Source organism: Paracoccus shandongensis (assembly GCF_017315735.1).
Lineage (GTDB): Bacteria > Pseudomonadota > Alphaproteobacteria > Rhodobacterales > Rhodobacteraceae > Paracoccus > Paracoccus shandongensis.
This window is the reverse complement of the sequence record NZ_JAFLRK010000005.1, coordinates 1-54,583: the sequence shown is the minus strand read 5'-3', so window position 1 is coordinate 54,583 and position 54,583 is coordinate 1. Positions and strand designations below refer to the sequence as shown.

Sequence of the window (54,583 nt, the reverse complement as noted above, 5' to 3'; positions counted from 1 at the left end):
TTGCTGTCAGGCTCGAAGGACGCGCAGGGCGCGCTGGACGCGGTGGTTGAACGCGGCAACGCGCTGCTGGCCGAGTTCGAGGCCCAGAACCAGTAACCCCGGCATGGGGCCGCGCCATCTGCGGCCCCGTTCCCCGCGAAGGACCCAAGGATGAAGCGCACGATCTTCCGAAACCAGCTGCTGCCCTGGCTGCTGCTGGCGCCGCAACTGGCGATCACCTTCATCTTCTTCCTGTGGCCCGCAGCCCAGGCCATCCGGCAAAGCTTCCTGCGCCAGGACGCCTTCGGCATCAACACCAGCTTCGTGGGCCTGGCGAACTTCAGGGCGCTGTGGAACAGCCCGGAATACCTGAATTCCCTGCAGGTCACGGCGGTCTTTGCCGTGATGGTCACGGTGTTGTCGATGGGATTCTCGCTGCTGCTGGCCGTGGCGGTGGACCGCACCATCCGGTCGTCGAACGTTTACACCACGCTGCTGGTCTGGCCCTATGCGGTGGCCCCGGCGGTGGCGGGCATCCTGTGGTGGTTCATCTTCAACCCGACCATCGGCATCATGCCCTATGTGTTGGGGGGGATCGGCTATGACTGGAACCACATCAGTTCCAAGTCTGATGCGCTGGTCCTGGTGGTGATCGCCAGCGCGTGGAAGCAGATCAGCTACAACTTCCTGTTCTTCGTGGCGGGCCTGCAATCCATCCCCGCCAGCCTGCGGGAAGCCGCCGCCATCGACGGCGCGGGCCCGGTGCGCCGCTTCTTCGACATCACCCTGCCGCTGCTGTCGCCGACCACATTCTTCCTGCTGGTCGTGAACATCGTCTATGCCATGTTCGACACCTTCGCCGTGATCGACGCCACGACCGAAGGGGGGCCCGCCCAGGCCACCAACATCCTGGTCTACAAGGTCTATTTCGACGGCTTCGTGGGCCAGAACATGGGGTCGTCCGCCGCGCAATCGGTGGTGCTGATGGGGATCGTGATCCTGCTCACGGCCATCCAGTTCCGCTATGTCGAAAAGAAGGTGGCCTATTGATGATCGAGAACCGCCCCGGCCTGACCCTTCTGGCGCATCTGGTGCTGATGGCGGGCGTGGCCATCGTCGCCCTGCCGGTCTGGGTGGCCTTTGTCGCATCCACCCATACCGCGACCGACTTCATGTCGGGCACCATCCCGGTCTGGCCAGGGCCGCATCTGGTCGAAAACTATGCCCGGATGCTGGATGCGGGCGTATCCACCAGCGGCACGCCCCCGGTCGGCACGATGATGCTGAACAGCCTGGTCATGGCCCTGCTGATCGCCTGCGGCAAGATCGCGATCTCGATCACCTCGGCCTTTGCCATCGTCTATTTCCGCTTTCCGCTGCGGCAGCTGGCCTTCTGGTGCATCTTCATCACCCTGATGCTGCCGGTCGAGGTGCGCATCGTGCCCACCTTCCAGGTGGTGGCCGACCTGGGCCTGCTGAACAGCTATGCCGGGCTGTCGATCCCGCTGATCGCTTCCGCCACCGCGACCTTCCTGTTCCGCCAGGTCTTCCTGACCATCCCGGACGAATTGACCGAGGCCGCGCGCATCGACGGCGCGGGCCCGATGAAGTTCTTCCGCGACATCCTGCTGCCCTTGTCGCGGACCAATATCGCGGCGCTGTTCGTGATCCTGTTCATCTATGGCTGGAACCAGTATCTGTGGCCGCTGCTGATCACCACCAGCAGCGATTACTACACGGTCGTCGCGGGCATCAAGCGCATGGCCGACGCGGTGGACGGGCTGCCGCAATGGCATCTGGTGATGGCCACCGCGATGCTGGCGATGCTGCCCCCGGTCGCGGTGGTGATTGGAATGCAACGCCTGTTCGTCAAGGGCCTTGTCGAGACGGAGAAGTAAGATGGCCTCGATCACGCTCGACACGGTCGGCAAGATCTATCCCGGTGGCACCCGCGCGGTGGGCGATGTCAGCATCGACATCGCGGACGGCGAATTCATCGTGCTGGTCGGCCCCTCGGGCTGCGGCAAGTCCACGCTGCTGCGCATGATCGCGGGGCTGGAATCGATCAGCGAAGGCACGGTCCGCATCGGCGACCGCGTGGTCAACGACGTTGAGCCCGCCGACCGCGATATCGCCATGGTGTTCCAGAACTATGCGCTTTACCCGCATATGTCGGTGCGGGACAACCTCGCCTACGGGTTGAAGAACCGCCGCACCCCGCGCGCCGAGATCGACCGCCGCGTGGCCGAGGCCGCCGTGATCCTGCAGATCGGCCCCTATCTGGACCGCAAGCCCCGCGCCCTGTCGGGCGGCCAGCGCCAGCGCGTCGCCATGGGCCGCGCCATCGTCCGCGAACCGGCGGCCTTCCTCTTCGACGAGCCCTTGTCGAACCTGGACGCGAAACTGCGCGTCACCATGCGGCTGGAGATCAAGGAGCTGCAGCGCCGGTTGCGCACCACCTCGATCTACGTCACCCATGACCAGCTGGAGGCCATGACCCTGGCCGACCGGCTGGTGGTGCTGAACGCGGGCCGGATCGAACAGATCGGCACTCCGCTTGAGGTGTATCGCAAGCCCGCGTCCACCTTTGTCGCGGGCTTCATCGGCAGCCCGGCCATGAACCTGATCAGCCGCCGCGCCGTGCCGCATCTGCCCGTCGCCGCGCAGGCCGGCACCATCGGCATCCGCCCCGAGGATCTGTCGGTGGCTCCCGACGGCCCCATCGAGATGGAGGTGCTGGCGGTCGAGGAACTGGGCGCGCAACGACTGGTCCACGGCCAGACCGGGGGCGAAAGGCTGACGGTGGCCATGCCCTCCGACGCGCCCCTGTCCGACAGGCTCCGGCTCAGCTACCGGCTCGGTTCGCTGCATCTGTTCCACCCCGAAACCGGGCGGCGCATCGACTGACCCCTAGGCCTGCCCGATCAGCAGCATCACCAGCGGGATCGTCACGATCCCAAGCGCGGTGGACATCAGGATCGCGGCGGACACCCGCTGCTGGGCCACGCCGAAATGCTGGGCCAGGATATAGACATTGCCCGCCACCGGCAGGGCCGCGGCGGCGATCATGACGCCCGCGGCAAAGGGCTCGACGCCCAGGGCCCAGGCCGCCAGTCCCACCGCCAGGGGATGCAGCACCAGCTTGGCCCCCGTCAGCCAGGCTGATGCCGCCAGCCGCCCGATCCGCCGCCCCGCCAGGCTGGCGCCGATGGCGAACAGCGCGCCGGGGGTGGCGGCCGCGCCCAGCAGGACCAGGAATTCGTCAAAGGGCCCGGGCAGGGGCAGGCGCATCTGCGCCCAGGCCAGGCCCGCCACCATGGACAGGATCATCGGATTGGCAATAACCCCGCGCCCGATGGGAACCAGGCTTGCCAGGCGCAGCCCGTCCTGACGCGCGGCATGGATGATCAGCGTGATCAGCGTGGAAAAGACCAGGCTGTCGATGGTCAGCACCATCAGCACCGGCCCGATGGCGCGGTCCCCCAGCAGCACCACCAGCATCGGCACGCCCAGAAAGCCGGTATTGCCGATCATGCAGCATTGCGCCTCCATCGCGGCCTCGGCCAGGGGAAGGCCGCGCGCCCGCGCCGCAGCCATCCCCAGCAGCCAGACCGCCGATGATCCCGCCAGATAGGCCAGCACGAAGCGCCCGTCGAACAGCGCGGCCAGATCCAGCCGGGCGGCAAAGCGGAACAGCATCGCCGACAGCGCGAAATAGAAGACGAACTTCGTCAACCAAGCCGCGCCTTCCTGCGGAAAGAACCGCGTCCGCGCGGCCAGCCAGCCCAGGCCGATCAGCCCGAAAAAGGGCAGCGTCTTCAGGAATACCGCCAGCATGGCTTCTTCTTCACTCAAATATCCTCGGGGGGTGAGGCCGCGCCAGCGGCCGAGGGGGCGGAAGGCCCCCTTTCGACGGTGAACTCGATCACCCCGTTGCCCGTGTCGCTCTGCTCCAGCAGCCGATGACCGGCACCCTCGCAGAAATGCGGCACGTCCACCGCGGCCATGGCGTCGGTCGCCAGCAGCCGCACCCGCGCGCCCACGGCCTGCCCCAGCAGCACCTTGCGCAGCCGCAAGACCGGCAGCGGGCACAAGAGCCCGCGCGCATCGACCAGCACGCTCATGGAACGCGCACCGCCTGCTCCAGGCACCAATCGGCCAAACCGTCAGGCGACAACCGCTCGTCCATGCCGCCGCAGAACTCGGCCCAGGCCGCGCGCTGTTCGGGCGGCACATGCAGCAGCACGGGGATGTCGTCCGCCACCGCCTGGGCGATCACGCCGCGAAAGCCGCGCCCCACGGCCTCCTGCCGGCCGAACTTGGGCAGGATCAGCAGCTCGGCCCCGGCCATGCGGGCGGCGACGCGGGCGGCGGCGGCCTCCAGCGCGCCGGGATCCAGGCGGCAGCCGGTCGAGCCGCTGCCCAGCGATTGCGAGATGCGGACCGGCGCGTCCTCCTCTCCGATCACCAGCACGTCCATGTCGCAGGCGCAGTCGGCCCCCTTGTCGGTGTTGCGCTGGACCGCGCCCGCCACCCGCAGCCCGGCGTCCGTCAGCCGGACCGACAGCCGCGCCAGGATCCGGTCGCCCTCGCCGGGCGGGGCGTCGTCGTCCAGACCGAACCAACCCAGCATCGCCCTCATACCCCGCTGTCCAGCGCGAATTTCATCAAGCCGTTGATCCCGTCCACCCCCAGCTTCTTCTTGAGCATGGACGAGGTGTTGGCGGCGGTCTTGTAGCTGACATCCAGTTCGTCCGCGATGGCCTGCAGGCTGAGGCCCCGGCCGATCAGCGCAAGCACCTGCCGTTCACGGTCCGACAGCGCCCCCAGCGGATCGGCGGAGGCCCCCGCCCGCAGCGTGGCCAGCGCCATGGCATGGCGCGGCGACAGATAGAACTCGCCCGCCTCCAGCATCCGCACGGCCTCGCGGAAATCGGCGGGGGGCGCGTTCTTCGACAGGAAGCCCTGCGCGCCCGCCTGCAGGGCGCGGGCGGCGAAACCCGTCTGGTCGTTCATGGAAAAGATCAGGATCCGGGCATCGGGGGCGGCGGCGCGCAGGGGCGCCACCAGATCCAGGCCGCCCGCGCCCGGCAGGCTGATGTCCAGCACGATCAGGTCGGCGGCGGGGCCTGCCGCCAGTTGCGCCAGCGCCTCCTCGCCCGACATGGCCTGGCCGATCCGCTCGTATCCCAAGTCGCGCAGCAGGCGGTTCGCGCCCAGATGGGTGATGGGATGGTCGTCGATGACAAGCGCGGATTTCATGTCGATCCTTCTTCCGTCTGCGGCAAGGGCAGGCTGGCGGCGATGGTGGTTCCCCCCGCGCCCGAGGACAAGCGCAAATCGCCGCCCAGAAGGGTGATGCGTTCGCGCATCCCGGTCAGGCCGGTGCCCTCGCGCGTGCCCGGGGCCATGCCGCGCCCGTTGTCGCGCAGCTCCATCCGCCAATGCGCGGGATCGGTCCACAACCGCACCGTCACCCGGCTTGCCCCGGCATGGCGCAGGGCATTGGTGGTGCCTTCCTGCAGGATGCGGAACAGGGTGAGGGCGGTCGCCTCGTCGGGTTCGGGCAGGCCGGGGGCCAGGTCCAGGGCGATGGCCAGGTCGGGAAAGCGCCGTCCCAGGTCGGCCACGTAATCCGCCAGCACGGCGGCCAAGGGCAGTTGCCCGATGGCCACGGGCCGCAGGTCGCCCAGAAGGGCGCGGTTCACGCGGGCGATTTCCTCGGCGATATCCGCGATGGCCTGGGCGTGGGCGGCAATGGCTGGGGTGGGGGCGGCCTCGCGCAGGGCGTCGGCCTCGACCCGCAGGCCGAACAGGCAGGGGCCCATTTCGTCATGGAGGTCGCGGGCGATGGCCTTGCGTTCCTCGTCCCCGCGCGTGACCACGCGGCGCTGCAGGCGCGCGCGGTCGGCCTGCGCCCGGGCCAGGGCCTGGGCCAGGTCGTCCACTCCGGCGGCGATCGGCCCCAGGTCGCGGCCTGCCACCGGACCCACCCGCGCCGTCAGATCCCCCCGGCGCAGGTCCGCCAGGCGGCTGGCAATGGCGGCAACCGGCCGCAGCGCCCCCCGCGTGGCCAGAAGGATCAGCGCCGCCTGGGCCAGCGCCGCCAGACCCGCCAGCCCCAGGAAGGCCCGCAGGTGCTGCCAAGCGCCGGCAATCTCAGCCCCGGGATCGGACGCGATGAAGACATGGCCGCGCGGGCGTCCTTCCAGCAGCACGGGCAGGCGGGTTTCCAGCGGGTCCGGGGCGACCAGGGCGGCAAACCAGCGCGGCGCCGGGGCGGGGGCGGGAACCGGAACGGGTGCCTGGCGCATCACCCCGTCCGCCGCATCGACGATGCCCATCGTCACATGGCGCGGCACCACCAGCCGTTCGGGCAGAAGCCGCATGATCCGGTCGGGCGGCACCGCCCCATGCATGGTGCCGACGGTGGCCAGCACCAGCGCCCGCGCCGTTTCCACCGCCAGCCGCGTTTCGGTCGCGATGTCGCGGCGCACGCTTTCCAGGCTGGCGGCGGCCAGCGCCGCGAACAGCGCCGCCTGCACGGCCCCGATCACCAGAAGGATGCGCTGCGTCAGCGAAAGGCGGTTCATGGCGCGCAGATTGGCCCGGCATCGGTTGCCCGTAAAGATCCCCCGGCATAGAAAGGCCCCATGACCGATTACGACGCCCTTTCCGCCCGCATCCGCGCCCTGACCGAAAACGAGACCGACGAGGTCGCGCTGATGGCGACGCTCGCCTGCGAGATCCATCATTCCGACGACCGCTTCGACTGGACCGGCTTTTACCGCGTGGTGGCGCCCGAGCTGCTGAAGATCGGCCCCTATCAGGGCGGGCATGGCTGCCTGGTGATCCCGTTCTCGCGCGGGGTCTGCGGGGCGGCGGCGCGCACGGGGCAGGTCCAGCTTGTGCCCGACGTGGACGCATTCCCCGGCCATATCGCCTGCGCCAGCTCCACCCGGTCGGAAATCGTGCTGCCGGTCCGGGGCAAGGGCGGGCGGCTGATCGGCGTCCTGGACATCGACAGCGACCAGCCCGACGCTTTCACCGACGAGGACGCGATCCGGCTGGCCGCCATCCTGGATGAGGTTTTCGCCCATGTCTGACTTCACCGGGCGCTGCCTGTGCGGGGCCGTCACCTTCAAGGGAACCTGGGGCGGCGATCCCCTGCGCGCCTGCCATTGCGGCCAATGCCGCCGCTGGTCGGGCCATGTCTGGGCCGCGGCCGAAGCCGCCGATCTGGTGATCGAGGGGCCGGTGAAATGGTTTCAGTCGTCCGACAAGGCCGAGCGCGGCTTTTGCCCGGCCTGCGGCAGCAGCCTGTTCTGGCGCAAGCGGGGCAGCGACCGGATCGAGGTTTCGGCGGGCGCGGTGGACAACCCCACGGGCCTGCGGTTGCAGGGCCATATCCATGTGGCCGACAAGAGCGACTATTACGACATCGCCGACGGCCTGCCGCAGGAGCCGCAGGGATGATCTGGGACAGCATCGCCGCCATTCCCTTCGCGCAACTGACCGCCTTCGTCGCGGGCGGCTTGATGCTGAACGTGGCGCCGGGCCAGGACGTGTTCTTCGCCAGCGCCTGCGGCATCCAGGGGGGACCGCGCGCGGGTGCCCTGGCGGGGCTTGGCGTGGGCTTGGGCGTCCTGATGCACGTGACGCTGGCGACCGTGGGACTGGGCGCCCTGGTCGCGGCCCATCCCGGCGCGCTGCTGGCCGTGAAATACGCGGGCGCGGGTTATCTTTTGTGGCTTGCGTGGAAAAGCTGGCGGGCGGGGCCGGCGGATCCGTCCGCGCGCGGCAGCGTGCGGCCCTGGGCCATCATCCGGCGCGGCTTCCTGTCCAATGCCCTGAACCCCAAGCCGGTGCTGTTCCTGCTGGCCTTTTTGCCGCAGTTCACCAATCCCGCCTGGGGTCCGGTCTGGCAGCAGATCCTGGGCCTTGGGCTGATCTTCGCCTTTACCGGCACGCTGGTGACGATGGGATACGGCATCGTCGCGGGCCATGCGGGCCATGTGATCGGGCAGCGCCTTGGCCTGATCAACAAGATCGCCGCCGTGATGTTCGCGGGCCTGGCAATCCGGCTGGTCACGAAGTGAGCGATTTCGCCTATGCCCCGCCGCCCGACGCGCCGCAGGTGATCCATGCCGATCACGAGATCCTGGTGGTGGGCAAGCCCTCGGGCCTGCTCTCGGTGCCGGGGCGGGGCGAGGGCAAGGACGACTGCCTGATCAACCGCCTGCGCGGGGCCTTTCCCACGGTGCTGCTGGTGCATCGGCTGGACCAGGACACCTCGGGCGTGATGGTCTTCGGCCTGACGCCGCACGCGCAGCGGGTGCTGGGAAAGCAGTTCGAGGATCGCCGCGTGAAAAAGGCCTATGTCGCCCGCCTGGCCGGGCGGCTGGAACCGAAGACCGGGACGGTGGACCTGCCGCTGATCGTGGACTGGCCGAACCGCCCGCGCCAGAAAGTCGATCACGACGCGGGCCGTCCGGCGCTGACCGAATGGCGGGTGATCCGCGCCAGCGACGCAGAAACCCGCGTGCGCCTGTTCCCCCTGACCGGGCGCAGCCACCAGCTGCGCGTCCACATGGCCGAAATCGGGCATCCGATCCTGGGCGATCCGCTGTATGCCACGGGCGCGGCCGCCGATCATCCGCGCCTGATGCTGCACGCCGAAAGCCTGCGCCTGCGCCATCCCGACAGCGGGGCGCAGGTCAGCTTCAGCCAGCCCGCGCCGTTTTAGACGATGCGTTCCGGCTGGCGAAGGCCATTGCCTTCGCCACATGATGCCCTATCGACCTGAACCGCCGGGCCTCAAGGGCCCGGCCAGCGCCCGCCCCGCCCTCGGCGGGCGCTTCACGCCCCCCGAGGCGGGCGCTGGCCTCTCGTGGTCTTTTGCTTCACCGTCTTTGATTGCGCCTTCACACAAAGGGCGGGGGAAATGCGGTGCATTTCCTTGTCCCGCCCTGCAACCTTATGCCCCGATCACCTGGTCCGCCACCTGTTCGGACCGCAGCATGTCCTCCAGCGTCAGCGATTCGATCAGGATCAGGTAGGACCAGAAGATCTCGGCAAAGACCTTGCGGATGCGGCAGGACGCCTCGTCCCGGCAATCCTCGCAGCGTTGATAGGCGCGGCGCGACAGGCAGGGCAGGGGGGCGATGGGCCCGTCGATCAGGCGCAGAAGTTCCGATATGGAAATGTCGCCGGGCCGCTTGATCAGCAGATAGCCGCCCGACCGCCCGCGGATCGAACTGACCATGCCCGCGTTGCGCAGCTCCAGCAGGATCTGTTCCAGGAACCGCTTGGGCGTGTCCGACCGGCGAGCGATCTTTTCGATGGTCAGGGCCTCGGGGACCGGCTGGGCGGCCTCGTCGCCCAGCACCAGCATCGCCTTGAGCGCGTATTTCATCTTTTGCGTGATCATGGCCCACCCTACGGCGGGAAAAAACCCGACTCAAGGTCGAGATTTCGGCAAGACCTGCCGCCGACAGGGTTTTTTGCCGCGGCGGACAGCACCGCCCATGTCCATTCCAAATATACGACAATCACGCTAGACATTTGTGATTTTTGTGGCACCCTGCGCATCACGATGCTGCCAAAGGAACGACGCATGAACAGCCTGGATCTCATCGACCGCAAGATCATCGCCGCCCTGATGGAGGACGCGACCCAGCCGATCGCGCAGATCGCCGACCGCGTGGGCCTGTCGCAGACCCCCTGCTGGAAGCGCATCCAGAAGCTGGAATCGTCGGGCGTGCTGACCGGGCGCGTGGCCCTGGCCGACCCGGCGCAGCTTGGCCTGGGCCTGACCGTCTTCGTGGGGATCGAGGCATCCGACCACGGCGCCGGCTGGCGCGACGCCTTCCTGGCCGCCATAGGCAAGTTCCCCGAGGTCATGGAGGCCTATCGCATGGCGGGGGAAATGGACTACCTGCTGCGCGTGGCCGTGCCCGACATGGCGGCCTATGACGACTTCTACCGCCGCCTGACGGATGCGGTGCCGATCAAGAACCTGACCTCGCATTTCGCGATGGAGCGGCTGCGCTATACCACCGCCTATCCCGTCAATACCCGCGACCGCTGAGAGATCCTCGTTCTCTTTGGAAGGGGATCTTTGGGAACCAAATCACGACAAACTATGTAGTGATAATGTGGAATAGAGCGGAAGGAATCGCACCGATGTCCAAGACCCTGATCGTTCCCGGCCTTGACGGATCGTCCGCGCCCCATTGGCAGGACTGGTGGGCGCGCACCGATCCCAACGCGATGATCGTCGATCTGCCCGACCCCCGCCGCCCCGTCCGCGAGGCCTGGGAGGCCGCGCTGGCCGTGATGATCCTGCGCCACCCGGGCAGCATCCTGGTCGGCCATTCGCTGGGCTCGGTGCTGATCGCGCAGATGCTGGCCCGCTGGTCGGGGCTGAAGGTGCGCGGGGCCATGCTGGTCGCCCCCGCCGATCCGATGTCCGCGACCCAGGAATGCCACCGCATCCGCCGATTCGGCCCGCTGCCCGAGGTGGCCGCAGAGGTGCCCACGGTGCTGGTCGCCAGCCGCAACGATCCCTGGATGGCCTTCAACCGCAGCCGGGATCTGGCCGATGCGCTTGGTGCCGACCTGGTGGACCTGGGCCACGCGGGTCACATCAACGTGGCCTCGGGCTTTGGCCCCTGGCCCGGCGGCAAGGTGATCCGCGACCGCCTGCTGGAACAGACCGAGCGCCCCTCAGTCCTGCGGCGGTGGTTCGGGCAGGCGGCCCCGGTCCGGGCGCGCCTGCCGGGGGCATGATGATGCCCGCCCGCAGCGTCCCCCGCCACGCCGACCCCGATCCCGCCCCCATCATCGATTTCGGAGTGCCCTACATGTTCGACATCCAGACCGAACTGCACCTGCGCCGCGCCGAACGCGGTGCCACGGCCACCCATGACACCGGCCGCGCCGCCCGCGCGATCCTGATCGCCGCCAACCTGTCGGTCTTGTCCCTGTTGGCAACCACGCTGTTCTGAACCCCGCGCGAGGTGCGCCATGACCCTTGACCCGATCCTGACGGCCCCCCTGGCCCCGCTGGCGCATAGTGACGGTCCCCATGTCGTCGTCATCGGCGGCGGCGCCAGCGGCGTGTTGATGGCGGCCCATCTGCTGCGCGATCCAAACGGCCAGACCCGGGTCACGATCATCGAGGGGCGGCACATGCTGGGCTGCGGCATCGCCTATTCGACCAAGGATCCCGACCACCTGCTGAACACCCGCGCCATCAGCATGAGCGCCTTTCCCGACCAGCCCCGGCATTTCTGCGACTGGCTGGCCGCCCAAGGGATCGCATCCAGGGGAGATCCGGGCGACCGCTTCGTCAGCCGGTCCACCTATGGCGCCTACATGGCCAGCCTGATCGCGCCCTGGTCGCGCGGCGATGGACCCCGCCGCCTGCGCTGTCTGCGCGACATCTGCCTGGGCCTGGCCGAGGAGGGGGCGGGCGTGACCGCCCATCTGTCCGACGGCACAAGCATCCGCGCCGACATGGCGGTGCTGGCGACGGGCCACGCGCTGCCCGAACCCGACCCCGCCGGACTGGTGCAGGGATCCTGGGAACAGGCGGTTCCGCCCGGCCGCGACGACCGGGTGGTGATCGTGGGATCGGGCCTGTCCATGGTGGACCAGGCGCTCAGCCTGTTGCGGCGCGGCCACCGGGGCGAGATCCTGGTGGTGTCGCGCCGCGCGCAACTGCCGCGCGTCCATGCCGTGACGCGGCCTTTGGCCGTGGCGGTCGCCGGCATCCCGCTGGGCGCGCCGGTCAGCCGCCTGATGGCCTGGCTGCGCGCCCTTGCCCGCCAGGCCGAGGACGCGGGCGGCACCTGGCGCGACGCGATGGACGGGGTGCGCCCGCATATCCGCGCGATCTGGCAGGCGCTGCCCCAGGGGGAACGCGCCCGCTTCCTGCGCCATGCGGCGTCCTGGTGGGAGGTTCACCGCCACCGCTTGCCGCCTGAAAGCGCGGCCCCGATCCGCGCCGCGATGGAAACCGGGCGGATGCGCCTTTTGGCCGCCGCCTTTCTGGGGGCCGAACGCCATGCCGATGGCCCGTTGCAGGCCGTGATCCGATGTCGCGGCAGCCGGGTGGAACAGCGCGTCCCATGCGCGCGCATCATCGACTGCCGGGGCATCCGCCGCGATCCCGAACGCAACGCCACGCCCGTGGTGGCAAGCCTGCTGAAGGGCGGACAGGCCCGCATTGACCCCTTGCGCCTTGGGCTGGATGTCAGCCCGGATGCCGCCGTCATCGACGCGGGGGGCAGCCCGTCGGGCCGCATCTTCGCCATCGGCCCGCCGTCCCGGGCGGCCTTCTGGGAAATCACCGCCATTCCCGACATCCGCGACCAGGCCGCGCATCTGGCCCGGCGGCTGATCGCGGCCTCTGCCCCCGCCTAGACCTGCGCCAGATAGCCGCGCAGCACCTGCAGCTTGGCGCCGGCGACATCGACGATGCTGTCCGCCGACATCGCCTCGTCATTGGCCCAGATGCGGAAGGTGTCGCCCAGGGCGTGAGAGATCGCCTCGGCCAGCAGTTCCGCGTCGGGACGCGCGTCCGCGCCGATCCTTGTCACGGCCAGGTCCGCGATCTGGTCGCGCAGGCGCCTGAGCGAGCCATAGAAGATCGGCAAAAGCTCCGGCGCCGTGTCCAGCAGCCGGTCGATCAACTGCGAGGTGCCCCGGTCCAGCTCGCCGCCGTTCAGCAGCCGCCGCAGCGCCTGCAGCAGGTCGGCCAGCAGCGGCCCGGACGAGGCGCGGAACCAGGCCACCGTGCCGTCGTCGAAACAGGGCGCCTCGCCCACGATGGCCGCGTCCTTGTTCAGGTAATAGTTGAAGAAGGTCCGCTGGCTGATCCCGGCCTCGGCCGCGATCATCTCGGTCGTGACGGCGTCATGGCCGTGCCGCAGTGCCAGGGACAGCGCCGCCCGCTGGATCTCGCGCGCGGTTTGAACCCTTCTGCGATCCCGAAGCGTTGGCTTCACGGCCATGTGCTGTCCCTTCCAATCATTCATGTCAGGCAAATATTGCACAGTGTGCATTAATGTGCAACAAGGCGCGCAACCGCCATTGTCCTGGCGCCCCGTTCAAAGGAATCGCCCGATGTCCCGCATTCGCCCCCTTGCCTGCCTTTCCCTGCTGGCGCTGTGGAGCCTCGCCCTGCCGGGCCATGCGCAGGACGGCCAGATGCCGCCGCCCAAGGTGGGCGTGGTCGCCGTCCAGCCCCAGGCGGTGCCGCGCATCGTGACGCTGCCCGGCCGGGCCGTGGCCCAGGCCGATGCCGCGATCCGGCCCCGCGTGGGCGGGCTGGTCACCGAGATCCTGTATGAACCCGGCACCGCGCTGGAGGCGGGCGCGCCCATGTTCCGCATCGACCCGACCACCTACCGGGCGAACCTGACCAGCGCCGAGGCGCAGGTCCTGTCGGCCCGCGCGGCGCTGACCGAGGCCGAGACATCCTTCAGCCGGACCGAACGCCTGCTGGGATCGGGCACCACGCAGGCGCAGGTGGACGCATCGCGCGCCGCGCTGGAACAGGCGCAGGCGGCTTTGCAGGGGGCCGAGGCCGCGCGGACCCTGGCCCAGGCCGAACTGGACTGGACCACCGTCACCAGCCCCATCGAGGGCATGGCCAGCGTGGCCCAGGTGTCGGTGGGCGATCTGGTCACGGCGAACCAGGCCGACGCCCTGGCAACCGTCACGCGCCTTGATCCGATCGAGGTGGACATGTACGAACCCTCGGCCCGGATGCTGTCGCTGCGCGAGGACATCAGCGCGGGCCGCCTGCAACTGACCGAGAAGATCGAGGCCACGCTGACCCTGGAAACCGGCGAAACCTATGCCGCCACCGGGGAACTGGTCGCGCCGGGCTTCACCGTCTCGACCTCGACCGGGGCAGTGGACACGCGGTTCCGCTTCGACAACCCGCGCCGGCTGATCCTGCCGGGCATGTTCCTGCGCGGCCAGATCAACCTGGGCACCACGCAGGGCTTCCTGGTCACGCAGAACGCCGCCACCCGCGACAGGACGGGCCAGTTGTCGGCCTGGGTCGTGCGCGACGGCAAGGCCGTGCAGGTGGACCTGACCGACAACGGCACCTACCAGCACCACTGGATCGTCACCGCCGGTCTGGAGCCGGGCGACCTGCTGGCCGTGGACAACCTGTCCGCCCTGACCGAGGGGGCGGCCGTGACGACCGTGCCCGTCACGGTGGACGAAAACGGCGTCGTGCAGGACCAGGCGGCCCAACCCGCCCCGGCGGACGCCCAACCCGCCCCGGCGGCGGAGTAACCCCCATGGCGCGCTTCTTCATCCACCGCCCCGTCTTTGCCTGGGTTCTGGCCTTCGTGACCATGCTGGTCGGCGCCCTTGGCCTGCAATCCCTGGCAATCGAGCAATATCCTCAGATCGCCCCCACCACCGTGCGCATCAGCGCCACCTATACCGGCGCCTCGGCCGAGATCGTGGAAAATTCCGTCACCACCGTCATCGAGGACGCGATGACCGGGATCGACGGGCTGATCTACATGACCTCGAATTCCACGCCGGGGTCTGCATCCGTGTCGCTGACCTTCGACGACACGGTCGATCCCGACATCGCGCAGGTGCAGGTCCAGAACAAGCTGCAACTGGTCACGTCGCAACTGCCCGACATCGTGCAGCAACAGGGCGTGAACGTCTCGCGCTCGACCTCCTCGATCCTGCTGGTGGGGGCGCTGACCAGCAGCGACGGCAGCCATTCCTCGGTCCAGCTGGGCGATCTGGTGTCCCAGATGATCGAGGATCCGGTCAAGCGCACCCCCGGCGTCGGATCCATCAACACCTTCGGGTCGGGCTATGCCATGCGCATCTGGCTGGATCCGATGAAGATGGCGCAATACGGGGTCACGCCCGCCGACGTGACCGCCGCCGTGTCCGAACAGAACACCAACGTCACCGTGGGCGACCTGGGCGCCGAACCATCGGCCGAGGGCCAGCGCCTGACCCTGACCCTGTCGGCGCAGTCGCAGTTTTCGTCCGTGCAGGAGTTCGAGCGGATCCTTTTGCGCGTGGACCCGGACGGATCGACGGTCTTTCTGGGCGACGTGGCGCGGATCGAGGTCGGCCAGGAATCCTATGGCGGGGCCGCGCGATACAACGGCAACCCGGCGGCGGGCTTTGGCGTGAACCTGGCCACCGGCGCCAATGCCGTGGACACCGCCCATGCCGTGCGAGAGGTGATCGCGGGCATCGCCCCCTCTCTGCCGCAGGGGGTCGAGGTCGCCTATCCCTATGATACCTCGCCCTTTGTGGAAAAGTCGATCCACCAGGTCTACAAGACCCTGGGGGAAGCCGTGGTGCTGGTCTTCCTGGTGATCCTGGCCTTCCTGCAAAGCTGGCGCGCCACCATCATCCCGGTGATCGCCATCCCGGTCGTGTTGCTGGGCACCTTCGGCGTGCTGGCGGCGGCGGGCTTTTCCATCAACACGCTGACCATGTTCGCGCTGGTCCTGGCCATCGGGTTGCTGGTCGACGACGCCATCGTCGTGGTGGAAAACGTCGAGCGGGTGATGGAGGAGGAGGGCCTCGGCCCTGTCGAGGCGACGCAAAAAAGCATGGACGAGATCACCTCGGCCCTGGTCGGCATCGTCATGGTGCTGTCGGCGGTCTTCCTGCCCATGGCCTTCATGGGGGGCGCGACGGGGGTGATCTATCGCCAGTTTTCCTTGACGATCATCACCGCCATGGTGCTGTCGCTGGGCGTCGCGGTGATCCTGACCCCCGCCATGTGCGCCAGCCTTCTGCGCCCGCGCAAGCATGGCGGCGGCATCGCCCCCGCCCGCTGGTTCAACCGCAACCTGGACCGCGCGACCAACGGCTATGGCGCGGTCGTGGCGCGCCTGGTGCGTCGCCCGTTCCGCATGCTGGTCGTCCTGGCCGCCATCGGCTTCGGTGTCGCCGCGCTTTACGGCAAGCTGCCCGGATCCTTCCTGCCCGATGAAGACCAGGGCGTGATGATGGTCATGATCGAGACGCCCGACGGATCGACCACCGCCCAGACAAAGGCCCTGGTCGAAAAGGTCGAGGAATACCTGCGCGTCCAGGAGGCCGACACGGTCGAATCGACCTTTTCCGTCCTGGGCTTCAGCTTCGGCGGATCGGGCCAGAACAACGCCATGCTGTTCGCCAAGCTGCGCGAATACGAGGACCGGCCGGGGCTGGACGTGGCGTCCCTGGTGGCGCGGGCGAACGGGTATTTCTTCATGAACAACCGCGCGGGCCAGGCCTTCTTCCTGCAACCGCCCTCGATCCCCGGGATGGGCGCGTCCTCGGGCTTCTCGATGTATCTGGTGGATCAATCGGGCCGGGGGCAGGAGGCCCTGTCCTCTGCCGCCGACCAGCTGGTCGCCACCGCCCAGGCCGACGGCCGCGTCACCAACCTGCGCGGCAACGAGGCGCCGTTCGAGACCTCGCTGCGCCTCGACATCGACCAGCAGAAGGCCGCGGCCTTCGGGTTGTCGATTTCCGAGGTGAACGCGATGCTGTCGGTGATCTTCTCGGGGCGCGAGGTGAACGACTTTGCCCTGGGCACGGAACTGCGCCCCGTGATCGTCCAGGGCGAGGCTTATGCCCGTTCGCAGCCCGAGGACATCGACCGCTGGTTCGCCCGCAACGCCGACGGCGACATGGTGAACTTCGGCGCCTTTACCACCCGTGTCTGGGACCAGGAGCCGCAGGCGCTGGCCCGTTACGGCGGCACGCGCGCGCTGGAACTGTCGGGGGCCGCGGCGCAGGGCCTGTCGTCCGGCGCGGCGATGACGGCGATGGAGGAGATGGTGGCCGACCTGCCCGGCGGCTATGGCACCGCCTGGACGGGCCTGTCCTATCAGGAACGGCTGTCCGGGAACCAGGCGCCGGTGCTGTTCGCGTTGTCGGCGCTGGTCGTCTTCCTGGCGCTGGCCGCGCTTTATGAAAGCTGGACGGTGCCGCTGGCGGTGATGCTGACCGTGCCCATCGGCATCCTGGGGGCGCTGGCGGCCGCGCTGGTCTTCGACCAGTCGAACGATGTCTATTTCAAGGTGGGCTTGCTGACGACCATCGGCCTGGCCGCGCGCAACGCCATCCTGATCGTGGAATTCGCGCAATCGCTGGTGGCCCAGGGCCGCCCGTTGATGGAGGCCGCTATCGAGGCATCCAAGATGCGCCTGCGGCCTATCCTGATGACCACCTTCGCCTTCATGCTGGGGGTGCTGCCGCTGGCCATAGCCAGCGGAGCGGGGGCGGGGGCGCAGAACTCGATCGGGATCGGGGTGCTGGGCGGCATGGCCTCATCCGCCGCCATCGGGATCTTCCTGGTGCCGGTCTTCTATGTGGCCGTGCTGAAGGCGGTCGCGCTTGCGGGCAGAAGAAAGGCGCAACCCGCCTGACGGGGCCTTCCCGCCCGGCCGGCGCAAAGGTGCGTGCAAGCACGCACCCCACGGATGCGGTGTAGGGTGCGTGCTTGCACGCACCTTTCGCTTCACCACCCACCCGCGCGCCCGTCAGGGCCAGTTGCGCCCATGGGACAGGGGTTCCAGCACCACCACCGTGGGCCGGTCCGGCAGCCCGCGCAGCGAGGCCAGGTATTCGCTGCCGCCCGGCCGCTGGATGTCGAACTGGCCGGACATGCCGGTCAGGAAGGCCTCCAGCCGGGCGGGGCCGAACCAGTGCATCGGGATCACCACCGAACTGTTCAACCGGCTGACCACCCGCATCATCGCCGCCTGTTCCATCGTATAGCTGCCATCGACCGGCACCAGCAGCACATCGACCCGGCCCAGGGTCGCGTATTGCTGGTCGGTCGGCTCGTGGTGCAGGTGGCCCAGATGGCCGATGCAAAGGCCCCCCGCCTCGAAGACGAAGATGGAATTGCCGTTCTCCTCGACCGTGCCCCAGGACCGGATGTCGGTCGGCACGTTGCGGATCAGCACGTCGCCCAGCGTCAGATAATGGTCGGCCGCGATGCCGAACCGGTCGGACCAGCCGCGCAGCACATGGGGGATGCCCCCGACCGCATCGGTCCAGTGGGACGAATGGGCGTGGTTCATCGTCACCACGTCAGGGGCCGGGGCCCCGGCGGGCAGGCCGCCGTTGTAGTCGGTGACGATGTCCAGGCCCCCTTCGGTCTGGATCAGGAACATCGAATGGCCCAGATAGGACAGCCGGACCGACCGTTCCGGGACCGGGTCGGACCAGGCGGCCCGCTGGACCCGTTCCGGCCCGCCCGCCACGGTGATGCAATGGCTGGGCCGCCGCTCTTGCGCGGGGACGGCCAGGGGCATGGTCAGAAGCAGGGCAAGGATCGCAAGGCGCATGGCATCCCCCTTTGGCGTGACGCGAAAAGGCTAGCGCGGATCGGCCAGGCGCCCAAAGCCGCAGCGCCATGGGCGGCTCACAACCGCGTGACAGGGCTGTCGCCCGCGCCCCCGCGGCGGGATGATGTCTGCCAGATCACCGGAAAGGACGCCCATGTTCATCGCCATGAACCGCTTCACCGTGCCCGTCGAGAATGCCGCCGCCTTCGAGGCCCTGTGGCTGTCGCGCGACAGCAAGCTGGACGAGCTGCCGGGCTTTGTCGCCTTCCACATGCTGAAGGGCCCCGAGGAGGACGGGCGGCGCCTTTACGCCTCGCATACGGTCTGGGAAAGCGAGGAGCATTTCCGCGGCTGGACCCGCAGCCAGCAGTTCCGCGACGCCCATGCCCGCGCGGGCGAGACGAAGAAGCTGTATGAAGGCGGCCCCCGGTTCGAGGGCTTCACCGCGATCCAGACGATCGGCCGGGCGGGATAGGACGGAAGTCTGGCAAAGGCCACCGCCTTCGCCACGGGGAAACGCAATGCGTTTCCTGATCCCGCCCCGGCAATGGCCGCCGTAGGGTGCGTGCTTGCACGCACCGCAACCCTTGTCTGCCCCCCCCCCCTCAGAACCCCTTGTGGGTCTTCAGGAACTCCTCCTCGTCCGGGGTGTTCGGGCGGTCCAGGATGGCGTTGCGGTGCGGGAAGCGGCCGAACCTTTCGATGATGTCGCGGTGCTGGACGGCATAGTCCAGATAGCCCGGATCGCCCAGGGCCTCGAACAGCTCGACCGAGCGGGTCTGGTCGGGCAGATCCTCGCTATGCTCGAAGGGCAGGTAGAAAAACACCCGCCGCTTCGGTTCGATCTGCTGGTCGAAGCCCGCGTCCACGGCGGCGCGGGCATGGTCCAGCGCAAGATCGTCCGACGCGAAGGCGCGGGGCGTGCCGCGAAAGATGTTGCGCGGCACCTGGTCCAGCAGGATCGCCAGGGCCAGCGCGCCGTCGGGCGTCGCGGCCCAACCGTCCAGGTCGCGGTGATGGGCGGCCTTGTGGGTGGCCGCGAAGCCGTCGCGGATGCGGGCGTCGATGGCGTCGGACTTGGCGAACCAGTGGGCTTCCATCTCGGGGGAAAACCAGAAGTCCATAACGTCCTGCGCGGTCCTGATGGTCATGTCAGCTCCTTTCCGGCAGCGGGATGTGTTCGTCGCGGTCGGAGGGCGGCAGGTCGAACAGGCCCTGGCCCCAGCGTTCCGCGCGCCATTGGCGCTTGGCTTCCTCGATCCGCTCGCGCGAGGATGCCACGAAATTCCACCAGATGTAACGCGGACCGTTCAGCGTCGCGCCGCCAAGCGCCATCAGCCGCGCGCCCTTCTCGCCCGCCTGCACGGTGATCGCGTCGCCGGGGCGAAAGACCATCATCCGCCCGGCCTCGTATTCCTGCCCCGCGATGCGGATGGAGCCTTCGGTGACATAGATGCCGCGATCCTCGTGGTCCACCGGCAGGGGGAAGCGGGCGCGGGGGTCCAGCATCACGTCCAGGTAGAAGGTGTCGGAATACAGCGTCGCGGGCGCCGTCTTGCCATAGGCGCGGCCCAGGATCAGGCGCGCGTCGATCCCTGCGTCGCGGATCACTGGCAGCGCCTCGGCCCCGTGATGTTCAAAGGTCGGCGCCATGTCCTCGTGCATTTCGGGCAGGGCGATCCAGGTCTGGATGCCGAACAGCCCGTGCGGCCCGGTGCGCCCGGCGGCGGAGGTGCGTTCGGAATGGGTGACGCCCCGGCCCGCCACCATCCAGTTCAGCGCGCCGGGCGTGATGATCTGGTCCGAGCCGAGGCTGTCGCGGTGATGGAAATCGCCGCGATACAGATAGGTGACCGTGCCCAGGCCGATATGGGGGTGCGGGCGCACGTCGATGCCCTGGCCGGTCAGGAATTCAGCCGGGCCGGCCTGGTCGAAGAAGATGAACGGGCCCACCATCTGGCGCTTGGGCGCGGGCAGGGCGCGGCGCACCTCGAACCCGCCCAGGTCGCGGGCCCGGGGGATGATCAGCGTCTCGATGGCGTCCGGGCCGACCTCGTCGGGGCAGCCTGGGATCAGGGCGGGGTTCCAGCTCATGACGGTTCCTCCTGTGTCGGGCATCAGGATAGGTCCGTTGCGGCAGAACCAGAAGAACAAAGCCGTTCGGCTGACGCGAACGCCGGATTGGCCGCGCCCCGACTGGCGCCATCCCTTGCGGAACCGCATCTTCGGCGCGACTGTTTTGAACCAGAGGTGCGCGATGACCAGCGGTATCCATCATGTGACGGCGATCACCCGAGACGTTCAGGCGAATGTCGATTTCTGGATGGGCTTTCTGGGCCTGTCGCTGGTCAAGCAGACGGCGGGGTTCGAGGATGCGGACCAGTTGCACCTGTTCTATGGCGACCCGGCGGGCAGCCCCGGCAGCCTGGTCAGCTTCCTGGTCTGGCAGGACGGCGCGCCGGGCCGGGTGGGTCATGGCCATGTGGCCGAGATCGCGCTGGCGATCCCCCGCGCGCGGATCGGCGACTGGCTGACCCGCGCCATGCAGCGCGGGTTGCGCATCGAAGGCCCGGCCCGCGAATGGGGCGAACCCGTGCTGCGGCTGAAGGATCCCGACGGCATCATCGTCAAGCTGGTGGGCACGGACGCGTCTGATACCGGCTGGCCCGCCGCGCCCGCCCGGATCCGCGCGGTCACGATCTGGTCCGCCGTCCCCGAACAGACCGCCGCCTTCCTGCGCCCCTTCGGCTATCGCGCGGGCGGGACCGAGGGCGGGCTGGCGCGGCTGGTTTCCGACACCGACGCCGTTGATATCCGTGATGCCTCGGGCTTCGTCGCTGGCATTCCGGGCACCGGCACCATCGACCATGTGGCCCTGCGGGTGCCCGATACGGCGGCCTTGCAGGCCCACCACGATGCCCTGAAAACGCGCAATGCGGGCGAGGTGACGGTCCATGACCGGCTTTATTTCGCCTCGCTCTACGTCCGCGAGCCGGGGGACACGCTGGTCGAGCTTGCGACCGACGGGCCGGGCATGGTGGTGGACGAGGAGGCGGGTAATCTGGGCCGGGCCCTGATGATTCCCCCGCATGTCGCGGACACCGCCGACCTGCGGCTGCGCCTGCCCCAATTCGCCCGCCCGGGCGAGGAAAGGATACGGATGAGAGAGCTTCCCTTCGTTCACCGGCTTCGCCAGCCCGATGCGCCCGACGGATCGGCCATGGTGCTGCTGCACGGATCGGGCGGGAACGAGACCGACCTGATGCCGCTGGCCCACCGGATCGCGCCCCATGCCACGCTGCTGGGCGTGCGCGGCCGTTCGACCGAGGAAGGCATCCCGCGCTTTTTCCGCCGCACCTCCATGACCAGCTTCGACCAGCAGGACATCCGCGACGAGGCCGCGGCCTTTGCCGCCTTCTGGACCGGCGCGGTGGCGGCCTATGGCCTGGATCCCGCGCGGATCACGGTGATGGGATACAGCAATGGCGCGAATTTCGCCGCCGCCGTGATGGGCCTGCATCCCGGGCTGATCCGGCGCGCGATCCTGATGCGGTCCATGGCCGCGCTGGAGGATCTGCCGCAGGCGGATCTTGCGGGCCTGTCGGTGCTGACCCTGACCGGGGCGCGCGATCCCTATGGCCCCCACGCGCCGCGCCTGAACGCATGGCTGGCCGCCCAAGGCGCGGCGCTGGACGCCCGCGTCGTGCAGGCGGGGCATGACATCGTGGCCGACGACCTGACCGCCGCCGCCGACTGGATGAAAGGAGCAACGAATGCCTGACCTGACCATCACCAGAGAGGAGACCGACGCCCGCCACGGCCGCTATGTCGCGCGGCTGGCGGGCGTTGACGCCGAGGCGGAACTGACCTTCACCCGCCGGGGCGACGGTCGCGTCAGCGCCGACCACACCGGCGCGCCCGAGGCGCTGCGCGGCACCGGGGCCGCTGGCGCGCTGGTCAAGGCGATGGTGGCGGATGCGCGCAAGGAAGGTTTCCGGATCGTGCCGCTCTGTTCCTATGTCGCGGCGCAATTGGCCAAGCATCCGGATTGGGCGGATGTCTTTGCCGTCGCGCCGGGGGAACGTCTGTAGGGTGGGGTGGAACCCCACCCCAAGGGTCGCGCAACGTGGCGTAGGGTGCGTGCTTGCACGCACCTTTCCGCAGGACGCATCGGTGCGTGCAAGCACGCACCCTACGCGAAGCGGAACCGCGTGCCCCAGGGGTCGGTGATCGTCTGGCCCGCGCGGTGGGGATCCCGGATCACGACCTGGGCCAGGCCCGCCATTCCCGCCTCGCGCATCCCCGCGCCCCGGCTGTTCCAGGTGTTTCCCGCCAGGTGGTGGTGATAGCCGTTCCAGCCATACCAGGCCCCGCCCTGCGCGTCGAAGGTCCGCGTCAGGCCCAGGTCGCCCGCGAAGAAGCCCTCCGCCCGGTCAAGATCGCCCACCTGAAGGTGGACATGGCCGATCGTGCTGCCCTCGGGCGCACCTCGCCAGGGGCCATCCGCCGCCGACAACAGGTCGTCCAGATCCAGGCGGCGGGTGAACATCTCGATCCGGTCGCCGTCGCGGGTCCAGTCCGACGGGGGGCGGTCGCGATAGACCTCGATGCCGTTGCCCTCGGGGTCGTCGAGATAGATCGCCTCGCTGACGCCGTGGTCGCTGGCCCCCGACAGGCGGATGCGGCTGTCGGCGGCATGGCGCAGCCAGCGGGCCAGCGCCGCGCGGTCGGGCAGCAGGAAAGCCGTGTGGAACAGCCCCGCCTGACGGGGATCGCGGGGCCGGGCGGCGGGATCGCGGCGCAACTCCAGCAGGGTGCGGCCGCCCGCGCCAAGCCGTGCGGTTTCGCCGTCGCCGCCCAGCGGGGCCAGGCCAAGCGCATCGCGATAAAAACCCGTCGTGCCGGGCAGGTCGCGCACGGTCAGGACGACATGGTCGATGGCGGGGGTCATGGCCGGTCCTTTCGCAATGTGGCCGCGAAGCCCGCGATGAACTCGGCAAGCTGCTGGCGGGTCTTGTCGTCGGTCAGGGCGCCGTCCGCATCGAACAGCCCGCCCGCGCGCGACACCATCAGCCGCCCGTCCCACCAGGGGCGCGTGCGCAGGGTGCGCAGCACGGGCCACCAATGCGTCTGCGCCTGCGTGGTCCCGAAGCCGCCGGGCGAGGCGCCCATCACGGCGACGGGCTTGCCGGCAAACAGCGCCAGCCCCTCGCCGCGCGACATCCAGTCGATGACGTTCTTGAAGACGCCGGGAATGCCGTTGTTGTATTCCGGCGTCGCCAGCAGCAGCCCGTCGGCCTGGGCCAGTTGTTCGTTCAGCGCGGCGACGGCGGGCGGCGTGCCATGGGCGGCTTCATCGTCGCCGTTGTACAGCGGCACGGCGGAAATGTCGCCAATGGTGATCCGCACGCCTTCGGGCGCCAGGTCGCGGGCGGCGCGCAAGAGGCCGCTGTTGAGGGACGCGCGGCGCAGGCTGCCCGACAGGCCGAGGATGGTGGTCATGCATGGTCTCCGAAGGCTGGGCCGGGGGCAGGGTGCCCCCGGTCAGGGGTTTCAGTCCAGCGGTTTCAGCCCGGCCTCGATGGCGGCGCGGCGGCCTTCCAGGAAGGGCGGCAGGGACAGGCCCTGGCCCATGGTCTCGCGCGGCTCGTCCACGTCGAAGCCGGGACCGTCGGTCGCCAGCTCGAACAGGGTGCCGCCGGGTTCGCGGAAATAGAGCGAGCGGAAATAATACCGCTCGACCTCGCCCGAGTTGGGCACGCGGAAGCCGCGCAGGCGGGCGGTCCATTCGGCAAGCGCCGCCGGATCGGGCACGCGGAAGGCGACATGGTGGACGCCGCCCGCGCCCTGGCTTGCCACGGGCAGGCCGGACTGGACCGCGACATGCAGTTCCGCCGCCGCCCCGCCCGGGCCCATCTGGAAGACATGCACGGTGCCCTCTCGGTCCGGGCTGGCATAGTCGCGGACACGGGTCATGTTCATCACCTGGGTCAGCACGGCCTCGGTCGGGGCCAGGTCGGGGACCGAGATGGTGATGGGCCCGAGGCCGTGGATCTGGTGGGACGCGGGAACGGGGCTGTGGTCCCAGGGCTGGCCCGCCGGGTCGGGGGCGGCGACCAGGCGCAGGCGCTGGCCTTCGGGGTCTTCCAGGTCCAGGCTGGCGCGGCCATCCAGCACCGTGACCTTGCCGGTCGTCACGCCCCGGTCCGACAGGCGCGCGGCCCACCAGTCGAGGCTGTCTTCCGCCACCCGCAGCCCGGTTCGGCTGATGGAACGGGTGCCCCGCCCTTCGCGCGGCGCGGGCCAGTCGAAGAAGGTGATGTCCGTGCCCGGCGTGCCCGCGCCATCGGCGAAGAACAGGTGATAGGCCGAGGTGTCGTCCTGGTTCACGGTCTTCTTCACCCGGCGCAGGCCCAGGGTCTCGGTATAGAAACGGTTGTTGCCTGGCGCGTCGGCGGTGATCGCGGTCAGGTGGTGGATGCCGGTCAGCTGCATGGATGGCTCCTTTCGTTGGTGCCAATATGGCGCAAGGGGGGCGTTCGCGGCACCCGCCTTGGGGGCAATGCGGCGTTCGGTTCTTGCGAACGGCCCTGCCGCCGCTATGGTGCCCGGATGGACCCGTCGATCAGCGATATCCGGACATTCCTGGCGGTGCTGGATGCGGGCAGCATCTCGGGCGCGGCGGCGCGGGCCGATCTGTCGAAATCCGTGGTCAGCAAGCGCATCAGCGATTTCGAGGCCGCCCTGGGCGTGGCGCTGTTCACTCGCCACGCGGGCCGGATCGCGCCCACCGACACCGCGCTGGCCCTGGCCGACCGCCTGCGCCCGGCCCTGGCCGAACTGGTCGCCGCGACCGAGAGCGTGGGGGCCGAGGCCCGGTTGCGCGGCCGCCTGGCCATCGCCGCGCCCATGAGCTTCGGCATCCGCCATCTTGGCCCGGTGATCGCCGGTTTCGCCCGCGCCCATCCGGGGCTGGAGATCGTGCTGGATTACGACGACCAGCTGGCCGACCTGGGCCGGGCGGGTTTCGACGTGGGCCTGCGCATCGGCGAGCTGAAGGACAGCAGCCTGATGGCCCGCCGCGTCTGCGAGGATCCGCGCGTGCTGGTCGCAAGCCCCGATTACCTGGCGGCCCATGGCCCTATCGAGGCGCCCGCCGACCTGGCCCGGCACCGCGCCATCGGCTATCTGAACGCGCGCATGGGCGACCTGTGGCCCTTTGATGGTATCGTGCCGCCGCCCCTGGGGCGGATCACCGCGAACAACGGCGACGCGATCCGCGACATGGCGGTGGGGGGCCTCGGGCTGGCGCTGTTGCCCATGTTCATCGTCCATGACGCGCTGCGCGACGGGCGGCTGGTGCGGTTGCTGCCCCACCTGCCGCAGCGGCCGCTGCCTGTCAGCGTGGTCTGGCCACCGGTCCGGCCGATGCCGCGCAAGACACGCGCCTTTGTCGATCATGTGGCCGGGGCCTTTGCCGGGGCGCCGCCATGGCTGGCGGGGTTGTAGAAGCCGGGGGCCAGCCCCCGGACCCCCGGGATATTTTCGCCAAGGTGAAAGCAGGAGGCTGAGAGATGCTGGTTGATCCGAATGCGCCGTTCTTCCGGCATCTGTGGGTGCGGATCCTGTGCGTGGTGGTGCCCCTGGCCTGGGCAGGGGTGGAGCTTTATACCGGCAGCCCCTTCTGGGCGCTTTTGTCGGGGGCTGCCGGGATCTATCTGGCTTGGGAACTGTTCGTGCGGCGCAAGCCTGATTAGGCCGACAGCCTGACCGCGCGGTCCAGCCAGGCAAAGCCGTTGGGCGGCAGGTCCAGCACCCGGTCAGACAGCGTGGCGTGCGACGGTCCGACCAGGGCTGCATCCTCTGACAGGCGCAGCGTCGCGGGGTCGGCGGACAGGTTGAAGACGCAGGTCAGCGCCTGTCCCCCGATGCCGCGATGGAAGGCCAGGATCGGTTCCGGCAGGTCCAGGAACGAGGTCTGGCCCCTTCGCAGCGGCATCTGCGCCTTGCGGAAGGCGATGGTCGCGCGATAGGCGGCCAGCACGCTGTCGTTGTCGGCCCCCTGGCCCGCCGCATGGCGCGCGGCCTGGGGTTCCTTGACCGGCAGCCAGGGCTTTGCCGTGCTGAAACCGGCGTTTTCGCTGTCGTCCCAGACCATCGGCGTGCGGCAGCCGTCGCGGCCCTTGATCTCGGGCCAGAAGCGCAGGGCCGGGGGGTCGGTCAGTTCGTCATAGGACAGCTCTGTCTCGGTCTGGCCCAGTTCCTCGCCCTGGTAGAGGCAGATGGTGCCGGGAAAGGACAACAGCATCGCCGCCGCCTGCCGGGCCAGGGCCTCGGGCGATTTCGCATGGGGCAGCCAGCGGGTGACATGGCGGAACACGTCGTGGTTGGAAAAGGACCAGCAGGCATGGGCGTCGGGCGCGTCCTGGTGGACGCCCTCGACCGTGTGGCGGAAATGGCGGGCGGTGAAGGCGTGGCTCAGCATCTCGAAGCTGTAGCACATGTGCAGGCGGTCGGTGCCCGCCGTGTATTCGGCCATGATGTGGATCGAGGTGTCGCCGCTTTCGCCGACCTCGCCCACCATCATGCGGGCGTCGTATGCGTCGGTCAGGCGGCGCATCCGTTTCAGGAAGGCGATGTTTTCCGGCCGGTTCTTGGAATAGACATGGCGCTGCATGTTGTAGGTGTCGGGCGCGGCATTGCCGGGGTTGGGCGGGTTGTCGCGCAGCCGGGCGTCGTGGAAATAGAAGTTGACGGTATCCAGCCGGAAGCCGTCCACGCCCCGGTCCAGCCAGAAGCGCATCGTGTCCAGAAGCGCGTCCTGCACCTCGCGGTTCCACAGGTTCAGGTCGGGCTGCTCGATCAGGAAGTTGTGCAGGTAATACTGGCGGCGGCGCGGCTCCCACTCCCAGGCGGGGCCGCCGAAGACCGAGGGCCAGTTGTTCGGCGGCGTGCCGTCGGGGTTGGGATCGGCCCAGACATACCAGTCGGCGCGGTCGTTGTCGCGGCTGGCGCGGCTTTCCGCGAACCAGGGGTGGCGGTCGCTGGAATGGCTGAGAACCTGGTCGATGATCACCTTAAGCCCCAGGTCATGCGCGCGGGCCACCATGGCGTCGAAATCGGCCAGCGTTCCGAACAGCGGATCGATGCCGCAATAATCGCTGACATCATAGCCCATATCCTTCATGGGCGAGGTGAAGATCGGCGACAGCCAGATCGCATCCACCCCCAGGGACGCCACATGGTCCAGCCGCCGGGTGATGCCCGGCAAATCGCCGATGCCGTCGCCATTGCTGTCCTGAAAGCTGCGGGGATAGATCTGATAGATCACCGCGTCGCGCCACCATTCCGTCATTCGGCCTTCTCCTGTCCGGTCGCTGTCGGGGGCGATTGAACACCAGGGACGGCCCGGCAGAAAGGCGGTTTGGCGATCACGTGATGGATTGTCATGATCAGGGCGCGGGCTAGAGTGGAGCCATGCGACAAGTGCCTGACCTGTCATGGCTGTTGGATGGCGAGGGTGCGGCCCTGACAAGGGGCGCACCGGAGGACGGAATGGATCCCCCATGCCCCGCCCCCGCCGTCCGTCGGGCCGATCCGGCGGGGTTTGGCGGGATGGGACCGAAAGGCCGTCTGCGCAGTTGTCCTCGGGCGATGATGTTCAAGGGGAGGATGGTTCATGAGTGAGGCAAGATTGACCCGCCGCGCGATGGCCTTTGTCCTGGCCGGGGGGCGGGGCAGCCGGTTGCGGGAACTGACCGACCGGCGCGTGAAACCGGCGGTCTATTTCGGCGGCAAGACCCGGATCATCGACTTCGCGCTGTCGAACGCGATGAACTCGGGCATCCGCAAGATCGCGGTGGCCACCCAATACAAGGCCCACAGCCTGATCCGCCATGTGCAGCGCGGCTGGAACTTCTTTCGCGCCGAACGCAACGAATTCATGGACATCCTGCCCGCCAGCCAGCGATACGACGAATCCATGTGGTATCGCGGCACGGCCGACGCGGTGGCGCAGAACATCGACATCGTGGACAGCTATGACGTGGATTACGTGGTGATCCTGGCGGGCGACCACATTTACAAGATGGATTACGAGGTGATGCTGCGCGAGCATTGCGAAAGCCGCGCGGACGTGACCATCGGCTGCCTGACCGTGCCGCGCATGGACGCCGTGGCCTTTGGCGTGATGGCGGTGGACGACACCGGGCGCATCACGTCCTTCCTGGAAAAGCCCGCCGATCCGCCGGGGATGCCCGATGATCCGGACAGCGCGCTGGCCTCCATGGGGATCTATGTCTTCAGCTGGCCCTTCCTGCGCGACCTGCTGCTGAAGGATGCCGAGGATCCGAATTCCAGCCACGATTTCGGCCATGACCTGATCCCCGACATCGTCCGGAACGGCAAGGCCATGGCGCATCGCTTCGACGTGTCCTGCGTGCGCGATCCCGGCGCGCCCGCCTACTGGAAGGACGTGGGCACGGTGGACGCCTTCTGGAAGGCCAATATCGACCTGACCGACTTTACCCCCGAACTGAACCTGTGGGACAAGGACTGGCCGATCTGGACCTATTCCGAGGCGACGCCCCCCGCCAAGTTCATCCATGACGAAAAGGACCGGCGCGGGATCGCCATATCGTCCATGGTGTCGGGGGGCTGCATCGTCTCGGGGACGGAAATCCGCAATTCGCTGCTGTTCACGCAGGTCCATACCAACAGCTATGCGTCGCTGGATCATGTCGTGGCCTTGCCCTATGTCACGGTGAACCGGCGGGCACGGCTGACGCGGGCGGTGATCGACCGGGGCGTGGTCATCCCCGACGGCCTTGTCGTCGGAGAGGATCCGCAGGAAGACGCCAGGTGGTTCCGCGTCAGCGAAGGAGGCATCACCTTGATCACCCAAGCCATGCTGGACCGGCGGGCGGCAAGCCTGTGACGCGGGTCCTGTCGATCGCGTCCGAATGCGCGCCCCTGGTCAAGACGGGCGGGCTGGCCGATGTGGCGGGCGCGCTGCCCGCCGCCCTGGCCGCCCAGGGGGTGCAGATGCGCACCCTGCTGCCCGGCTATCCCGCCGTGATGGAGGCGCTGCGCGACGTGGCCGAGGTTTATTATTACCACGACCTGTTCGGCGCGCCCGCCCGGGTGCTGGCGGGACAGGCGGCGGGGCTGGACCTGCTGGCGATCGACGCGCCCCATCTTTATGCCCGCCCCGGCAACCCCTACATGGGCCCGGACGGACGCGACTGGCCCGACAACCCCGAACGCTTTGCCGCCCTGTCCTGGGTCGGCGCGCATCTGGGCGTCCAGGGCGCGCTTGGCTGGCATCCGCAGGTGCTGCACGGCCATGACTGGCAGGCGGGGTTCGTCACCGAATACCTGCGCCAGATGGGCGGGGGCCCCGCCACGGTGCTGACCATCCACAACATCGCCTTTACCGGCGCCACCGATCCTGGCCGCATCGGGTCGCTGCGCCTCGACCCCTGGCGCTTCCGGATCGAGGGGTATGAGTTCTATGGCGGCGTCTCGGCGCTGAAGGCCGGGCTGATGGGGGCGGATGCGCTGACCACCGTGTCGCCCACCTATGCCGCCGAACTGATGACGCCCGAATACGGCATGGGCCTGGACGGGGTGATGCGGCACCGGCGCGAGGCGCTGACCGGCATCCTGAACGGCATCGACACGGATGCCTGGAACCCCGCCGCCGATCCCGCGATCCGGCCCTATGACACGCCCGAGGGGAAGGCCGCGAACAAGGCCGCCCTGCGGGCCGAACTGGGCCTGCCCAAGGCCGACGGTCCGCTTTGCGTGATCGTGTCGCGCATGAGCCACCAGAAGGGCCTGGATCTGGCGCTCGAGGCCTTGCCCGCGCTGCTGGATCACGGCGGGCAACTGGCGGTGCTGGGATCGGGCGACCCGGCGCTGGAGCACGCCTTCCGTGCCCTGGCCGACCGGAACCCCCATGTCGCCACCCGCATCGGCTATGACGAGGCGCTGTCGCACCGGCTGATCGCCGGGGGCGACGCGATCCTGGTGCCGTCCCGGTTCGAGCCCTGCGGCCTGACGCAGATGTACGGACTGCGCTATGGCACGGTGCCGGTGGTGGCGCTGACCGGGGGGCTGGCCGATACCGTGATCAACGCATCGCCCGCAGCCCTGGCCCGGGGGGTGGCGACGGGGCTGCAATTCTCGCCCGTGACGGTGGGGGCGTTGCAGGGGGCGCTGACGCGGCTTTGCCATCTTTACCGGGACAGGGACGGCTGGTCCCGGCTTCAGCGAAACGGGATGGCGCAGCCCGTCGGCTGGGACCAGTCGGCGCGCGCCTATGCCGCGCTTTACGCCCGGCTGACGGCGGCGCGATGACCCACCCGATCACGGCGGGGCATCCCTTCCCGCTGGGCGCATCCTTCGACGGGGGCGGGGTCAACTTCGCCATCTTCTCGCAGCACGCCGAGCGGGTGGAGCTGTGCCTGTTCGACGACAGGAACCGCGAAACGCGCATTCCCCTGCCGGAACGCGAGGGGCATGTCTGGCACGGATACATCGCCGGCCTGGCGCCGGGGCAGCGATACGGATACCGCGTCCACGGCCCTTACCGGCCCCGCGACGGACACCGCTTCAACCCCAACAAGCTGCTGATCGACCCCTATGCCCGGCAGCTGACCGGCCCCCCGCGACCCCACGACGCGCTGCTGGGATACCGCGCGGACCATCCCGACGCGGATCTCTCCTTCGACCGCCGCGACAGCGCCGCCCACATGCCGCGCTGCGTGGTGGTGGATCCGGCCTTCAGCTGGGGCGAGGACCGCCCGCCGCGCACCCCCCTGACGGAAACGGTGATCTACGAGGCCCATGTGAAGGGCCTGACCATGCTGCATCCCGGGGTGCCCCATCCCGGCACCTTCCTGGCGCTGGCCTCGGACCCGGTCCTGGACCACCTGACCGCCCTGTGCGTCACCGCCATCGAGCTGTTGCCCGTCCACGCCTTTGCCGACGACCGCGCCCTGGCCGCCCGGGGGCTGGTGAACTACTGGGGCTATATGTCCTATGGCTTCTTCGCCCCCGATCCGCGCTACATGCAGGGGGGCGACATCGCCGAGTTCCAGCAGATGGTCGCGCGGTTCCACGGGGCGGGGATCGAGGTGATCCTGGACGTGGTCTACAACCACACCGCCGAGGGGGACGAGCTTGGCCCCACCCTGTGTTTTCGCGGCATCGACAACGCTGCCTATTACCGGCTGAAGGACGACCGGCGCTTCTATGTGAACGACGCGGGCACCGGCAATGTGCTGGACCTGGACAACCCCTTCGCGCTGCGGCTGGTGATGGACAGCTTGCGCTACTGCGTCGAGGCGATGCATGTGGACGGCTTCCGCTTTGACCTGTGTTCGGTCCTGGGCCGCACGCGCGGCGTCTTCGACCGGGACGGGCCGTTCTTCCGCGCGGTGCGCCAGGATCCGGTCCTGAACCGCGTCAAGCTGATCGCCGAGCCCTGGGATCTGGGCGAGGGGGGCTATCAGCTGGGCGCATACCCTGCCCCCTTCTGCGAATGGAACGACCGTTTCCGCGACGGGGTGCGGGCCTTCTGGCGCGGCGATCACGGGCAGATCGGCCAGCTTGCCAAGCGCATCGCGGGATCGGCGGCGCGCTTTGACCATGACGGGCGGGCGGCCACGTCATCCGTGAACTTCGTCGCCGCCCATGACGGCTTCACGCTGATGGACACCGTCAGCTATGCCGCCAAGCACAACGAGGCCAATGGCGAGGGAAACCGCGACGGCCACGACCCCAACCTGTCGGACAACATGGGCGTGGAAGGCCCGACCGACGACCCCGCCATCCGGGCCCGCCGCGACCGCCGCCGCCGCAACCTGTTGGCCACCCTGCTGCTGAGCCAGGGCACCCCGATGATCCTGGGCGGGGACGAACTGGGCAATTCGCAGAACGGCAACAACAACGCCTATTGCCAGGACAATCCCATCGGCTGGGTCCAGTGGGACGGGGCGGATCCGGGTTTCCTTGACTTCTGCCGCCAGGCGATCGCCTTCCGCAAGGCCCATCCGATCCTGCGCCAGCGCCGCTTCCTGCACAGCCAGCCGCGGCAGCAGGACGGGCTGCCTGACCTGTTCTGGCGCCGCGCCGACGGCCAGCCCATGACGCTGGCCGACTGGTCGGACCCCCATGCGCGGCTGCTGGCGGCGGAACTGCGCATGGCCTCGGGGACGCCCGCCTATGCGGCGCTGCCGGGCGCGGTCTTTCTGGTCTTCAACAACGGTGCCGATGCCACCGTGCGCCTGCCCGATCCCGCCGGGGGCGGCCATTGGCGCAGGCGGTTGGACAGCGCGCGGGACCGGATGCCCGACGACCCCGCAGGCCCGGCCGAGACGGTCGCCGCGGAAAGCGTGGTGGCCTTTGTCTTGTGCGGGCTGGCGGCGGATGCCTGAGATCGCGGCTTTCGGCCCGGCCGGGCAGCCAATCCGCAGGCAGGCGCGGGACGCAGCGGCAGTGTATCAGGCCAGGCCTTTTCAACCGCGCCGAAAGCTGGCAACAAAAGTTAGCCCGGCGGCATCCCCATCCGATGCCCTTGCCGGACCGTCCCGATTTCCGCCCTGCGAGGCATGATGTTGCACACTCTTCCCACGGCATCGGTCCTGCGCGACCGGATCCTCCACCACCTGACCCACAGCCAGGGTCGTGGGGCGGAATTCGCCACGACCTTCGACTGGCGGCTGGCCGTCAGCTTTGCCGTGCGCGACCTGATCGCGGGAACCTGGGTCGATGCCTTTCGCGCCGCGCGCGACCAGGGGGCCAAGCGGGTCTGCTATCTGTCCATGGAATTCCTGATCGGGCGGATCCTGGACGACGCGATCATCAACCTGCGGCTGGAAAAGCCCATGGACGAGGCGCTGCGGATGCTGGGCCTCGACCGGCAGGAAATCCTCGACAACGAACCCGACGCGGCGCTTGGCAACGGGGGCCTCGGGCGGCTGGCGGCCTGCTTCATGGAATCGCTGTCCTCGCTCAACTGCCCGGCCTTCGGCTATGGCATCCGCTATGAACACGGGCTGTTCCGCCAGCGGTTCGAGGGCGGCCAGCAGGTGGAAACCCCCGAGGACTGGCTGAACCAGCCCCACCCCTGGGAATTCGTCAAGCTCGACTACAGCTATACCATCGGCTTCAAGGGCCATGTCGAAACCGTGGACGGCCGGGCCGTCTGGCATCCGGGCGAAAGCGTGATCGCGCGGGCCTATGACACGCCGGTCGTCGGCTGGGGCGGCCATTGGGCCAACACGCTGCGCCTGTGGGGCGCGCATCCGACGACGCTTCTGGACCTGCACCGCTTCAACGCGGGCGACCATACGGCGGCGGCGGAACCCGAGGCGCTGGCGCGCACCCTCTCGCGCGTGCTTTACCCTGACGACACGACCGACGCGGGCAAGGAATTGCGGCTGAAGCAGGAATATTTCCTGACCTCGGCGTCGCTTCAGGACATCCTGCGGCGGTTCCTTCAGGAACATGGCGACCTGCAACGGCTGCCCGACAAGGTGGCGATGCAGCTCAATGACACCCATCCCGCCATCGCCGGGCCGGAACTGATCCGCCTGCTGATGGACGACCACGGCCTGCCGTTTGAACAGGCGCATGACCTGGCGCAGCGGACGCTGAACTATACCAACCACACCCTGATGCCCGAGGCGCTGGAGCGGTGGTCCACCTGGCTGATGGGCGGCATCCTGCCGCGCCACATGCAGATCATCCAGATGATCGACGATCATCACCGCGCGATCACCAACCGCCCCGCCCATGTGGGCATCGTCCAGAACGACCAGGTGCGGATGGGGGAACTGGCCTTCATCATGGCGGGCCGGGTGAACGGCGTGTCGGCCCTGCATACGGAACTGGTCAAGGACACGGTCTTTGCCGACCTGCACCGGCTGCATCCCGACCGGATCGTGAACCAGACCAACGGCGTGACCCCGCGCCGCTGGCTGCGCATGGCCAATCCCGGGCTGGCGCAGCTTCTGGACGACACCATCGGCGAGGGCTGGACCACCGACCTGGAGCAGTTGCGCGCCCTGGAACCCCATGCCGGGGACGCCGCCTTCCGCGAGGCGCTTGGCCAGGTCAAGCGCGCCAACAAGGTCTGGCTGTCGAACGGCGTCCTGGCGACCCTTGGCATCAAGGCCGACCCGGACGCGATCTTCGACATCCAGGTCAAGCGCATCCACGAATACAAGCGCCAGCTTCTGAACATCCTGGAGGCCATCGCGTTGTGGAAGCGCATCCACGACGATCCGAACGGCGACTGGACGCCGCGCATCAAGATCTTCGGCGGCAAGGCCGCGCCGGGATACTGGCTGGCGAAATCGGTGATCCACCTGATCAACGACGTGGCGGCCACGATCAACAACGACCCCGTGACCCGGCGCTATCTGCAGATCGCCTATCCGCCGAACTACAACGTGTCCATGGCCGAGGATCTGATCCCCGCAGCCGATCTGTCCGAACAGATCAGCACGGCGGGGAAAGAGGCCTCGGGCACCGGCAACATGAAGTTCACCCTGAACGGCGCGCTGACCATCGGCACGCTGGACGGCGCCAACGTCGAAATCCGCGAGCGGGTGGGCCCCGAGAACTTCTTCCTGTTCGGCCTGACCGCCGAGGAGGCCACGGCCGAGGCCGCCACCCCTGGCCATGCCCGCACGGCCATCGAGAAAAGCGGGGATCTGCGCGACGCCCTGCACCTGATCGCAGAAGGCCGCTTTGGCCGGGCCGAAAGCTATTACACGCTGCTGGACCGGACCTGGAACGACGACCCCTTCCTGGTCGCCAGCGATTTCGACGACTATTTCGCCACGCAGCGCCGGGTGGACGCCGCCTATCGCGACAGCGCAAGCTGGGACCGGATGGCGGCGCTCAACATCGCGCGGTCGGGGTTCTTCTCGTCGGACCGGACGATCCGGGGATACATGACGGATATCTGGAACGTGCTGCCGGTGGCGATCTGACCCTGCGGTCAAGGAGAACCCATCAAGGCGGGATCAGGAAACGCGACTAGCGTTTCCCCCGCCCTTTGTCCGACCTTGCCACCAGAGACGGTGCAGCCCTGCGACCACATCAGGCCAGCGCCCGGCCCGAGGGGGGCGTGAAGCGCCCGCCTGGGGGCGGGGCGGGCGCTGGCCGGGCCCTGAAGGCCCGGCGGTTCGGGAAGGACAGGGCATCGCGTGGCGAAGGCGATGGCCTTCGCCAGGCCAGCTCACTCCAGCCCCATGCGCCGCCTTGCGCGGCTCTCCAGGGCCTGGAAGCCGTGGTGGATCAGCACCGCCAGGATGCCGACGACCAGCCCGCCCTGCAGCACGAAGGCGGTGTTCGAGGACAAAAGCCCGGCGATGATCACCTCGCCCAGGGTCCGGGCCGCGATGGTCGATCCGATGGTCGCCGTCCCCAAGGAAATCACGGCCGTCAGCCGCATCCCCGCCAGCAGCAGGGGCAGGGCCAGCGGCAGGTCGATCTGCCACAGCCGCTGGCGGGGCGTCAGGCCCATGCCGCGCGCGGCCTCGGTCACGGCGGGCGGCTGGCCGGTCAGCCCGGCCAGCGCGTTCTCGAAAACCGGCAGCAGCCCGTACAGGAACAGCGCCACCAGCGTGGGGCCGGTGCCAAAGCCCAGGACCGGCACGGCCAGCGCCAGCACCGCGACGGGCGGAAAGGTCTGGCCCACGGCGGTGACGGTGCGGGCGAGCGGCAGGAATTCTCGCCCCGCCCGCCGCGTGACCAGGATGGCCAGGGTCAGCCCGATGACGGTTGATGCCGCCACCGCCGCCGCCACGATGGCCAGATGCGACAGGGTCAGCGACAGAAGGCTGGTCTGCGCATAGATCGCGGGCGCGCCGTTGCGGGTGAAGGGCTGGAACAGCGGTGCGAAGGGCGCGGGCGCGATCAGGAAAGCCAACAGGACCAGCCCCGCCAAGGCCAGCAGGATCCGGCCGATCATCGCTGGCTTGCCTGCGCGCGCAGGGCGTCCAGCGTGACGATGCCGCCGCCTTCCACGGGCAGGGCTTCGCGCCCGCTCCACAGGCATTCGGCCAGGGCGTCGCGCAGGCTGGCGTCGGGGGCGATGGGCGCGCCCTGGGCTTTGCCCGGTACCGCGATGGCGGCGACCGGGATCAGCGACAGCAGCCGCAGCGCCCGGTCGGCGGTGCCGATCAGGTCGCGCACGAAGGGCGTCGCCGGATCGGTCAGGATGCGCGCGGGGGTGTCGTCCTGCAGCAGACGGCCCCGGTCCATCACGGCGATGCGGTCGCCCAGGGCCACGGCCTCGGCCATGTCATGAGTGACAAGAATCAGCGTGGTGCCAAGGCGGCGCTGGATCTCCTTCAGGTCGGCCTGCGCCTTGGCGCGGATCAGCGGGTCCAGCGCGCCGAAGGGCTCGTCCATCAGCAGCAGGTCGGGTTTGGCGGCAAGCGCGCGCGCGACGCCCACGCGCTGCGCCTGGCCCCCCGACAACTGGTGCGGCATCCGGTCGCGGAAGGCCGCCGGGTCCAGCTGGAACAGGTCCAGCAGCTCATCCACGCGGGCGGCGACCTGCGCGCGCGGCCAGCCCAGCAGGCGCGGCACGGTGGCGATGTTCTGCGCGACGGTGCGGTGCGGGAACAGCCCGTGGCCCTGGATGGCATAGCCGATCCGGCGGCGCAGCAGATGGGGGGGCAGGGTGGCGGTGTCCACGCCCTCGATCAGGACGCGGCCTGCCGACGGTTCCACCAAACGGTTGATCATGCGCAGCAGCGTGGTCTTGCCCGACCCCGAGGTGCCGACCAGCACCAGAAGCTGCCCCTTGTCCACGGTCAGGCTGACATCGTCCACCACCGCCAAGCCGCCATAAAGGCGGGACAGGTTCCGGATCTCGATCATGCCGCCCCCCGGCGCGCGCCCTGGACAGCCAGGTCCAGCGCGATGCCCGCCACCAGCGCCAGCGCGATGGTGGGCAGCGCGCCCAGCAGGACCAGGTCCATGGCGGTCTGGTTCAGGCCCTGGAAGACGAAGGTGCCGAATCCGCCGCCGCCGATCAGGCCCGCGATCACCGCCAGCCCGATGTTCTGGACCAGCACGATCCGCACGGCCGCCAGCAGCACCGGCAGCGCCAGGGGAACCAGCACCTGCGCCAGCACCTGCGTGCGCGTCATGCCCAGGCCGACAGCCGCTTCGCGCGTGGCGGCGGGGACGCCCGACAGCCCGGCCAGGGTGTTCGACACGACCGGCAGCAGGGCATAGAGAAACAGCGCCACAAGCGCCGGAAAGGTGCCGATGCCCGACACGCCCGCCCCCGCCGCCCCCGGCACCGCTGCCGCCACCCAGCCGAGGATCGGGATCATGATCCCGAACAGCGCCAGCGAGGGGATGGTTTGCAGGATGTTCAGCACCCCCAGCACCGTCCCGCGCCAGCGCCGCCCCTGGAAGATCGCGATCCCCAGGGGAATGCCCGCCAGCAGCGCCAGGCCCAGCGATCCGAAGGCCAGGGCCAGATGGGCCTGCGCTTCCCGCATGAACAGGTCGCGCCGGGTGGCGTATTCGCGCATCACCGAAACCCCGTCCAGCGCGCCCGACGCCAGGATCCCTGCGGCCAGGGCCACCGCCCCCGCCAGCAGCAGCCACCGCAGCGCCAGCGACGGCCGCAGCCGGTTCACCGCATCGGCCGCCATCAGCCCGAAGCCAAGGGCCAGCAGCCAGAAGCCCGCAGCCGGGGCGACCCGCGCCAGGGTGTTCCCTTCGGGTGTCAGATGGGACGCCGCCGCGCCCAGCGACAGGACCACCGCGACCAGGCCCGCGATTGCCGCGGCCAGCCGCAGGACGGCGGGCCATGCTGCGGCGCATCCGGCAATCAGGACCGCCGCCAGGCCCGCCGCCACGGCCAGGCCGAAGGGAAGCGCGCTCAGCCCCACCCCCTCGCCCGGGACGATCCGGTTTGCCTTGAACTGCACCAGGGGCAGGGCCAGCCCTGCCGCGCCGATCAGGGCGAACAGGACCGCCGGGGGCGACAGCCGCGCCACAGGGTCAGTCCAGGAAACCGCCCTGGGTCAGATAATCCCGCGCCACCGCGGCCGCAGGCTCTCCGCCGATCTGGATGCGGCCGTTCAGCGTTTGCAGGGTTTCCAGGGTCAGGGACGCGAAGATCGGCTCCAGCACGGCGGCGATCTGCGGATAGGCCTCCAGCACGGATGCGCGGACGATGGGGGCGGGCTGATAGACCGGCTGGACGCCCTTGTCGTCCTCCATCACCACTAGGCCCGCCTCGGCGATGGCGCCGTCGGTGCCATAGACCATGGCCGCGTTCACGCCGGATGTCTGCTGCGCCGCCGCCGCGATGGTGGCCGCCGTGTCGCCGCCTGCAAGCTGGACAAGCTGGTCGGGCGTCAGGGCAAAGCCATAGGCCTGCTGAAAAGCCGGCAGGGCCGCGGGCGAGGTCACGAATTCGCTGGATGCGGCCAGCTTCACCTGCCCCCCGCCTGCGATCCATGCGCCCATCTGCGACATGGTGGAAAGGTTGTTCGGTTCGGCCACGTCCTGGCGCAGGGCGATGGCCCAGGTGTTGTTGGCGGGCGCGGGCGTCAGCCAGACGATGTCGTTCTGCGCGCGGTCCAGTTCCGCCACGCGGGCATGGCCCTGGACCGCGTCCTTCCAGACGGGGCTGTCGGCCTCGTTGAAGAAAAAGGCGCCGTTGGCGGTGTATTCGGGATAGATGTCGATCTGCCCCGCCGTGATGGCATCGCGCATGATCGGCGTGCCGCCCAGTTGCAGCCGGTCCTGCACCGGCAAACCGGCGTCCTGCAGGGCCAGCAGGATCATGTTGCCCAGAAGCCCGCCCTCGGTGTCGATCTTGGACGACACGACAATGTCCTGGGCGGCAAGCGGCGTTGCCGCCATCAGCAGGGTGGCAACCAGCGGGGCAAGGCGGGACATGGGCGAAACTCCTGACAGGGGACGGGGGCAAGACGCCCCGGCCCGGTCAGGGTTCCCTTAAATCCGGGGCGGGTCAACCACCGAAAGCGCGGCTGCCCCCGGTCGATCCGAAACCCCCGCGAGAGGCGGCAGTGGCCCGCGACATCGGCGGCTGTCCGACGGTTGCGGCAGGCCGGGCGAACTGGCTGGGATTCAGCGCGGCGCGGCCGGTGTTGCTGGAAAACGTGCTGGTGCGCGCCGCATTGGTATAGCCGCCCTGGGGCGTGCGATACATCGGCTGGGACCGCGACAGCCCGCCGCCCCCCAGCATCGATCCGATCAGGTATCCCGCCAGCAGCGGCATGAAGATGCCGCCCGACCCGCCGCTGGTCTGGCTCGCCTCGGACCCGCAATTGCCGACGCCGTGCTGTTCCTCGCAGACCTGCAGGCTGTCGTAACGGGGGGCGGATTCGACATGCAGCTGCTCCGCCTCGGCGAAGGACTGGCGGCATTCGTCGGCGGTGAACAGCCCGCCTTCGTCGGCCGCGGCCAGGCAGGCGTTCAGGTCGGGAAAGGCCTGGGCGTCGACCTGTTCCTCGCGGCAACCGGCGATGGCGAAGCTGGCGGCGCCCAGGATGGTCAGCGCGACGGTTCTGGAACGTTTCCTCATGGCCTTCCCTCCTCAGTCGGCGATGAAATGCGGCTTGAAGCGCGACAAGTCCTGCGTGATGCGGGACTTGTCCTCTCGGATGCCCATGCCGACGCAGCGGTCGCCCACGATCCAGGCCCCGACGATGGGCCGGAAGCCGTCGAACTCGGGCAAGGGGGCATAGGCCTGGACGATGCGCGGATGGTCGTCATAATCGGTATTTGGGGAAGCCTCGGTCACATCGCCAGCCTCGACGATGCTGACGCCCGCGCCTTCGCGCGAAAAGATCGGCTTGACCACATGGCCGCGCTTGAACTGATCGGCCACCTTGTCGAAGGCGCTGGCCACCGCAGGCGCCGGACGGCCCCCCGCCACCAGCGCATCGGCCACATCGTCGGCAAAGAAGGCGGGCAGCAGGTTCGGATGGCCCGGAAACATCTGCCACAGCACGGGCAGGATCCCCTTGTTCGACACCAGCGCCTTCCAGGCCGGTTCCAGGAACAGGCAGCCCGAGCCCTTGATGTGGCGCGCATAATCGTCGCGCAGCAGGTCTTCCCAAGGATAGAGCTTGAACAGCGTGCCGATCACCCGGTCCTCGGCATCGACGAACTGGCCCTGCTTCGTCACGCCCAGCTTGTCCAGGTCGCTGTAATGCGCGCCCATCCCGGCCTCTCGCGCGGCCCAGGCCATGGCCTCGACGGTGGCGTAATCCTCGGGGTTGTTGGCGACTGCCGTGAAGTGGATGTCGGTATTCTTGGGGAACAGCGCGCGGAAGCGTTCGACCAGCGCCTCGTGGATGCCGTTGAACTGGTCGGCGCCCTGCGGCAGAACGCCCGCCGCAAGCTGGTCTTCCAGCCATTGCCACTGGAACGCCGCGCTTTCGTAAAGCGCCGTCGGCGTGTCGGCATTGTATTCCAGAAGCTTCGCCGGACCCGTGCCGTCATAGGCCAGGTCCAGGCGGCCATAGATCTCGGGCTCGTTCCGGCGCCAGCTGTCCGCCACCAGGTCGCGGTGGGGGGCCGGGATGCCCAACCGCTCCATCATCTGCTCACTGGTCACAATCTCGGCCACGGCATCGCGGCACATGGCATGGAGGTCGGTCGAGGGATCCTCGATATCGTCCTCGATCTGGCGCAGCGTGAACTGGTAGGCGGAGGTTTCGTCCCAATAGGGCTCGCCATGCATGTCGGCGAAGGTGAAGCCCACCTCTTTCGCGGTGTTGCGCCAGTGGGGCCGTTCGGGAAGGGTGATCTTTTGCATGAGCGGATCTGTAGCGCGGCTGAAGGGGCGGGGCCAGATGAAACGCGCCTCAGGCGCCCAGGGGTCCGGGGCGGCGTTCCTCGGACAGCATGACGTTGGCCTCGACCTGGCCCACGCCGGGCAGGGTCATGATCCGGCGGCGCAGGATGCGTTCAAAGTCGGAAATGTCGCGGGCGGTGATGCGCAGGCGGTAATCGAACTGGCCCAGGACATGCTGGACGGTCTGGACCTCGGGGATGGCGGTGACGGCGCGCTCGAAATCCTCGAGCGACGTGCGGCCCTTGGCGGCCAGGCGGATGCCCAGGAAGACGGTGACGCCAAAGCCAAGCGCGGCATTGTCCACGATCACCCGCCGCCCGGCCAGGATCCCGCTGTCCGTCAGCCGCTTGATGCGGCGCCAGGCGGCGGGCTGGCCGATGCCGATGGCGCGCCCGATTTCGGCGGCGCTTTTGGTGGCGTCACTGGCCAGGATGCGCAGGATCGCCAGGTCAGTCGCGTCCAGCCCGCTCACAGCGGCAGTTCCCCGCTGTCCTTGATGGTGCTGACCAGCATCAGCGCGTCGCTGTCGGACACATGCGGCAGGGTCAGGATCCGGTCGCGATAGATCTGCTGCCAATGCGCCATGTCGCGGGCGATCACCGACAGGCGCAGGTCCACGCTGCCCAGGAAGGTCTGGATTTCCGTCACCTCGGGCACCTCGCGCGCCGCAGAGATGAATTCGTCGAAGGCGCGGGGGTTGGTCTTGTCCAGCGTGAAGCGCAGGCTGACCTGGACCTCGTATCCAAGCGCGCGCCAGTCGATCCGGGATTGGATAGCGGCGATCACGCCGGTGTCGCGCAGTTTTTCCAGCCGCCGCCACAGGCTGGCCGGGGCGACCCCGGCGCGCTCTGCGAGAACGGCATTCGGCGCCTCGGGATCGGCCAGCAGGTGGCGGAGAATGCGAAGATCGGCTGCATCGGGCATGATTATTTCATTAACTGTCATATTGAGGCATGTCCATCATGCAGAAAGCTGCCTTGGTGATAGAAATAGATGCCAGTCCAGCCTTTGCGGCGCCTAGAAACTCTGCATCGGAGAGGAAAGGACCATCCCCATGCGCGTTTACTATGACCGCGATTGCGACGTGAACCTGATCAAGGACAAGAAGGTCGCGATCCTGGGCTATGGCAGCCAAGGCCATGCCCATGCGCTGAACCTGCGCGATTCGGGCGCCAAGAACGTCGTCGTCGCCCTGCGCGAGGGCAGCCCCTCGGCCAAGAAGGCCGAAGGCGAGGGCCTCAAGGTCATGGGCATCGCCGAGGCCGCGGCCTGGTGCGACCTGATCATGTTCACCATGCCGGACGAATTGCAGGCCGAGACCTACAGGAAATACGTCCACGACAACCTGCGCGAAGGCGCGGCCATCGCCTTTGCCCACGGCCTGAACGTGCATTTCGGCCTGATCGAGCCGAAGCCCGGCGTCGATGTCATCATGATGGCCCCCAAGGGCCCCGGCCACACGGTGCGCGGCGAATACACCAAGGGTGGCGGCGTGCCCTGCCTGGTGGCCGTCCACCAGGACGCGACCGGCAAGGCCATGGATCTGGGCCTGTCCTATTGCTCGGCCATCGGCGGCGGGCGGTCCGGCATCATCGAGACGAACTTCCGCGAGGAATGCGAAACCGACCTGTTCGGCGAGCAGGCGGTGCTGTGCGGCGGGTTGGTCGAACTGATCCGCCTGGGCTTCGAGACGCTGGTCGAGGCGGGCTATGAACCCGAGATGGCCTATTTCGAATGCCTGCACGAGGTGAAGCTGATCGTGGACCTGATCTATGAAGGCGGCATCGCCAACATGGACTACTCCATCAGCAACACGGCGGAATACGGGCAATATGTCACCGGCCCCCGCATCCTGCCCTATGAGGAAACCAAGGCCCGCATGAAGGCGGTTCTGGAGGACATCCAGCGCGGCAAGTTCGTGCGCGACTTCATGCTGGAAAACGCCGTGGGCCAGCCGACGCTGAAGGCCTCGCGCCGCGCCAATGACGAACACCAGATCGAGAAGGTTGGCGCGAAGCTGCGCGAGATGATGCCCTGGATTTCCAAGGGCAAGATGGTCGACCGCGCGCGGAACTGATAATGGTTTGCTATTATAAAGCCCGGCTTGCGCCGGGCTTTTTCTCTGAACTCTTAGGCTTCAAGAGGGTAGAGCCAGAGCGCACGCTCTGCTAGGTTTCCCCACGTTTCTCCGCGCTGACGACCGCTGACAACATAATCTAGGCGGGCAGCGAAGCGGAAGTTAGTCTCTGAGCCAATCTCTCCCTGCTGTGACCAATAATCCTTCGTCTGTTTGAATTTTTCATTCCGCCCTTTGAGAGAGAAGTGGTGTAATTTGGAATAAAGGTTTTCATCCATGCCCTCACTTTCCAAGTAGTTAACCATATTCAAGACATCTTCCCGTTGAAGATTTTTCAACTTGTCCTGCGTCCGGGTCTGAAAATCGGATGCGTCGTGGCGTTCCCACAATTGCTGCGACGGCTCGCCCGAGGTCTTGTTGACCATGATCCCCCGTTGAACGGCGGGACGGGCGGCGATCTCGTCATGCCAGCGGCGGACATGGCCATAGATGCCCGCGTCCAGGAAGGTCGCCGCGTCGCCATACAGCTTGCCCGCCACGACCTGCCCGTACCAGGGCCAGATCGCCATGTCGGCGATGGAATAGTCCTCGCCCGCCATGAAGCGGTTGTCGGCCAGGTGGCGGTTCAGCACGTCCAGCTGGCGCTTGGCCTCCATGGTGTAACGGTCGATGGCGTATTCGATCTTGACCGGCGCATAGGCATAGAAATGCCCGAAGCCGCCGCCCAGGAAGGGGGCCGATCCCATCTGCCAGAACAGCCAGTTCATCGCCTCGGTCCGCGCGGCCGGATCGGCGGGCAGGAAGGCGCCGAACTTCTCGGCCAGATAGACCAGGATGGATCCCGATTCGAAGACCCGGCGCGGCGGCGTCACGGAATGGTCCATCAGGGCGGGGATCTTGGAGTTCGGGTTCACCGCGACAAAGCCGCTGCCGAACTGGTCGCCGTCGCCGATGCGGATCAGCCAGGCGTCGTATTCGGCATCAAAGCCCGCTTCCAGCAGTTCCTCCAGCATGATCGTGACCTTCTGCCCGTTGGGCGTGGCCAGCGAATACAGCTGCAAGGGATGCCTGCCCATCGGCAGTTCCTTGTCATGGGTCGGGCCTGCCACGGGCCGGTTGATGCTGGCGAACTTGCCGCCGTTTTCGCCCTTCTGGGTCCAGACCTTCGGCGGGGTGTAATCGTCGGTCATGATGCCTCCTGACATGGGTTCGGCGGCAGGATGGGCGCGGGCCGGGCGAACATCAACCGCCAAAACGCTGGCGCATGTTCCCCCATTGTTCTAGCATGATCCCATGCTGCCGCCCCGCAACCCCGACGAACGCCTGAAGGCCCGTGGCACGGAGACCCGCCCCGACGGTCGGTTCGAGCCGTACCAGAGGGTGCGCGAATCCGACGGCTGGGACATCCCCGAGGACAGCCGCCTGCTGCGGACCGAGGTGGTGACGGAACGCCCGCGCAGCATCATCACGCGCAATACCTCTCCCGACATCTCCTTCGACCGCTCGATCAATCCCTATCGCGGCTGCGAGCATGGCTGCATCTATTGCTATGCCCGCCCGACCCATGCCTGGCTTGGCCTGTCGCCGGGCCTGGATTTCGAGACGAAGATCACCGCCAAGCCCGATGCGGCGGTGCTGCTGGCGCGCGAACTGGCGCGACCCTCCTATCGCCCGGCGCCGATTGCCTTGGGCACCAACACCGATCCCTATCAGCCGGTCGAATCCCGGCTGGCGATCATGCCGGGGATCCTGCGGGTGCTGTCGGACTGGAACCATCCGGTGACGCTGGTCACGCGCGGCCAGACCGTCCTGCGCGACCTTCCGCTCTGGGCGGAACTGGCGGCCAAGGACATGGCGGCGGTCGGCGTCAGCATCACCACGCTGGACGCGGATCTGGCCCGGGCGATGGAGCCGCGCGCCCCCGCGCCCGCCACCCGCCTGCGGATGATCCGCGAGCTGTCCGCCGCGGGCGTGCCGGTGCGGGTCATGGTCGCCCCCGTGATCCCCGTCCTGACCGAGCCCGAGATCGAGGCGATCCTGGCGGCCGCCCGCGAGGCGGGGGCCACCACCGCCAGCATGATTCCCCTGCGCCTGCCGCTGGAGGTCGCGCCCCTGTTCCGCGACTGGCTGGACCGCCACCGCCCCGGCATGGCCGCGCATGTGATGAACCGCGTGGGCGCCATGCGCGGCGGGCGCGACAACGACCCGCGCTTTGGCCACCGCTTCCGGGGCGAGGGCACGTTTGCCGACCTGGCCCGGCAACGCTTCCGCCTGGCGCGCAGGCGGTTGGGATACCGCAACGAGGGCGCAGCCCTGGATTGCAGCCGCTTCGGCCCGCCGCCCCGGGCGGGCGAGCAATTGTCGCTGTTCTAGGCCCCTCGGTCCTGTTCGTTCTTGGCCCACAGGTATCCGATGAAGGCCCCCTTGACGAAACGCAGCAGGACCAGCGTCACAAGCGTGGTGATCACCCCCGTGATCACCAGCAGCATCACCGGACTGGGGCGGAACAGAACCCAGGTAAAGCCGATCAGCGGGATCAGCAACAGCAGCATGATCGTCATGGTGAAGAAGGCCGGTCCGTCGGCGGCGGGATAGCGACCCAGGGGGGCGTGGCAGGTCTCGCATTCCGCAGGCACCCCCAGGTATCCGCGCAATAGCTTTCCCTTGCCGCAGTTCGGGCATCTGTTCAGCAAGCCCCGGGTGATGGCTGTCCGGCTGTCGCGTTCTTCGCTCATGATGCAGGCCTTTGCGGTTCGGTTCCGGGTTGGCGGCCGCGCCGGGGGCGCGGGACGGTCACAAGGGCAGGCAGCGCCAGCGCCAGCAGCAGCCCCGCCAGCGGCAACGAGAAACAGAACCCCGCCACCGCATAGCCCAGGGCACCAACGATCCCGCCCAGCACATAGGTTCCGACCAGGGCCAGCAGGATCCGCAACTTTGTCCCATCCACCCGCACCGCGCTGTTCGGCTGGACCAGGCGGTACAGGGCGCGGCCGCCCTCGATGCCGATGTCGGTGATCATGCCGGTCGCATGGGTCGTCCTGATGCGCGCGCCCGAGATCTTGGTGATCGTGGCGTTCTGCATCCCCATGATGAAGCACAGGAGGGCCAGGGCGAACAGGCGGGCCGGCGGACTGGTGACGATCCCGCCCAGGGCAAAGAAGGCCAGGCATCCGCCCTGCACCGCAAGGGGCAGCGCGAATTGCCGCCGCCCCGTCCGGTGCCGCGCCCAGTTGACCAGAAAGGTGCTGGCCATCGCGCCCGTGACAAAGGACGCAATCGCCAGTACCGCCGTCGCCGTGACCAGCAGATTGCCCATCACAAGGCTGTCGGCGATCTGCGACAGGTATCCCGTCATGTGGGACGTGTACTGCCCCAGGGCGAAGAACCCGCCCGCGTTCGAGGCCCCCGCGATGCCTGCCAGAAACAGGGCCAGGATGAAGTCGCTGCCTGGGCTGCGGCGGTGGCTGACCAGCACCCTGGCCGCCGCAAAGGGTCTGGTCATGCGGTTGCGTCTTGCCATGCCGATGGTCTAGCGCGCGCAAGGCCGCCTGTCAGCCATCCCCGCTGCGGCGAAAGCGCCTAGTATTCCCCGACCGAACTGAAGCCGCCAAGCCGCGCCGCAATCTCCTCCAGCGAGGGGCGGGGGCCTGCGGGGCGCGTTTCCAGCGCCTCGCGCATGGCGCGCAGATGGGCGGGCGTGGTGCCGCAGCAGCCGCCGATGATGCGCACGCCCAGGTCGCGGGCCAGGCAGGCGTAATCGGCCATGATGGCGGGCGTGCCGTCGTAATGGAGGTTCCCGTCCTCCAGATGCGGGATGCCCGCATTGCCCTTGGCGATGATCGGCCGTTCGTTGCCGGATGCCACGAAGTCGCGCACCGTGCGCAAGAGATCTGCCGCCCCCACGCCGCAATTCGCGCCGTAAGCCAGAGGCGGGTTCGGCAGCCGTTCCACCAGCGCCGACAGCTGCGCCGAGGTCACGCCCATGATGGTGCGGCCCGCGGTGTCAAAGCTCATCATCCCGCACCAGGGCATGTCGGCCAGATGCGCGGCCTCGGCGGCGGCGCGGAATTCGCGTTCGCAGCTGATGGTTTCGACCCACAGCACGTCCGCGCCGCCTTCCTTCAGCGCCTCGGCCTGTTCGTGGAACATCGCGACGGCGCTGGCGTGTGACAGGCTGCCGACGGGGGCCATGATCTCGCCCGTGGGGCCGATGTTGCCCGCGACCACCACAGGGCGCCCCGAGGCGTCGGCGATGTCGCGCGCCATGGCGGCCCCCGCAAGGTTCACCTCGCGCACGCGATGGGCCGCGCCCTGCAGGCGCAGGCGGCTTGCATTGCCGCCAAAGGTGTTGGTCAGGAACAGGTCGGCCCCGGCATCCACCGAATCGCGATACAAACGGCGCACCAGGTCGGGCCGGTCGATGTTCCACAATTCGGGCGCGACATTCGAGGGCAGGCCCATGTTGAACAGGTTCGTTCCTGTCGCGCCGTCGGCCATCAGCCAGTCACGCTTGGCAAGAAGCTGGCTCAATGGGTCGGGCATCCGGTACCCCCAGGCAAAATGCGAAAGCTCCGTCCAGGGACGGCTACCAATCATCAAGTCCATGATACGTCTGGTTCCGATGGGAAACAATTTGCATCGGAACGAAAAAAGGGCCGCAACGGTTTCCCGCCACGGCCCTGAACTTTGCGTGTACGCCCGGGATCAGGTCCGGTCGTCGTCGTCGTTCGCCGCACCGATGTCGTCGAACAGCTCGGCGATCTCGAATTCGGCGGCGGCATCGGCCTCGGCGGCCAGATCCTGGATCGACTTGCCCTGCGCCTGCAGCTCGGCTTCCTCGGGCGAACGGGCGACGTTCAGCACGATGGTCGCGTCAACCTCGGGGTGCAGCACGACGCTGACCTCGTGCAGGCCCAGTTCCTTGATCGGCTGGTTCAGCACGACCTGCTTGCGGTCCAGCGTGAAGCCGTTGGCGGTCGCGGCCTCGGCCGCGTCGCGGGTGGTCACGGACCCATACAGCGCGCCGGCGTCCGATGCCGACCGGATGACCACAAAGGTCTGGCCGTTCAGCGTGTCGGCGATCTTCTGCGCCTCGGCCTTGGATTCGGCGTTCTGCGCTTCCAGCTGAACCTTGCGGTTCTCGAAGGACTTGATGTTGGCGTCCGATGCGCGCAGCGCCTTGCCCTGCGGCAACAGGAAGTTGCGGGCAAAGCCTTCTTTCACGTTGACGACTTCGCCCATCTGGCCAAGTTTCGCCACGCGTTCCAGCAGGATGACTTGCATGTCCCCGTCTCCTTACTTCACGACATAGGGCAACAGGGCCAGGAAGCGGGCGCGCTTGATGGCACGGGCCAGCTCGCGCTGCTTCTTGGCCGAGACGGCGGTGATGCGCGAGGGCACGATCTTGCCGCGTTCGGAAATGTAACGCTGCAGCAGGCGCGTGTCCTTGTAGTCGATCGCAGGCGCGTTCTCGCCCGAGAAGGGGCAAACCTTGCGGCGGCGGAAAAACGGTTTGTTGGCCATGATCAGATCCTTTCAGTCCGCTCGCGGCGCTCGCCGCGGTCAGCGCGGTCGCCACGGTCACGATCACCACGGTCGCCGCGCGGGCGGTCGCCACGATCGCCACGGTCCCCACGCTCGCCGCGTTCCTCGCGCTTCTGCATCTGGACCGAGGGGCCTTCCTCGTGCTTGTCCACGCGCACGGTCATGACGCGCATCACGTCGTCATGCAGGCGGGCCAGGCGTTCCATTTCCTGCACGGCGGCCGAGGGCGCGTCCGAACGCAGGAAGGCGTAATGGCCCTTGCGGTTCTTGTTGATCTTGTAGGCCAGGGTGCGAACGCCCCAGTATTCGTTCTCGATGACGCGGCCGCCGTTGTCGGCCAGCACCGTCGAAAAGTGTTCGATCAGCCCTTCGGCCTGCGTGTTCGACAGGTCCTGGCGGGCGATCAGCACATGCTCGTACAGAGCCATGGCATCCCTTTCAGTTGCAAGACGCATTTCATCGACGGGCAACCCTTCCGCGCCCGTCACGAGAGGCTGCGCCGGTGGCAAGATCTCGGCGGAAGGATGGGGCCTTATAGCGGCGAACACCGGGGATGCAAGGTGATTCGGGGGGTGCCCGGCCCGCGCAGGGCGGACCGGGCAGGGCCGGGTCAGCGCACCAGCATCGGCTGGGGCTGCGGCGTGTCGGCCTCGCGCACGGGCAGGACCGGATGCACGATCTGGGGCTGCTTGCCGGTCAGGGTGCCCAGGAAGGCCACGATCTCGTCCACCTGGGGTTCGGCCAGTTCGGTGCCCAGCTGGGACGAGGACATGATCTGGACCGCCTCGCGCAGGTCCCAGACGGCGCCGGAATGGAAATAGGGCGCGGTCAGCGCCACGTTGCGCAGGGGGGCTGCGCGGAAGACGTATTCATCGTCCGCCGTCTGCGTCACGGTGAAGCGGCCCCGGTCGCCTTCGGGCAGGATCGAGCCGCCCGGACGTTCAACCACGCCGAAGGGATAATAGTCCTGCCCGCCGACGTTGCGGCCCGAATGGCAGGTGGTGCAGCCGGTGTCCATGAAGGCCGCGAGCCCGCGCTTTTCCTGTTCCGTCATGGCCGCGTCGTCGCCTTTCAGGAAGCGGTCGAAGTCGCTGTCCGGGGTGATCAGCGTCGCCTCGAAGGATTCGATGGCGCGGGCGAAGTTGTCGAAGCTGACAGGCGTCGCCTCGTCGGGGAAGGCGGCCTTGAAGGCATCCACATAGCCCGGCATGGAATTCAGCGTGCCGATCAGGTTCTCGGGGGTGTTGTTCATCTCGACCCCGGCCTGCAGCGGGCCCTTGGCCTGGGCGGCCAGGTCGGGGGCGCGGCCGTCCCAGAACTGCGCGACGTTGAAGACCGAGTTCAGCATGGTGGGCGAGTTGCGCGGCCCCTGCTGCCAGCCATGGCCGATCGAGGTGGTCAGCCCGTCCACGCCGCCCAGGCCGACGTTGTGGCAGGTCTGGCAGGAAAACAGCCCCGACACCGACATGCGCGGATCAAAGAACAGCATCGCCCCCAGTTCCACCCGCTCGGGCGTCAGCACGTTGTTCGGCGGCGCCTGCGGCGTGTCCGGGATCGGCTCGAACCATTCCAGGGCGGCCTGGCGCAGGTCGGCATCGGCTGGCAATTCGGTCTGGGCCAGCACCGGCTGGGCCAGGACGCCCAGGGCGGCGATGGCAAGGAGGGATGTCTTCATGGCTGTCTCTCGTTTCAGGTCTCGCGCGCTCCTGACGGGATCATAACCCGGCGGGCGGGGCCCCGCCCTGACACAGATCAAATGGCGACGCTTGCGGCGCGCCCGGCGCTGCGCCACCTTGGGCCAACGCAAGGGGGCAGGGAAGGTTGCAATGGCGCTGGAAGATGCGAAGAACGAGGTCGATCAGGCCTTTACCCGGAAAGACCCGCGCGGGCCGTCCTTCGAGAACGCCTTCGGCGGGGCCACCAGTTTCCTGCGGCGCTGCTATGCCAAGGACCTGGCGGGCGTGGACGTGGCGGTGACGGGGATCCCCTTCGACCAGGCGGTGACGCATCGCCCCGGCGCGCGCTTCGGCCCCCGCGCCATCCGCGAGGCATCGACGCTGCAGCCCTATGACCCGCCCTATGGCTGGGGCTATGACCCGCTGTCGGCGCTGGCGGTGGTGGATCACGGCGACATGGCCTTCGATTACGCCAATGTGCGCGCGGTGCCCGCCCGGATCGAGGCGCATGTGGGCGCGATCCTGGACGCGGGCGCGGCGCCGATCACGCTGGGGGGCGATCATTCCATCACCCTGCCGATCCTGCGCGCGGTGGCCGCCCGGCGCGGGCCAGTGGCGCTGATCCAGTTCGACGCCCATTCCGACAGCTGGGCGGACGACGATCCCGACCGGATCGACCACGGGACGTTCCTGTATAAAGCCATCCGCGAGGGGGTGGTGGACCCGGTGGCCAGCGTCAGCGTCGGCATCCGCACGGAAAACCCCGACACGCTGGGCGTGACCATCCTGGACGCTGCGGGGGTGCATCGCGACGGCGTGGACGCCACGCTGGCGAGGGTCCGCGCGGTGGTGGGCGAGCGCCCGGTTTACATCACCTTCGACATCGACGCGCTGGATCCGGCCTTCGCGCCCGGCACCGGCACGCCGGTCTGGGGCGGGCTGGCAAGCTGGCAGGCGGCGGCGCTGCTGCGCGGGCTGGCGGGGGTGGACCTGATCGGCGGCGACGTGGTCGAGGTCTCACCCCCCTATGACACGACCGGGGCCACGGCGATTGCGGGGGCGCATGTGGCGATGGAGTTGATCGCGCTTTATGGCTGGACCCGGCGCTGAGTTGCGTCCCGCGGTGGCCGGGGGCGCTTCGCCCCCCGGACCCCCCGAGGATATTTGCAGTCCAAAGCAGGCTTGCCGGTTTTGTGGCGCGCGGGTAAGCCCCCGCCATGTTGCCCGAAGATCGCCTGTCCCAGATCGTCCAGCGGTTCGAGTTTCTCGAAGCGCAACTGAATGCCGGCGCGGCGCCCGACCAGATCGCCCGGATCAGCCGCGAATATGCCGAGCTGAAGCCCGTGGTCGAGCAGATCGCCCGCTGGCGCGCCGCCCGCGACGAGCTGGCCGAGGCCGAGGCGATGCTGGCCGACCCCGAGATGCGCGATCTCGCCGCCGAAGAACTGGCCCGGCTGCGCGAGGAGATGCCCGCGCTGGAACAGGCGCTGCGCGTCGCCCTGCTGCCCAAGGACGCGGCCGACGCCCGCCCCGCCATCATCGAGATCCGCCCCGGCACCGGCGGGGACGAGGCCGCGCTGTTCGCGGGCGACCTGCTGTCCATGTATCGCCGCCATGCCGAACAGCAGGGCTGGACCTTCCAGATGCTGGACCTGACGGAAACGGAACTGGGCGGCGTCAAGGAAGCCGTGGCGAGGATCGAGGGCGAGGGGGTCTTTGCCCGGCTGAAATACGAATCCGGCGTCCACCGCGTCCAGCGGGTGCCCGAAACCGAATCAGGCGGGCGCATCCATACCAGCGCCGCGACCGTGGCCGTGCTGCCCGAGGCCGCCGAGGTCGATATCGACATTCCCGCGACCGACATCCGCATCGACACCATGCGCGCCAGCGGGGCGGGCGGGCAGCATGTGAACACGACCGACTCGGCGGTCAGGATTACCCACCTGCCGACCGGCATCGTCGTCACCAGCAGCGAAAAGTCCCAGCACCAGAACCGCGCCAATGCCATGGCCGTGCTGCGCGCGCGGCTTTACGACATGGAACGTAGCCGCGCCGATGCGGAACGGGCGGCGGACCGCAAGTCTCAGGTGGGCTCGGGCGACCGCAGCGAACGGATCCGCACCTATAACTTTCCGCAGGGGCGGATGACCGACCACCGCATCAACCTGACGCTTTACGCGCTGGACCGGATCATGGCGGGCGACCTGGCCGAGATCATCGACGCCCTGACCGCCCATGACCAGGCCGCCCGCCTGGCCGCCGAGGGATGAGGCTGTCCGACGCCCGGCGCGAGGCCGCCCGGCGGCTGGCCGCCGCCGGAATCCCGGGTGCCGCACGCGACGCCGACCGGATCCTGGCGGCCGTGCTGGGGATCGAGCCCGCCCGGCTGCGCATCGTCGATGACCGCGACCTGACGGCGGACGAACGGGCGCGGCTGGACGCGGGCCTTGCCGCCCGCGCCGCCTGCCAGCCGGTGGCGCAGATCGTGGGCTTTCGGGACTTCTATGCCCACCGCTTTCGCGTCACGCGCGACACGCTGGACCCCCGCCCGGAAACCGAGGTGCTGGTCGGGGCGGCGCTGGATCTGCCCTGGGCCAGCGTGCTGGACCTGGGGACGGGGACCGGGGCGATTCTCATCTCGCTTCTGGCGGCGCGGCCGGGGGCAAGGGGGCTTGGCACCGACATCTCGGGCGCGGCCCTTGAGGTGGCGCGGGGGAATGCGAAAGTCATCGGCGTGACGGCCGATTTTGCCTTGGCCGACTGGTATCGGGGGATCACGGGCCGCTTCGACCTGATCGTCTCGAACCCGCCCTATATCGCGCTGTCCGAGATGGCGGGCCTTTCCCCCGACGTGCGGGAGTGGGAGCCGCATGGCGCGCTGACCGACGGGGCCGACGGGCTGACCGCCTATCGCGCCATTGCGGCGGGGGCGCGGGACCATCTGGCCCCGGGCGGGCATGTGCTGGTCGAGATCGGGCCTGCCCAGGGGGCGGCGGTTTCGGCGATCCTGGCCGGTGTGGGGGCTGAAACACGCGTGATCGCCGATCTGGACGGGCGGGACCGTGTTGTTTGGGCCCGCTTTCCCGCCTGAAGGCCCGGAATCGCGGGCTTTCGCACGATTTCGCTTGTCAGCCAGCCCGGGGCGTGGTTAGTCGCCCTTGTGCAGGGGGCAGCGATGCCCGGGCACGGGTCAGCCTGAACAAGCCGATTCCCTGGTGAACGCCGCCCTGCGTTCGTTCGGGCGCAAGGCGCGGGCTGAACGGCAAGGCGAGCCCATTGAACCGCTGCCACCGCCCGCGAAGCCGTCCAGATCCCTGGAAACCCGGATCAACTGGAACACAAGCAGACAAAACTGATGAGATCATCGAAATCCCGCTCGCGCAACAAGTCGAACCGCCAGCGCAGCACGCTTGGCAATGTCGTCAACCGCGTCTTTGACAGCTCGGGCCCCGAAGGCAAGGTGCGCGGGACGCCCCAGCAGATCATCGACAAGTACCTGACGCTGGCGCGCGACGCGCAATTGTCGGGCGACCGCGTGGCGGAACAGGCCTTCCTGCAACATGCCGAGCATTACACCCGGATGCTGGGCGAGGCGCAAAAGGAAATGGCCGATCGCCAGCAGTTCCACCAGAACCGCCAGGACGGCGAGGACGGCCGCGAAAGCCAGCCCTATGGCGGCAACGGCCAGCAGCAGCGCGACCAGAACGGCCGCGACGACAACCGCCGCGACACGGGCGCGCGCGAGAACGGTCATCGCGACCAGCAGCGCGACAATGGCCCGCGTGAAAATGGCCAGCGCGACCAGCGTGATCATGCGCCCCGCGACCAGGACCGCCGCGACCAGCCGCGCCCAGAGCCCGTGGTGGCCGAGCGCCGCGAGGACGACCAGCCCGCCCGCCAGCCGGACCCCGCCCCCGAAGCGCAGCCCCGGCTTGAGGGTCTGCCGGATGCGCTGACGACTGTCGAGGAGGAAGCCGCCGGTCCGGTCGAGACGCCCGAGGCCACGGCCAAGCCCGCCCGCAGCCGCGCCCCGCGCGCGCCCCGGGGCGAAAAGCCCGCCGCGCCG

The 54,583-nt window shown here is 68.5% G+C and carries 58 protein-coding genes and 1 pseudogene (1 of these 59 cut by a window edge); 29 read left to right on the top strand and 30 right to left on the bottom strand.

What is annotated here, in order from left to right:
* The 4 genes in view from ugpB to JX613_RS05675 are tightly spaced (at most 54 nt apart) and all read left to right on the top strand, a layout consistent with a single transcriptional unit that may run on beyond the window.
* Positions 1 to 96, top strand: the final stretch of a protein-coding gene (gene ugpB, locus JX613_RS05690; protein WP_207100501.1) for a sn-glycerol-3-phosphate ABC transporter substrate-binding protein UgpB. Its footprint begins 1,218 nt before the window's first position; only the last 96 of its 1,314 coding nucleotides appear in the window; its start codon lies off the left edge, out of view; it ends in the stop codon at positions 94 to 96.
* Positions 97 to 150: 54 nt separating this feature from the next.
* Positions 151 to 1,029 (top strand): sn-glycerol-3-phosphate ABC transporter permease UgpA, encoded by an 879-nt coding sequence (gene ugpA, locus JX613_RS05685; RefSeq protein WP_207100500.1) that lies wholly within the window; start codon positions 151 to 153, stop codon positions 1,027 to 1,029.
* Entirely contained in the window at positions 1,029 to 1,877 is an 849-nt protein-coding gene (gene ugpE, locus JX613_RS05680) for a sn-glycerol-3-phosphate ABC transporter permease UgpE (protein ID WP_207100499.1), read from the top strand. The genes ugpA and ugpE overlap by 1 nt, the downstream gene beginning before the upstream one ends.
* Before the next feature lies 1 nt (position 1,878).
* Positions 1,879 to 2,886, top strand: coding sequence for a sn-glycerol-3-phosphate import ATP-binding protein UgpC (locus tag JX613_RS05675; protein ID WP_207100498.1), 1,008 nt, complete (start codon positions 1,879 to 1,881; stop codon positions 2,884 to 2,886).
* Between the two features lie 3 nt (positions 2,887 to 2,889).
* Here the strand turns inward: JX613_RS05675 and JX613_RS05670 are convergent, their stop codons facing one another.
* Genes JX613_RS05670 through JX613_RS05650 form a run of 5 tightly spaced genes read right to left on the bottom strand, consistent with a single transcriptional unit; the run spans position 2,890 to position 6,572 of the window.
* Positions 2,890 to 3,816, bottom strand: coding sequence for an AEC family transporter (locus tag JX613_RS05670; protein ID WP_207100497.1), 927 nt, complete (start codon positions 3,814 to 3,816; stop codon positions 2,890 to 2,892).
* 14 nt (positions 3,817 to 3,830) lie between these two features.
* Positions 3,831 to 4,103 carry a sulfurtransferase TusA family protein gene (locus JX613_RS05665; protein WP_207100496.1) on the bottom strand — a complete coding sequence of 91 codons (273 nt, stop codon included), beginning with the start codon at positions 4,101 to 4,103 and terminating at the stop codon, positions 3,831 to 3,833.
* On the bottom strand, positions 4,100 to 4,612 hold the full coding sequence (locus JX613_RS05660) for a DUF2478 domain-containing protein (RefSeq protein WP_207100495.1): 513 nt from the start codon (positions 4,610 to 4,612) through the stop codon (positions 4,100 to 4,102). The genes JX613_RS05665 and JX613_RS05660 overlap by 4 nt, the downstream gene beginning before the upstream one ends.
* Positions 4,613 to 4,617: 5 nt before the next feature.
* A complete protein-coding gene (locus tag JX613_RS05655) occupies positions 4,618 to 5,241 on the bottom strand; it encodes a response regulator (protein WP_207100494.1) in 624 nt (207 codons plus the stop codon).
* Complete coding sequence (locus JX613_RS05650; RefSeq protein WP_207100493.1) at positions 5,238 to 6,572, bottom strand: ATP-binding protein; 1,335 nt, start codon at positions 6,570 to 6,572, stop codon at positions 5,238 to 5,240. Before JX613_RS05650 ends, JX613_RS05655 begins: the two co-directional genes overlap by 4 nt.
* 60 nt (positions 6,573 to 6,632) lie before the next feature.
* Here JX613_RS05650 and JX613_RS05645 point away from each other — a divergent pair, with 60 nt between their 5' ends.
* From JX613_RS05645 to JX613_RS05630, 4 genes are read left to right on the top strand one after another with little or no spacing between them, the layout of a single operon-like run.
* Positions 6,633 to 7,085 (top strand): GAF domain-containing protein, encoded by a 453-nt coding sequence (locus JX613_RS05645; protein ID WP_207100492.1) that lies wholly within the window; start codon positions 6,633 to 6,635, stop codon positions 7,083 to 7,085.
* Entirely contained in the window at positions 7,078 to 7,455 is a 378-nt protein-coding gene (locus tag JX613_RS05640; RefSeq protein ID WP_237168382.1) for a GFA family protein, read from the top strand. The genes JX613_RS05645 and JX613_RS05640 overlap by 8 nt, the downstream gene beginning before the upstream one ends.
* Entirely contained in the window at positions 7,452 to 8,078 is a 627-nt protein-coding gene (locus JX613_RS05635) for a LysE family translocator (RefSeq protein WP_207100490.1), read from the top strand. The genes JX613_RS05640 and JX613_RS05635 overlap by 4 nt, the downstream gene beginning before the upstream one ends.
* A complete protein-coding gene (locus tag JX613_RS05630) occupies positions 8,075 to 8,725 on the top strand; it encodes a pseudouridine synthase (protein WP_207100489.1) in 651 nt (216 codons plus the stop codon). The genes JX613_RS05635 and JX613_RS05630 overlap by 4 nt, the downstream gene beginning before the upstream one ends.
* 231 nt (positions 8,726 to 8,956) lie before the next feature.
* Here the strand turns inward: JX613_RS05630 and JX613_RS05625 are convergent, their stop codons facing one another.
* On the bottom strand, positions 8,957 to 9,409 hold the full coding sequence (locus tag JX613_RS05625; protein ID WP_207100488.1) for an RrF2 family transcriptional regulator: 453 nt from the start codon (positions 9,407 to 9,409) through the stop codon (positions 8,957 to 8,959).
* 186 nt (positions 9,410 to 9,595) lie between these two features.
* Between JX613_RS05625 and JX613_RS05620 the strand changes: the two genes are divergently transcribed.
* From JX613_RS05620 to JX613_RS05605, 4 genes are all read left to right on the top strand, one after another.
* Positions 9,596 to 10,069 carry an Lrp/AsnC family transcriptional regulator gene (locus JX613_RS05620; protein WP_207100487.1) on the top strand — a complete coding sequence of 158 codons (474 nt, stop codon included), beginning with the start codon at positions 9,596 to 9,598 and terminating at the stop codon, positions 10,067 to 10,069.
* A 95-nt stretch (positions 10,070 to 10,164) separates the two neighbouring features.
* Positions 10,165 to 10,770, top strand: a complete 606-nt coding sequence (locus tag JX613_RS05615; protein WP_207100486.1) for an RBBP9/YdeN family alpha/beta hydrolase — start codon at positions 10,165 to 10,167, stop codon at positions 10,768 to 10,770.
* Positions 10,767 to 10,988, top strand: coding sequence for a hypothetical protein (locus JX613_RS05610; protein WP_207100485.1), 222 nt, complete (start codon positions 10,767 to 10,769; stop codon positions 10,986 to 10,988). Before JX613_RS05615 ends, JX613_RS05610 begins: the two co-directional genes overlap by 4 nt.
* A gap of 19 nt (positions 10,989 to 11,007) precedes the next feature.
* Positions 11,008 to 12,408, top strand: coding sequence for an FAD/NAD(P)-binding protein (locus JX613_RS05605; protein WP_207100484.1), 1,401 nt, complete (start codon positions 11,008 to 11,010; stop codon positions 12,406 to 12,408).
* Here JX613_RS05605 and JX613_RS05600 read toward each other — a convergent pair.
* Entirely contained in the window at positions 12,405 to 12,998 is a 594-nt protein-coding gene (locus JX613_RS05600) for a TetR/AcrR family transcriptional regulator (RefSeq protein ID WP_207100483.1), read from the bottom strand. The genes JX613_RS05605 and JX613_RS05600 overlap by 4 nt on opposite strands.
* Before the next feature lie 112 nt (positions 12,999 to 13,110).
* Here JX613_RS05600 and JX613_RS05595 point away from each other — a divergent pair, with 112 nt between their 5' ends.
* The gene (locus tag JX613_RS05595; protein WP_207100482.1) at positions 13,111 to 14,298 is read left to right on the top strand and encodes an efflux RND transporter periplasmic adaptor subunit; all 1,188 of its coding nucleotides are present in this window, start codon (positions 13,111 to 13,113) and stop codon (positions 14,296 to 14,298) included.
* 5 nt (positions 14,299 to 14,303) lie between these two features.
* Positions 14,304 to 17,414 (top strand): efflux RND transporter permease subunit, encoded by a 3,111-nt coding sequence (locus tag JX613_RS05590; protein ID WP_207100481.1) that lies wholly within the window; start codon positions 14,304 to 14,306, stop codon positions 17,412 to 17,414.
* Positions 17,415 to 17,528: 114 nt separating this feature from the next.
* Here JX613_RS05590 and JX613_RS05585 read toward each other — a convergent pair whose 3' ends face one another.
* Complete coding sequence (locus JX613_RS05585) at positions 17,529 to 18,341, bottom strand: MBL fold metallo-hydrolase (protein ID WP_207100480.1); 813 nt, start codon at positions 18,339 to 18,341, stop codon at positions 17,529 to 17,531.
* 154 nt (positions 18,342 to 18,495) lie between these two features.
* Between JX613_RS05585 and hmuQ the strand changes: the two genes are divergently transcribed.
* Positions 18,496 to 18,816, top strand: a complete 321-nt coding sequence (hmuQ, locus tag JX613_RS05580) for a heme-degrading protein HmuQ (protein WP_207100479.1) — start codon at positions 18,496 to 18,498, stop codon at positions 18,814 to 18,816.
* A 130-nt stretch (positions 18,817 to 18,946) separates the two neighbouring features.
* Here the strand turns inward: hmuQ and JX613_RS05575 are convergent, their stop codons facing one another.
* Entirely contained in the window at positions 18,947 to 19,492 is a 546-nt protein-coding gene (locus JX613_RS05575; RefSeq protein WP_207100478.1) for a DUF924 family protein, read from the bottom strand.
* A 1-nt stretch (position 19,493) separates the two neighbouring features.
* Complete coding sequence (locus JX613_RS05570; RefSeq protein ID WP_207100477.1) at positions 19,494 to 20,435, bottom strand: pirin family protein; 942 nt, start codon at positions 20,433 to 20,435, stop codon at positions 19,494 to 19,496.
* A gap of 163 nt (positions 20,436 to 20,598) precedes the next feature.
* On the opposite strand from JX613_RS05570, the gene JX613_RS05565 reads away from it, so the two are divergent.
* Together JX613_RS05565 and JX613_RS05560 are read left to right on the top strand one after the other, a co-directional pair.
* Positions 20,599 to 22,122 carry a VOC family protein gene (locus JX613_RS05565; RefSeq protein WP_207100476.1) on the top strand — a complete coding sequence of 508 codons (1,524 nt, stop codon included), beginning with the start codon at positions 20,599 to 20,601 and terminating at the stop codon, positions 22,120 to 22,122.
* The gene (locus JX613_RS05560) at positions 22,115 to 22,432 is read left to right on the top strand and encodes a GNAT family N-acetyltransferase (RefSeq protein WP_207100475.1); all 318 of its coding nucleotides are present in this window, start codon (positions 22,115 to 22,117) and stop codon (positions 22,430 to 22,432) included. The genes JX613_RS05565 and JX613_RS05560 overlap by 8 nt, the downstream gene beginning before the upstream one ends.
* 101 nt (positions 22,433 to 22,533) lie before the next feature.
* Here the strand turns inward: JX613_RS05560 and JX613_RS05555 are convergent, their stop codons facing one another.
* The 3 genes from JX613_RS05555 to JX613_RS20150 are packed head-to-tail and all read right to left on the bottom strand — an operon-like array spanning position 22,534 to position 24,836.
* A complete protein-coding gene (locus tag JX613_RS05555; protein WP_207100474.1) occupies positions 22,534 to 23,292 on the bottom strand; it encodes a VOC family protein in 759 nt (252 codons plus the stop codon).
* Positions 23,289 to 23,843: an NADPH-dependent FMN reductase gene (locus tag JX613_RS05550; RefSeq protein WP_207100473.1), complete on the bottom strand. Its 555-nt coding sequence runs from the start codon at positions 23,841 to 23,843 to the stop codon at positions 23,289 to 23,291. Before JX613_RS05550 ends, JX613_RS05555 begins: the two co-directional genes overlap by 4 nt.
* A 51-nt stretch (positions 23,844 to 23,894) precedes the next feature.
* A complete protein-coding gene (locus tag JX613_RS20150) occupies positions 23,895 to 24,836 on the bottom strand; it encodes a ring-cleaving dioxygenase (RefSeq protein ID WP_207100472.1) in 942 nt (313 codons plus the stop codon).
* Positions 24,837 to 24,953: 117 nt separating this feature from the next.
* Between JX613_RS20150 and JX613_RS05540 the strand changes: the two genes are divergently transcribed.
* Positions 24,954 to 25,850, top strand: a complete 897-nt coding sequence (locus tag JX613_RS05540; RefSeq protein WP_207100471.1) for a LysR family transcriptional regulator — start codon at positions 24,954 to 24,956, stop codon at positions 25,848 to 25,850.
* A gap of 65 nt (positions 25,851 to 25,915) precedes the next feature.
* Positions 25,916 to 26,098: a hypothetical protein gene (locus JX613_RS05535; RefSeq protein WP_207100470.1), complete on the top strand. Its 183-nt coding sequence runs from the start codon at positions 25,916 to 25,918 to the stop codon at positions 26,096 to 26,098.
* Here JX613_RS05535 and JX613_RS05530 read toward each other — a convergent pair.
* Positions 26,095 to 27,696: an alpha-glucosidase gene (locus JX613_RS05530; protein WP_207100469.1), complete on the bottom strand. Its 1,602-nt coding sequence runs from the start codon at positions 27,694 to 27,696 to the stop codon at positions 26,095 to 26,097. The two genes, JX613_RS05535 and JX613_RS05530, sit on opposite strands and share 4 nt — an antisense overlap.
* A 324-nt stretch (positions 27,697 to 28,020) precedes the next feature.
* On the opposite strand from JX613_RS05530, the gene glgC reads away from it, so the two are divergent.
* The 4 genes from glgC to JX613_RS05510 all read left to right on the top strand — a co-directional run bounded on the left by glgC (position 28,021) and on the right by JX613_RS05510 (position 35,347).
* Complete coding sequence (gene glgC, locus JX613_RS05525; protein ID WP_207100468.1) at positions 28,021 to 29,277, top strand: glucose-1-phosphate adenylyltransferase; 1,257 nt, start codon at positions 28,021 to 28,023, stop codon at positions 29,275 to 29,277.
* Positions 29,274 to 30,701: a glycogen synthase GlgA gene (gene glgA, locus JX613_RS05520; RefSeq protein ID WP_207100467.1), complete on the top strand. Its 1,428-nt coding sequence runs from the start codon at positions 29,274 to 29,276 to the stop codon at positions 30,699 to 30,701. Before glgC ends, glgA begins: the two co-directional genes overlap by 4 nt.
* Positions 30,698 to 32,782 (top strand): glycogen debranching protein GlgX, encoded by a 2,085-nt coding sequence (gene glgX / locus JX613_RS05515; RefSeq protein WP_207100466.1) that lies wholly within the window; start codon positions 30,698 to 30,700, stop codon positions 32,780 to 32,782. Before glgA ends, glgX begins: the two co-directional genes overlap by 4 nt.
* Before the next feature lie 174 nt (positions 32,783 to 32,956).
* Positions 32,957 to 35,347, top strand: a complete 2,391-nt coding sequence (locus JX613_RS05510) for a glycogen/starch/alpha-glucan phosphorylase (RefSeq protein WP_419538814.1) — start codon at positions 32,957 to 32,959, stop codon at positions 35,345 to 35,347.
* Between the two features lie 248 nt (positions 35,348 to 35,595).
* On the opposite strand, the gene JX613_RS05505 is transcribed toward JX613_RS05510, so the two are convergent.
* The 8 genes from JX613_RS05505 to JX613_RS05470 all read right to left on the bottom strand — a co-directional run bounded on the left by JX613_RS05505 (position 35,596) and on the right by JX613_RS05470 (position 42,144).
* Positions 35,596 to 36,330, bottom strand: coding sequence for an ABC transporter permease (locus tag JX613_RS05505; protein ID WP_207100465.1), 735 nt, complete (start codon positions 36,328 to 36,330; stop codon positions 35,596 to 35,598).
* Positions 36,327 to 37,247 carry an ABC transporter ATP-binding protein gene (locus JX613_RS05500; protein ID WP_207100464.1) on the bottom strand — a complete coding sequence of 307 codons (921 nt, stop codon included), beginning with the start codon at positions 37,245 to 37,247 and terminating at the stop codon, positions 36,327 to 36,329. The genes JX613_RS05505 and JX613_RS05500 overlap by 4 nt, the downstream gene beginning before the upstream one ends.
* Complete coding sequence (locus JX613_RS05495; RefSeq protein WP_336512276.1) at positions 37,244 to 38,383, bottom strand: ABC transporter permease; 1,140 nt, start codon at positions 38,381 to 38,383, stop codon at positions 37,244 to 37,246. The genes JX613_RS05500 and JX613_RS05495 overlap by 4 nt, the downstream gene beginning before the upstream one ends.
* A 4-nt stretch (positions 38,384 to 38,387) precedes the next feature.
* Positions 38,388 to 39,293 carry a glycine betaine ABC transporter substrate-binding protein OsmF gene (gene osmF, locus JX613_RS05490; RefSeq protein WP_207100463.1) on the bottom strand — a complete coding sequence of 302 codons (906 nt, stop codon included), beginning with the start codon at positions 39,291 to 39,293 and terminating at the stop codon, positions 38,388 to 38,390.
* 73 nt (positions 39,294 to 39,366) lie between these two features.
* Positions 39,367 to 39,942 (bottom strand): DUF1190 domain-containing protein, encoded by a 576-nt coding sequence (locus JX613_RS05485; protein WP_207100462.1) that lies wholly within the window; start codon positions 39,940 to 39,942, stop codon positions 39,367 to 39,369.
* Positions 39,943 to 39,954: 12 nt separating this feature from the next.
* Complete coding sequence (locus tag JX613_RS05480; RefSeq protein WP_207100461.1) at positions 39,955 to 41,181, bottom strand: glutathionylspermidine synthase family protein; 1,227 nt, start codon at positions 41,179 to 41,181, stop codon at positions 39,955 to 39,957.
* Between the two features lie 49 nt (positions 41,182 to 41,230).
* Positions 41,231 to 41,692, bottom strand: a complete 462-nt coding sequence (locus tag JX613_RS05475) for an Lrp/AsnC ligand binding domain-containing protein (RefSeq protein WP_207100460.1) — start codon at positions 41,690 to 41,692, stop codon at positions 41,231 to 41,233.
* Entirely contained in the window at positions 41,689 to 42,144 is a 456-nt protein-coding gene (locus JX613_RS05470) for an Lrp/AsnC family transcriptional regulator (RefSeq protein ID WP_207100459.1), read from the bottom strand. The genes JX613_RS05475 and JX613_RS05470 overlap by 4 nt, the downstream gene beginning before the upstream one ends.
* Positions 42,145 to 42,274: 130 nt before the next feature.
* On the opposite strand from JX613_RS05470, the gene ilvC reads away from it, so the two are divergent.
* A complete protein-coding gene (gene ilvC / locus JX613_RS05465) occupies positions 42,275 to 43,297 on the top strand; it encodes a ketol-acid reductoisomerase (protein ID WP_207100458.1) in 1,023 nt (340 codons plus the stop codon).
* Between the two features lie 332 nt (positions 43,298 to 43,629).
* On the opposite strand, the pseudogene yghU reads toward ilvC, so the two are convergent.
* A pseudogene (yghU, locus tag JX613_RS05460) lies at positions 43,630 to 44,487 on the bottom strand (glutathione-dependent disulfide-bond oxidoreductase); the annotation flags it as partial.
* A 103-nt stretch (positions 44,488 to 44,590) separates the two neighbouring features.
* Between yghU and JX613_RS05455 the strand changes: the two are divergent.
* Positions 44,591 to 45,670, top strand: coding sequence for a PA0069 family radical SAM protein (locus tag JX613_RS05455; RefSeq protein WP_207100457.1), 1,080 nt, complete (start codon positions 44,591 to 44,593; stop codon positions 45,668 to 45,670).
* On the opposite strand, the gene JX613_RS05450 is transcribed toward JX613_RS05455, so the two are convergent.
* The 7 genes from JX613_RS05450 to JX613_RS05420 form a co-directional block, all read right to left on the bottom strand.
* Positions 45,667 to 46,032, bottom strand: a complete 366-nt coding sequence (locus tag JX613_RS05450) for a DUF983 domain-containing protein (protein ID WP_207100456.1) — start codon at positions 46,030 to 46,032, stop codon at positions 45,667 to 45,669. The genes JX613_RS05455 and JX613_RS05450 overlap by 4 nt on opposite strands.
* Positions 46,029 to 46,799 carry a YoaK family protein gene (locus JX613_RS05445; protein WP_207100455.1) on the bottom strand — a complete coding sequence of 257 codons (771 nt, stop codon included), beginning with the start codon at positions 46,797 to 46,799 and terminating at the stop codon, positions 46,029 to 46,031. The genes JX613_RS05450 and JX613_RS05445 overlap by 4 nt, the downstream gene beginning before the upstream one ends.
* 77 nt (positions 46,800 to 46,876) lie before the next feature.
* Complete coding sequence (gene bmt, locus JX613_RS05440) at positions 46,877 to 47,839, bottom strand: betaine--homocysteine S-methyltransferase (protein ID WP_207100454.1); 963 nt, start codon at positions 47,837 to 47,839, stop codon at positions 46,877 to 46,879.
* A 162-nt stretch (positions 47,840 to 48,001) separates the two neighbouring features.
* Positions 48,002 to 48,580: a 50S ribosomal protein L9 gene (gene rplI / locus JX613_RS05435; RefSeq protein ID WP_207100453.1), complete on the bottom strand. Its 579-nt coding sequence runs from the start codon at positions 48,578 to 48,580 to the stop codon at positions 48,002 to 48,004.
* A gap of 12 nt (positions 48,581 to 48,592) precedes the next feature.
* Positions 48,593 to 48,820 carry a 30S ribosomal protein S18 gene (gene rpsR / locus JX613_RS05430; RefSeq protein ID WP_103173059.1) on the bottom strand — a complete coding sequence of 76 codons (228 nt, stop codon included), beginning with the start codon at positions 48,818 to 48,820 and terminating at the stop codon, positions 48,593 to 48,595.
* Positions 48,821 to 48,822: 2 nt separating this feature from the next.
* Positions 48,823 to 49,269, bottom strand: a complete 447-nt coding sequence (gene rpsF / locus JX613_RS05425) for a 30S ribosomal protein S6 (protein ID WP_207100452.1) — start codon at positions 49,267 to 49,269, stop codon at positions 48,823 to 48,825.
* A 182-nt stretch (positions 49,270 to 49,451) separates the two neighbouring features.
* Positions 49,452 to 50,516 carry a cytochrome-c peroxidase gene (locus tag JX613_RS05420; RefSeq protein WP_207100451.1) on the bottom strand — a complete coding sequence of 355 codons (1,065 nt, stop codon included), beginning with the start codon at positions 50,514 to 50,516 and terminating at the stop codon, positions 49,452 to 49,454.
* A gap of 151 nt (positions 50,517 to 50,667) precedes the next feature.
* On the opposite strand from JX613_RS05420, the gene speB reads away from it, so the two are divergent.
* The 4 genes from speB to JX613_RS05400 form a co-directional block, all read left to right on the top strand.
* Positions 50,668 to 51,627 (top strand): agmatinase, encoded by a 960-nt coding sequence (speB, locus tag JX613_RS05415; protein WP_207100450.1) that lies wholly within the window; start codon positions 50,668 to 50,670, stop codon positions 51,625 to 51,627.
* A gap of 107 nt (positions 51,628 to 51,734) precedes the next feature.
* A complete protein-coding gene (gene prfA, locus JX613_RS05410) occupies positions 51,735 to 52,787 on the top strand; it encodes a peptide chain release factor 1 (RefSeq protein ID WP_207100449.1) in 1,053 nt (350 codons plus the stop codon).
* Positions 52,784 to 53,608: a peptide chain release factor N(5)-glutamine methyltransferase gene (gene prmC, locus JX613_RS05405; protein ID WP_207100448.1), complete on the top strand. Its 825-nt coding sequence runs from the start codon at positions 52,784 to 52,786 to the stop codon at positions 53,606 to 53,608. The genes prfA and prmC overlap by 4 nt, the downstream gene beginning before the upstream one ends.
* Before the next feature lie 264 nt (positions 53,609 to 53,872).
* Positions 53,873 to 54,583: DUF4167 domain-containing protein (locus JX613_RS05400; RefSeq protein ID WP_207100447.1), on the top strand; the 711-nt coding region annotated here is incomplete at its 3' end.

Coding starts and splice junctions, on each gene's coding strand:
- JX613_RS05540 (WP_207100471.1), top strand. CDS start 24,954: ATGGACCCGTCGATCAGCGATATCCGGACATTCCTGGCGGTGCTGGAT.
- JX613_RS05650 (WP_207100493.1), bottom strand. CDS start 6,572: ATGAACCGCCTTTCGCTGACGCAGCGCATCCTTCTGGTGATCGGGGCC.
- JX613_RS05635 (WP_207100490.1), top strand. CDS start 7,452: ATGATCTGGGACAGCATCGCCGCCATTCCCTTCGCGCAACTGACCGCC.
- JX613_RS05625 (WP_207100488.1), bottom strand. CDS start 9,409: ATGATCACGCAAAAGATGAAATACGCGCTCAAGGCGATGCTGGTGCTG.
- JX613_RS05620 (WP_207100487.1), top strand. CDS start 9,596: ATGAACAGCCTGGATCTCATCGACCGCAAGATCATCGCCGCCCTGATG.
- prfA (WP_207100449.1), top strand. CDS start 51,735: ATGTTGCCCGAAGATCGCCTGTCCCAGATCGTCCAGCGGTTCGAGTTT.
- JX613_RS05550 (WP_207100473.1), bottom strand. CDS start 23,843: ATGACCACCATCCTCGGCCTGTCGGGCAGCCTGCGCCGCGCGTCCCTC.
- glgC (WP_207100468.1), top strand. CDS start 28,021: ATGAGTGAGGCAAGATTGACCCGCCGCGCGATGGCCTTTGTCCTGGCC.
- JX613_RS05455 (WP_207100457.1), top strand. CDS start 44,591: ATGCTGCCGCCCCGCAACCCCGACGAACGCCTGAAGGCCCGTGGCACG.
- JX613_RS05510 (WP_419538814.1), top strand. CDS start 32,957: ATGATGTTGCACACTCTTCCCACGGCATCGGTCCTGCGCGACCGGATC.
- JX613_RS05605 (WP_207100484.1), top strand. CDS start 11,008: ATGACCCTTGACCCGATCCTGACGGCCCCCCTGGCCCCGCTGGCGCAT.
- ugpA (WP_207100500.1), top strand. CDS start 151: ATGAAGCGCACGATCTTCCGAAACCAGCTGCTGCCCTGGCTGCTGCTG.
- JX613_RS05575 (WP_207100478.1), bottom strand. CDS start 19,492: ATGACCATCAGGACCGCGCAGGACGTTATGGACTTCTGGTTTTCCCCC.
- JX613_RS05420 (WP_207100451.1), bottom strand. CDS start 50,516: ATGAAGACATCCCTCCTTGCCATCGCCGCCCTGGGCGTCCTGGCCCAG.
- JX613_RS05660 (WP_207100495.1), bottom strand. CDS start 4,612: ATGCTGGGTTGGTTCGGTCTGGACGACGACGCCCCGCCCGGCGAGGGC.
- JX613_RS05535 (WP_207100470.1), top strand. CDS start 25,916: ATGCTGGTTGATCCGAATGCGCCGTTCTTCCGGCATCTGTGGGTGCGG.
- JX613_RS05600 (WP_207100483.1), bottom strand. CDS start 12,998: ATGGCCGTGAAGCCAACGCTTCGGGATCGCAGAAGGGTTCAAACCGCG.
- JX613_RS05485 (WP_207100462.1), bottom strand. CDS start 39,942: ATGAGGAAACGTTCCAGAACCGTCGCGCTGACCATCCTGGGCGCCGCC.
- JX613_RS05570 (WP_207100477.1), bottom strand. CDS start 20,435: ATGAGCTGGAACCCCGCCCTGATCCCAGGCTGCCCCGACGAGGTCGGC.
- JX613_RS05500 (WP_207100464.1), bottom strand. CDS start 37,247: ATGATCGAGATCCGGAACCTGTCCCGCCTTTATGGCGGCTTGGCGGTG.
- JX613_RS05505 (WP_207100465.1), bottom strand. CDS start 36,330: ATGATCGGCCGGATCCTGCTGGCCTTGGCGGGGCTGGTCCTGTTGGCT.
- ilvC (WP_207100458.1), top strand. CDS start 42,275: ATGCGCGTTTACTATGACCGCGATTGCGACGTGAACCTGATCAAGGAC.
- JX613_RS05655 (WP_207100494.1), bottom strand. CDS start 5,241: ATGAAATCCGCGCTTGTCATCGACGACCATCCCATCACCCATCTGGGC.
- JX613_RS05450 (WP_207100456.1), bottom strand. CDS start 46,032: ATGAGCGAAGAACGCGACAGCCGGACAGCCATCACCCGGGGCTTGCTG.
- rpsR (WP_103173059.1), bottom strand. CDS start 48,820: ATGGCCAACAAACCGTTTTTCCGCCGCCGCAAGGTTTGCCCCTTCTCG.
- JX613_RS05555 (WP_207100474.1), bottom strand. CDS start 23,292: ATGACCCCCGCCATCGACCATGTCGTCCTGACCGTGCGCGACCTGCCC.
- JX613_RS05445 (WP_207100455.1), bottom strand. CDS start 46,799: ATGACCAGACCCTTTGCGGCGGCCAGGGTGCTGGTCAGCCACCGCCGC.
- JX613_RS05640 (WP_237168382.1), top strand. CDS start 7,078: ATGTCTGACTTCACCGGGCGCTGCCTGTGCGGGGCCGTCACCTTCAAG.
- ugpE (WP_207100499.1), top strand. CDS start 1,029: ATGATCGAGAACCGCCCCGGCCTGACCCTTCTGGCGCATCTGGTGCTG.
- JX613_RS05585 (WP_207100480.1), bottom strand. CDS start 18,341: ATGCGCCTTGCGATCCTTGCCCTGCTTCTGACCATGCCCCTGGCCGTC.
- JX613_RS05560 (WP_207100475.1), top strand. CDS start 22,115: ATGCCTGACCTGACCATCACCAGAGAGGAGACCGACGCCCGCCACGGC.
- osmF (WP_207100463.1), bottom strand. CDS start 39,293: ATGTCCCGCCTTGCCCCGCTGGTTGCCACCCTGCTGATGGCGGCAACG.
- JX613_RS05530 (WP_207100469.1), bottom strand. CDS start 27,696: ATGACGGAATGGTGGCGCGACGCGGTGATCTATCAGATCTATCCCCGC.
- JX613_RS05595 (WP_207100482.1), top strand. CDS start 13,111: ATGTCCCGCATTCGCCCCCTTGCCTGCCTTTCCCTGCTGGCGCTGTGG.
- JX613_RS05670 (WP_207100497.1), bottom strand. CDS start 3,816: ATGCTGGCGGTATTCCTGAAGACGCTGCCCTTTTTCGGGCTGATCGGC.
- JX613_RS05645 (WP_207100492.1), top strand. CDS start 6,633: ATGACCGATTACGACGCCCTTTCCGCCCGCATCCGCGCCCTGACCGAA.
- glgX (WP_207100466.1), top strand. CDS start 30,698: ATGACCCACCCGATCACGGCGGGGCATCCCTTCCCGCTGGGCGCATCC.
- bmt (WP_207100454.1), bottom strand. CDS start 47,839: ATGCCCGACCCATTGAGCCAGCTTCTTGCCAAGCGTGACTGGCTGATG.
- JX613_RS05665 (WP_207100496.1), bottom strand. CDS start 4,103: ATGAGCGTGCTGGTCGATGCGCGCGGGCTCTTGTGCCCGCTGCCGGTC.
- hmuQ (WP_207100479.1), top strand. CDS start 18,496: ATGTTCATCGCCATGAACCGCTTCACCGTGCCCGTCGAGAATGCCGCC.
- speB (WP_207100450.1), top strand. CDS start 50,668: ATGGCGCTGGAAGATGCGAAGAACGAGGTCGATCAGGCCTTTACCCGG.
- JX613_RS05615 (WP_207100486.1), top strand. CDS start 10,165: ATGTCCAAGACCCTGATCGTTCCCGGCCTTGACGGATCGTCCGCGCCC.
- JX613_RS20150 (WP_207100472.1), bottom strand. CDS start 24,836: ATGCAGCTGACCGGCATCCACCACCTGACCGCGATCACCGCCGACGCG.
- JX613_RS05470 (WP_207100459.1), bottom strand. CDS start 42,144: ATGCCCGATGCAGCCGATCTTCGCATTCTCCGCCACCTGCTGGCCGAT.
- JX613_RS05610 (WP_207100485.1), top strand. CDS start 10,767: ATGATGATGCCCGCCCGCAGCGTCCCCCGCCACGCCGACCCCGATCCC.
- prmC (WP_207100448.1), top strand. CDS start 52,784: ATGAGGCTGTCCGACGCCCGGCGCGAGGCCGCCCGGCGGCTGGCCGCC.
- rpsF (WP_207100452.1), bottom strand. CDS start 49,269: ATGGCTCTGTACGAGCATGTGCTGATCGCCCGCCAGGACCTGTCGAAC.
- JX613_RS05675 (WP_207100498.1), top strand. CDS start 1,879: ATGGCCTCGATCACGCTCGACACGGTCGGCAAGATCTATCCCGGTGGC.
- JX613_RS05565 (WP_207100476.1), top strand. CDS start 20,599: ATGACCAGCGGTATCCATCATGTGACGGCGATCACCCGAGACGTTCAG.
- JX613_RS05590 (WP_207100481.1), top strand. CDS start 14,304: ATGGCGCGCTTCTTCATCCACCGCCCCGTCTTTGCCTGGGTTCTGGCC.
- JX613_RS05480 (WP_207100461.1), bottom strand. CDS start 41,181: ATGCAAAAGATCACCCTTCCCGAACGGCCCCACTGGCGCAACACCGCG.
- rplI (WP_207100453.1), bottom strand. CDS start 48,580: ATGCAAGTCATCCTGCTGGAACGCGTGGCGAAACTTGGCCAGATGGGC.